The organism is Pseudothioclava alba (assembly GCF_033100795.1).
Taxonomy (GTDB): Bacteria; Pseudomonadota; Alphaproteobacteria; order Rhodobacterales; family Rhodobacteraceae; genus Pseudothioclava.
On record NZ_JAWLVI010000005.1, the window covers coordinates 54,772 to 111,052 of the forward strand.

At 62.0% G+C, this 56,281-nt stretch carries 55 protein-coding genes (2 of these 55 running past the window's edge); 32 read left to right on the forward strand and 23 right to left on the reverse strand.

All coding sequences use genetic code 11. The features are described 5' to 3' along the window. From RYZ20_RS12015 to RYZ20_RS12040, 6 genes are all read right to left on the reverse strand, one after another. On the reverse strand, positions 1 to 141 hold the 5' portion of the coding sequence (locus tag RYZ20_RS12015; protein ID WP_317673803.1) for a hypothetical protein. It extends 117 nt beyond the left edge of the window; 141 of the gene's 258 nt are visible here — the first part of the coding sequence; its start codon is at positions 139 to 141; the stop codon falls past the left edge of the window. A 42-nt stretch (positions 142 to 183) separates the two neighbouring features. After that, the gene (locus RYZ20_RS12020; protein WP_317673805.1) at positions 184 to 1,992 is read right to left on the reverse strand and encodes a Na/Pi cotransporter family protein; all 1,809 of its coding nucleotides are present in this window, start codon (positions 1,990 to 1,992) and stop codon (positions 184 to 186) included. A 67-nt stretch (positions 1,993 to 2,059) separates the two neighbouring features. Further along, positions 2,060 to 2,296, reverse strand: coding sequence for a thioredoxin family protein (locus RYZ20_RS12025; protein ID WP_317673807.1), 237 nt, complete (start codon positions 2,294 to 2,296; stop codon positions 2,060 to 2,062). 12 nt (positions 2,297 to 2,308) lie between these two features. After that, a complete protein-coding gene (locus RYZ20_RS12030) occupies positions 2,309 to 3,358 on the reverse strand; it encodes a permease (RefSeq protein ID WP_317673809.1) in 1,050 nt (349 codons plus the stop codon). Between the two features lie 79 nt (positions 3,359 to 3,437). Then, complete coding sequence (locus RYZ20_RS12035; RefSeq protein ID WP_317674156.1) at positions 3,438 to 3,566, reverse strand: hypothetical protein; 129 nt, start codon at positions 3,564 to 3,566, stop codon at positions 3,438 to 3,440. A 194-nt stretch (positions 3,567 to 3,760) separates the two neighbouring features. Then, a complete protein-coding gene (locus tag RYZ20_RS12040; protein WP_317673811.1) occupies positions 3,761 to 5,116 on the reverse strand; it encodes a tyrosine-type recombinase/integrase in 1,356 nt (451 codons plus the stop codon). Between the two features lie 138 nt (positions 5,117 to 5,254). Between RYZ20_RS12040 and ybgC the strand changes: the two genes are divergently transcribed. The 12 genes from ybgC (at position 5,255) to RYZ20_RS12100 (ending at position 17,639) form a co-directional block, all read left to right on the forward strand. Then, a complete protein-coding gene (gene ybgC / locus RYZ20_RS12045; RefSeq protein ID WP_317673813.1) occupies positions 5,255 to 5,653 on the forward strand; it encodes a tol-pal system-associated acyl-CoA thioesterase in 399 nt (132 codons plus the stop codon). A gap of 117 nt (positions 5,654 to 5,770) precedes the next feature. After that, positions 5,771 to 6,466: a protein TolQ gene (tolQ, locus tag RYZ20_RS12050; protein ID WP_317673815.1), complete on the forward strand. Its 696-nt coding sequence runs from the start codon at positions 5,771 to 5,773 to the stop codon at positions 6,464 to 6,466. A gap of 3 nt (positions 6,467 to 6,469) precedes the next feature. Further along, positions 6,470 to 6,958, forward strand: coding sequence for an ExbD/TolR family protein (locus RYZ20_RS12055; RefSeq protein WP_317673817.1), 489 nt, complete (start codon positions 6,470 to 6,472; stop codon positions 6,956 to 6,958). Positions 6,959 to 6,985: 27 nt separating this feature from the next. Further along, positions 6,986 to 8,152 (forward strand): hypothetical protein, encoded by a 1,167-nt coding sequence (locus tag RYZ20_RS12060; RefSeq protein WP_317673819.1) that lies wholly within the window; start codon positions 6,986 to 6,988, stop codon positions 8,150 to 8,152. Between the two features lie 98 nt (positions 8,153 to 8,250). Next, positions 8,251 to 9,573: a Tol-Pal system beta propeller repeat protein TolB gene (tolB, locus tag RYZ20_RS12065; RefSeq protein WP_411572349.1), complete on the forward strand. Its 1,323-nt coding sequence runs from the start codon at positions 8,251 to 8,253 to the stop codon at positions 9,571 to 9,573. A gap of 76 nt (positions 9,574 to 9,649) precedes the next feature. Next, a complete protein-coding gene (gene pal / locus RYZ20_RS12070) occupies positions 9,650 to 10,171 on the forward strand; it encodes a peptidoglycan-associated lipoprotein Pal (protein WP_317673821.1) in 522 nt (173 codons plus the stop codon). 2 nt (positions 10,172 to 10,173) lie between these two features. Next, positions 10,174 to 10,998, forward strand: coding sequence for a tol-pal system protein YbgF (ybgF, locus tag RYZ20_RS12075; RefSeq protein WP_317674138.1), 825 nt, complete (start codon positions 10,174 to 10,176; stop codon positions 10,996 to 10,998). Then, positions 10,995 to 12,212 carry a tRNA lysidine(34) synthetase TilS gene (tilS, locus tag RYZ20_RS12080; RefSeq protein ID WP_317674140.1) on the forward strand — a complete coding sequence of 406 codons (1,218 nt, stop codon included), beginning with the start codon at positions 10,995 to 10,997 and terminating at the stop codon, positions 12,210 to 12,212. The genes ybgF and tilS overlap by 4 nt, the downstream gene beginning before the upstream one ends. Before the next feature lie 79 nt (positions 12,213 to 12,291). Next, on the forward strand, positions 12,292 to 14,190 hold the full coding sequence (ftsH, locus tag RYZ20_RS12085) for an ATP-dependent zinc metalloprotease FtsH (protein ID WP_317673823.1): 1,899 nt from the start codon (positions 12,292 to 12,294) through the stop codon (positions 14,188 to 14,190). A 2-nt stretch (positions 14,191 to 14,192) separates the two neighbouring features. Further along, positions 14,193 to 14,993: a methyltransferase domain-containing protein gene (locus RYZ20_RS12090; RefSeq protein ID WP_317673825.1), complete on the forward strand. Its 801-nt coding sequence runs from the start codon at positions 14,193 to 14,195 to the stop codon at positions 14,991 to 14,993. Next, positions 14,993 to 15,580 carry an MOSC domain-containing protein gene (locus RYZ20_RS12095; protein ID WP_317673827.1) on the forward strand — a complete coding sequence of 196 codons (588 nt, stop codon included), beginning with the start codon at positions 14,993 to 14,995 and terminating at the stop codon, positions 15,578 to 15,580. The genes RYZ20_RS12090 and RYZ20_RS12095 overlap by 1 nt, the downstream gene beginning before the upstream one ends. A 142-nt stretch (positions 15,581 to 15,722) precedes the next feature. Beyond that, positions 15,723 to 17,639, forward strand: coding sequence for a DEAD/DEAH box helicase (locus tag RYZ20_RS12100; RefSeq protein ID WP_317673829.1), 1,917 nt, complete (start codon positions 15,723 to 15,725; stop codon positions 17,637 to 17,639). Positions 17,640 to 17,715: 76 nt separating this feature from the next. Here the strand turns inward: RYZ20_RS12100 and RYZ20_RS12105 are convergent, their stop codons facing one another. The 10 genes from RYZ20_RS12105 to RYZ20_RS12150 form a co-directional block, all read right to left on the reverse strand. Next, positions 17,716 to 18,147 (reverse strand): diheme cytochrome c, encoded by a 432-nt coding sequence (locus tag RYZ20_RS12105; RefSeq protein ID WP_317673831.1) that lies wholly within the window; start codon positions 18,145 to 18,147, stop codon positions 17,716 to 17,718. 11 nt (positions 18,148 to 18,158) lie between these two features. After that, entirely contained in the window at positions 18,159 to 18,548 is a 390-nt protein-coding gene (locus RYZ20_RS12110; protein ID WP_317673833.1) for a DUF1924 domain-containing protein, read from the reverse strand. 5 nt (positions 18,549 to 18,553) lie between these two features. Continuing rightward, positions 18,554 to 19,636: a cytochrome b/b6 domain-containing protein gene (locus tag RYZ20_RS12115; protein ID WP_317673835.1), complete on the reverse strand. Its 1,083-nt coding sequence runs from the start codon at positions 19,634 to 19,636 to the stop codon at positions 18,554 to 18,556. Positions 19,637 to 19,768: 132 nt separating this feature from the next. Then, on the reverse strand, positions 19,769 to 22,234 hold the full coding sequence (locus tag RYZ20_RS12120) for a sensor histidine kinase (protein WP_317673837.1): 2,466 nt from the start codon (positions 22,232 to 22,234) through the stop codon (positions 19,769 to 19,771). A gap of 248 nt (positions 22,235 to 22,482) precedes the next feature. Next, on the reverse strand, positions 22,483 to 23,628 hold the full coding sequence (locus RYZ20_RS12125) for an HPP family protein (protein WP_317673839.1): 1,146 nt from the start codon (positions 23,626 to 23,628) through the stop codon (positions 22,483 to 22,485). 65 nt (positions 23,629 to 23,693) lie between these two features. Further along, complete coding sequence (locus tag RYZ20_RS12130; protein ID WP_317673841.1) at positions 23,694 to 24,464, reverse strand: beta-keto acid cleavage family enzyme; 771 nt, start codon at positions 24,462 to 24,464, stop codon at positions 23,694 to 23,696. Continuing rightward, positions 24,461 to 25,786 carry an aspartate aminotransferase family protein gene (locus tag RYZ20_RS12135; RefSeq protein WP_317673843.1) on the reverse strand — a complete coding sequence of 442 codons (1,326 nt, stop codon included), beginning with the start codon at positions 25,784 to 25,786 and terminating at the stop codon, positions 24,461 to 24,463. Before RYZ20_RS12135 ends, RYZ20_RS12130 begins: the two co-directional genes overlap by 4 nt. A gap of 3 nt (positions 25,787 to 25,789) precedes the next feature. Further along, the gene (locus RYZ20_RS12140; RefSeq protein WP_317673845.1) at positions 25,790 to 26,215 is read right to left on the reverse strand and encodes a universal stress protein; all 426 of its coding nucleotides are present in this window, start codon (positions 26,213 to 26,215) and stop codon (positions 25,790 to 25,792) included. 10 nt (positions 26,216 to 26,225) lie between these two features. Next, positions 26,226 to 28,859 (reverse strand): TRAP transporter permease, encoded by a 2,634-nt coding sequence (locus RYZ20_RS12145; protein ID WP_317673847.1) that lies wholly within the window; start codon positions 28,857 to 28,859, stop codon positions 26,226 to 26,228. Positions 28,860 to 28,930: 71 nt separating this feature from the next. Beyond that, complete coding sequence (locus RYZ20_RS12150) at positions 28,931 to 29,887, reverse strand: TAXI family TRAP transporter solute-binding subunit (RefSeq protein WP_317673849.1); 957 nt, start codon at positions 29,885 to 29,887, stop codon at positions 28,931 to 28,933. Between the two features lie 146 nt (positions 29,888 to 30,033). On the opposite strand from RYZ20_RS12150, the gene RYZ20_RS12155 reads away from it, so the two are divergent. The 5 genes from RYZ20_RS12155 to RYZ20_RS12175 all read left to right on the forward strand — a co-directional run bounded on the left by RYZ20_RS12155 (position 30,034) and on the right by RYZ20_RS12175 (position 33,572). Further along, positions 30,034 to 30,897, forward strand: coding sequence for a MurR/RpiR family transcriptional regulator (locus tag RYZ20_RS12155; protein WP_317673851.1), 864 nt, complete (start codon positions 30,034 to 30,036; stop codon positions 30,895 to 30,897). Positions 30,898 to 30,948: 51 nt separating this feature from the next. Further along, positions 30,949 to 31,737: an exodeoxyribonuclease III gene (locus RYZ20_RS12160; protein WP_317673853.1), complete on the forward strand. Its 789-nt coding sequence runs from the start codon at positions 30,949 to 30,951 to the stop codon at positions 31,735 to 31,737. A gap of 72 nt (positions 31,738 to 31,809) precedes the next feature. Then, on the forward strand, positions 31,810 to 32,724 hold the full coding sequence (locus RYZ20_RS12165) for a tetratricopeptide repeat protein (protein ID WP_317673855.1): 915 nt from the start codon (positions 31,810 to 31,812) through the stop codon (positions 32,722 to 32,724). A gap of 27 nt (positions 32,725 to 32,751) precedes the next feature. Beyond that, positions 32,752 to 33,390 carry an LON peptidase substrate-binding domain-containing protein gene (locus RYZ20_RS12170; RefSeq protein WP_317673857.1) on the forward strand — a complete coding sequence of 213 codons (639 nt, stop codon included), beginning with the start codon at positions 32,752 to 32,754 and terminating at the stop codon, positions 33,388 to 33,390. After that, entirely contained in the window at positions 33,387 to 33,572 is a 186-nt protein-coding gene (locus RYZ20_RS12175; protein WP_317673859.1) for a Trm112 family protein, read from the forward strand. Before RYZ20_RS12170 ends, RYZ20_RS12175 begins: the two co-directional genes overlap by 4 nt. Here RYZ20_RS12175 and RYZ20_RS12180 read toward each other — a convergent pair whose 3' ends face one another. Continuing rightward, on the reverse strand, positions 33,573 to 34,799 hold the full coding sequence (locus RYZ20_RS12180) for an FAD-dependent monooxygenase (RefSeq protein WP_317673861.1): 1,227 nt from the start codon (positions 34,797 to 34,799) through the stop codon (positions 33,573 to 33,575). It abuts the gene before it with no gap. A gap of 97 nt (positions 34,800 to 34,896) precedes the next feature. On the opposite strand from RYZ20_RS12180, the gene RYZ20_RS12185 reads away from it, so the two are divergent. The 4 genes from RYZ20_RS12185 to RYZ20_RS12200 all read left to right on the forward strand — a co-directional run bounded on the left by RYZ20_RS12185 (position 34,897) and on the right by RYZ20_RS12200 (position 41,209). After that, positions 34,897 to 36,216 carry an amidase gene (locus RYZ20_RS12185; RefSeq protein ID WP_317673863.1) on the forward strand — a complete coding sequence of 440 codons (1,320 nt, stop codon included), beginning with the start codon at positions 34,897 to 34,899 and terminating at the stop codon, positions 36,214 to 36,216. Positions 36,217 to 36,336: 120 nt separating this feature from the next. Then, positions 36,337 to 37,515, forward strand: a complete 1,179-nt coding sequence (locus tag RYZ20_RS12190) for an aminotransferase class I/II-fold pyridoxal phosphate-dependent enzyme (protein ID WP_317674142.1) — start codon at positions 36,337 to 36,339, stop codon at positions 37,513 to 37,515. A gap of 10 nt (positions 37,516 to 37,525) precedes the next feature. Next, the gene (locus RYZ20_RS12195) at positions 37,526 to 40,522 is read left to right on the forward strand and encodes a DNA translocase FtsK (protein WP_317673865.1); all 2,997 of its coding nucleotides are present in this window, start codon (positions 37,526 to 37,528) and stop codon (positions 40,520 to 40,522) included. Between the two features lie 93 nt (positions 40,523 to 40,615). Then, a complete protein-coding gene (locus RYZ20_RS12200) occupies positions 40,616 to 41,209 on the forward strand; it encodes a LolA family protein (protein WP_317673867.1) in 594 nt (197 codons plus the stop codon). Here the strand turns inward: RYZ20_RS12200 and RYZ20_RS12205 are convergent, their stop codons facing one another. Continuing rightward, a complete protein-coding gene (locus RYZ20_RS12205) occupies positions 41,210 to 41,788 on the reverse strand; it encodes a transglycosylase SLT domain-containing protein (protein WP_317673869.1) in 579 nt (192 codons plus the stop codon). Between the two features lie 177 nt (positions 41,789 to 41,965). Between RYZ20_RS12205 and hspQ the strand changes: the two genes are divergently transcribed. Beyond that, positions 41,966 to 42,292, forward strand: coding sequence for a heat shock protein HspQ (gene hspQ / locus RYZ20_RS12210; protein ID WP_317673871.1), 327 nt, complete (start codon positions 41,966 to 41,968; stop codon positions 42,290 to 42,292). A gap of 11 nt (positions 42,293 to 42,303) precedes the next feature. Here hspQ and RYZ20_RS12215 read toward each other — a convergent pair whose 3' ends face one another. Next, entirely contained in the window at positions 42,304 to 42,801 is a 498-nt protein-coding gene (locus RYZ20_RS12215; protein ID WP_317673873.1) for an ATP-binding protein, read from the reverse strand. Further along, the gene (locus RYZ20_RS12220) at positions 42,791 to 43,138 is read right to left on the reverse strand and encodes an STAS domain-containing protein (RefSeq protein WP_317673875.1); all 348 of its coding nucleotides are present in this window, start codon (positions 43,136 to 43,138) and stop codon (positions 42,791 to 42,793) included. Before RYZ20_RS12220 ends, RYZ20_RS12215 begins: the two co-directional genes overlap by 11 nt. 151 nt (positions 43,139 to 43,289) lie before the next feature. Here RYZ20_RS12220 and RYZ20_RS12225 point away from each other — a divergent pair, with 151 nt between their 5' ends. Next, complete coding sequence (locus RYZ20_RS12225) at positions 43,290 to 43,742, forward strand: GAF domain-containing protein (RefSeq protein ID WP_317673877.1); 453 nt, start codon at positions 43,290 to 43,292, stop codon at positions 43,740 to 43,742. Positions 43,743 to 43,778: 36 nt separating this feature from the next. Beyond that, positions 43,779 to 44,429 (forward strand): RluA family pseudouridine synthase, encoded by a 651-nt coding sequence (locus tag RYZ20_RS12230; RefSeq protein ID WP_317673879.1) that lies wholly within the window; start codon positions 43,779 to 43,781, stop codon positions 44,427 to 44,429. Positions 44,430 to 44,433: 4 nt separating this feature from the next. On the opposite strand, the gene RYZ20_RS12235 is transcribed toward RYZ20_RS12230, so the two are convergent. From RYZ20_RS12235 to RYZ20_RS12245, 3 genes are all read right to left on the reverse strand, one after another. Beyond that, positions 44,434 to 44,673 carry a WGR domain-containing protein gene (locus RYZ20_RS12235; RefSeq protein WP_317673881.1) on the reverse strand — a complete coding sequence of 80 codons (240 nt, stop codon included), beginning with the start codon at positions 44,671 to 44,673 and terminating at the stop codon, positions 44,434 to 44,436. Between the two features lie 66 nt (positions 44,674 to 44,739). Further along, on the reverse strand, positions 44,740 to 45,447 hold the full coding sequence (locus RYZ20_RS12240) for a response regulator transcription factor (protein WP_317673883.1): 708 nt from the start codon (positions 45,445 to 45,447) through the stop codon (positions 44,740 to 44,742). Then, positions 45,444 to 47,348 carry a PAS-domain containing protein gene (locus RYZ20_RS12245; protein WP_317673885.1) on the reverse strand — a complete coding sequence of 635 codons (1,905 nt, stop codon included), beginning with the start codon at positions 47,346 to 47,348 and terminating at the stop codon, positions 45,444 to 45,446. Before RYZ20_RS12245 ends, RYZ20_RS12240 begins: the two co-directional genes overlap by 4 nt. Positions 47,349 to 47,523: 175 nt before the next feature. Between RYZ20_RS12245 and RYZ20_RS12250 the strand changes: the two genes are divergently transcribed. The 8 genes from RYZ20_RS12250 to RYZ20_RS12285 all read left to right on the forward strand — a co-directional run. Beyond that, positions 47,524 to 49,521, forward strand: coding sequence for an AMP-binding protein (locus RYZ20_RS12250; RefSeq protein WP_317674144.1), 1,998 nt, complete (start codon positions 47,524 to 47,526; stop codon positions 49,519 to 49,521). Beyond that, positions 49,518 to 50,339 (forward strand): ABC transporter ATP-binding protein, encoded by an 822-nt coding sequence (locus RYZ20_RS12255; protein WP_317673887.1) that lies wholly within the window; start codon positions 49,518 to 49,520, stop codon positions 50,337 to 50,339. The genes RYZ20_RS12250 and RYZ20_RS12255 overlap by 4 nt, the downstream gene beginning before the upstream one ends. A 74-nt stretch (positions 50,340 to 50,413) precedes the next feature. Continuing rightward, positions 50,414 to 51,403 (forward strand): branched-chain amino acid ABC transporter permease, encoded by a 990-nt coding sequence (locus tag RYZ20_RS12260; RefSeq protein ID WP_317673889.1) that lies wholly within the window; start codon positions 50,414 to 50,416, stop codon positions 51,401 to 51,403. A 205-nt stretch (positions 51,404 to 51,608) separates the two neighbouring features. Continuing rightward, the gene (locus RYZ20_RS12265; protein ID WP_317673891.1) at positions 51,609 to 51,797 is read left to right on the forward strand and encodes a hypothetical protein; all 189 of its coding nucleotides are present in this window, start codon (positions 51,609 to 51,611) and stop codon (positions 51,795 to 51,797) included. Positions 51,798 to 51,843: 46 nt separating this feature from the next. Continuing rightward, entirely contained in the window at positions 51,844 to 52,920 is a 1,077-nt protein-coding gene (locus RYZ20_RS12270; RefSeq protein WP_317673893.1) for a branched-chain amino acid ABC transporter permease, read from the forward strand. Positions 52,921 to 53,000: 80 nt separating this feature from the next. Next, entirely contained in the window at positions 53,001 to 54,290 is a 1,290-nt protein-coding gene (locus tag RYZ20_RS12275) for an ABC transporter substrate-binding protein (RefSeq protein WP_317673895.1), read from the forward strand. A gap of 63 nt (positions 54,291 to 54,353) precedes the next feature. Further along, on the forward strand, positions 54,354 to 55,187 hold the full coding sequence (locus RYZ20_RS12280; protein ID WP_317673897.1) for an ABC transporter ATP-binding protein: 834 nt from the start codon (positions 54,354 to 54,356) through the stop codon (positions 55,185 to 55,187). An 86-nt stretch (positions 55,188 to 55,273) separates the two neighbouring features. Beyond that, positions 55,274 to 56,281 carry the 5' portion of a phenylacetate--CoA ligase family protein gene (locus RYZ20_RS12285; RefSeq protein WP_317673899.1) on the forward strand. Its footprint extends 213 nt past the window's final position, so 1,008 of the gene's 1,221 nt are visible here — the first part of the coding sequence; the start codon lies at positions 55,274 to 55,276; the stop codon falls past the right edge of the window.

Consider the following 56,281-nt stretch of genomic DNA (forward strand, 5'->3'; position numbering starts at 1 on the left):
CCTGTCGCGCAGCTCGGCCTCTTTCGCGTGGAGTTTCTCCAGCACTTTGCGCACATGATCGGGTTTGATCTCATGCGTCTGGCCGGTTTCGAGGCGCTCGAAATAGGCGGCAAGCTTCTCGGTCAGTTTTTTCAGCCCCATCGGGTGTTCCTATACAAAACGGCGGTTGCCAGCGACAAAGGGTTACGGCGGGGCGTCCCCCTTCAAGGTCTCATGCATTTCCTCAAGGTCAAGCGAAACAAGGTGTTCGACCGCCGCAATTGCCGGATCGCGTTCGATATAAAAGCTGCGGGCGGCCTCGATCAGATCGCGCATAGCGGCGAAAGCATAGCCCGAGTCATTCAGGAACGAGGTCGCGTCCGCCGCGCTCAGATGGCGCGCGCGGATCAGCGCATCAACCTTTTGCGTCGTGTGGCGGGCGCGATCCTCGACGGTGGCGCGCTCCTGATCCAGCCACAGCGCCGAGCGTTGCTCGGGCGGGGTTTGCCCCAGCAAGCGGATTTCGGCCACGATCCGCGCGATCTCGGCGCGCAGGTCGTCGTAGATCCCGGTCACGGCGCCACGCTCGGCGGTGGTGTGGTGCAAGATATTCTTGCGCAGGTGCTTGACCGATTTCACCGCCTGCACAATGTCGCTGGCCACGTCGCGAAGGGCGTGGATCCGTTCGATCCGCTCGGGGTGCTGGTCGTCGCTGCCGATATGCGTGGCGTAGTCAACGATAGCCGCGTAAAGGGTTTTGATCCGCTGCTCATAGGCGGCGTCCATGTCTATCTCGACCGCCTCGCGGCTGGCGCGGACAAGGGCGGGGATGTCCTCGCTGTCATAGACCTGCTGCTGGTTCAGGTTCAGCCCCTTAAGCAGAATTCCGGCGGCGTTTTCATATAGATGCACCAATTCCTTGCGCAGCGCGGCTTCCAGCGTCTCGGGGAAGGCGTCAACCGCGTCGCTCAGGAAATGCGGCTCGCTGATGTCAAGGCGCGGTCTGGGGAAGCGCCGCGTCAGGAACTCGATCAGCGGGGTCAGCGCGGGCAGCATCAGCGCAAGGCCAAGCAGGTTGAACACGCTATGAAACACCGCCAGTTTCAGCGCGTAATCCGCCGCCCCGATGCCAAGCGCCGCGCTGATCCAATCGACCAACTCGCGCAGGGGCACAATCAGGACAAGGGCTACAAACGCCGTCAGCGTGTTGAAAATGAAATGCGCCAGCGCCAGCCGTTTGCCCTGAAAATTCGCGCTGAGCGCACCGATAATGGCGGTGATCGTCGTGCCGATATTTGCGCCAATCGCCAGTGCCAGCGCGTTGTCATAGGTGATCTGCCCCGCCGCCAGCGCCGTGATAATCAGTGTCATCGTCGCGTGGCTGGACTGCATGATAACCGTCGCCACCGCGCCAATCAGCGAGAAAACGACCAGCCCCGCGACCCCCTCCATCGCAAAGCGGGCAAGGTCGATCTCGTCGTTGAAGCTGTCAAAGCCGACCTTCATGTAATGGATGCCAAGGAACAGAAAGCCCATCCCCGCCAGCGCATACCCGATCCCGCGCAGGGGTTTGGCCTTTTGAAACACCAGCACAATGGACAGCGCGATCATCGGCATCGCGAAGGCGGCGATATTCACCTTCAGCCCCAGCCCCGCCACCAGCCATGCGCCCGTTGTCGTGCCTATATTCGCGCCGAAAATCACCCCGACCCCGCCGATCAGCGAGATCAGCCCGGTGCTGAGGAAGGAGATCGTGATCACCGACACAAGCGAGCTGGATTGCAGCAGCGCGGTCGAGACCGTGCCGAACAGCACCGCGCGGGGTGTCGAGCGGGTCGAGGCTTGCAAAATCCGCTCCAGCAGGCCGCCGCTAAGCAGCCGGAACCCGTCTTCAAGCATCAGCATCCCGAACAGGAAAATCGCAACCCCCGCCGCGATGTCCTGCACGCTCGGGTTCAGCCAGAAGGCAAAGATCAGCGCCCCAAGCGCGACCGGCAGGAAAAAACGTCTCACTCGGATCTCCGTTTGCACCACCCCGCGCAGGATGGCGCAGATCGGCGCAAAGCGGTAGCCCCGTCGGTCAGGCCGACAGCCAGCCTTTCAGCCGCTCTGCATCGGGTAGCCCGCCTGCATGAACCAGCTTGCCGTCAATGCTGATGCCCGGCGTGGACATGACGCCCGCCATCGCAATAGCCCTCGCGTCCGAGACTTTCTCGACCTCGACCTCAAGGCCCAACTGGGCGGCGGCTTCTTTCACCATCTCGGCGGTGGTTTCACAGCGTTTGCAGCCGGGGCCGTAGACTTTGACAAGCTTCATAACGTTTCCCTTTTAGAACAAGATATTGAACAGAAATCCGACGGCCAGAATACCGCTGCCGACCACCCCGATAAACACCGCGATCAGCCGCAAGGTCAGGACTTGGCGCAGGATAATCATCTCGGGCAGCGAGAGCGCGATCACGCTCATCATAAAGGCCAGAACGGTGCCAAGCGCCGCGCCCTTGCCCAGTAGCGCCTCGACAATCGGAATGACGCCGGCGGCGTTGGTATACATGGGGATGCCCATCAAAACGGCAGCGGGCACCGACCACCACGCATCCGCGCCCATGATCCGCACCATCAGGTCTTCGGGCACATAGCCGTGGATCGCGGCACCAAGCGCGATACCAAGGATGATCCACTTCCAGACCTTGCCGAAAATCTCGCGCACGGCCTCGATCCCCAGCTTGTAGCGGTCGGTCATCGACAGCGCCTCGCCCTCGGGGATGTCTGGGGCATTGGCGCCCGAGTGGATCTCGCGCACCCAGTCTTGCAGCCAGCCTTCAAGGCGCAGCTTGCCGATGATGAACCCCGCGACGACCGCGATCCCAAGCCCGAAGGCCAGATAGGTCGCGGCCACCTGCCACCCGACAAGGCCGAACAGAAGGACCAGCGCCACCTCGTTCACCATCGGCGCGGCAATGAGAAACGAGAAGGTCACGCCCAACGGCACCCCCGCGGACACAAACCCGATAAACAGCGGCACGGCCGAACATGAACAAAATGGCGTCAGGATGCCAAGCCCTGCCGCCATGATGTTGCCCACGCCCTCGCGTTTGCCCGACAAAAGGGCGCGGGTTTTCTCGGCCGAGAAATAGCTGCGCACAACCCCCATCGCAAAGACGATGAGCGTCAGAAGCATCATCACCTTCGGCACGTCGTAAAAGAAAAAGGCAATCGCCTCGCCCGCGTGGCTGTGCGGCGCGACGGGGAAAAGCGAGGTGATCCATTCGGACAGCGGCACAAGCTGACGATACAGCGCCCACCACAGCGCCAGCGAGGCGAGCACGGTCGCGTGGCCGCGCCAGCCCGTCGGATGAGTGGCAGGGGAAAGGATCATACCGGCCTCCGAAAACTCCGTTCTGATTGGCATATAGCCGCATTTTCGGGCCTAAGCCTTGATGCAGGACAATCGGGGGTCAGGCGATGGCTTTCGCGTCGGCCTTTTCGCCTTCGCTCCAGTAGTTGCCCTCTTTGCGGATCATATGAGCGGCCTCGATCCCGGCCAAAGTCGCTTGCGCCGCAGCGAACGATTTGAAGCCCTGCATTGGTCTTCCGCGCAGGCTTACGAATTGACGGCGTCTGAACACCGCCATGATATGCCGCCCCTCAGGGCACCATCAACTTTCGAGCGGTTCTCCAGGAAGTGGGGCATGAGGCGGATCAAGATCGGGTCAGACTTGTCGTTCATGGGGCGAGGTTTGATCCGTTGTTATTGGCGCGCAACCCTGGGATAACCCTCTCAGATGATGGTATCGATCCGAGACGCGAGCGCGCGCCGAGTTTCCTCCGTGGCGCGCACATAGCGTTGGGTTGTCACGATGGACTTATGAAGCATCTGATCTTTAACTTGATGCAGCGGCACTCCAGCGTTGACCATCGTCGTCCCAAAGGTGTGCCGCAGGCTATAGATTTCGAACTTATCGACCCCAAACACTTCAAACTTGTGGGCGTGCTCGCGAAAGAGCAACTGACAAGCTTTCTCTGAGACGGCTAAATCCCAGTATCCAGCGCGAGCATCATGCGACCCAAACACGAATGGTGATGCCGTGGCGTTCGCCGCCTGCTTCATGATTTCTAAGGCTTTGGGTGACGCAAGGATCGTTGCGGCCTTTGAGGTCGATTTGTGAGCTGTCTTGTGCTCGCGGAAGAACATTTGACCGGATTGCAGATCGACGAAATTGCCGCGCCCGTCATCAATTTTCCGTAAAGAACGAAGCATGCTCGGCCTGAGACCTGTGAACAATAAAGCCAATAGAAACCGTGCATGATTGCGCCTGTTTGGAGGGAAGTTGTCTAGGTTGCCAAAGAACACCTTGAAGTCTTGAGTGCCTCGCGGGGTTAGGACAGTGTCGCGAAGCTTGTATGGAAACGGGCGCACGCCATCGATCCGCTTGCGAAGAATGTTTTGATGGATCCTGCCGTCCTGCACTTCTGTCTCAAGCACGCTAAACAGTGTCGCCCGAAACTTGTTGAACTCTTGCGGTCGGTCGGCAAGTTTCGCCTTGATGCGGCCAATATCGCTTGGCTTCAGCTCTGTGGTTCTCACAGTTTCGCCCAGATTTTCGCTGATGTGCTTCCATAAGCGCTTGAGCGACTGGAGGGTCCGCTTTTGCACGCTGAATTTTGTGTCTGTGTATGAGAACCAGGCCGAGCGAAGAAAATCAGGATTGTCAGGGTCCGCTGCGCTAACGTAATCCATTTGGAACGTTTGCATCTGGCGCTTGGACTCGGCTTCCTCATGCTCCCAGACGAGACGCTGGTCAATCCCGTTTTTTCCAGCTTTGATAAGGGCTTGCGCTTTTTCTTTGGCTGTTTCCAAGCTGATCGATGGGAAATTTCCGATCACATACAGAACTTGTGTGGGTCTTGGCTTCGGCTTGATCGCATTCCCGTGCGCATCCGTTGCAGGCGGGTAAATGTGAAATTTGATCTGGAATGATTTTGTGCCGCGAGGGGTGACCTTGATCCTCAACGGGAGGCCTTCGACTGGCACAAAATACGTTGCCTCTGCGGGGTCTAGATCCCGAACTTTGGCTTCTGTGAGTGTGCTTTTCCTTGCCAAGGTCGCAATCCCCTGAAACGTGAAGACTACCAAAAAGCTACCAAATATAGCAGGTATGACTCAACATCATTGAAATCATTGTCTTGTCTATGGACGCGTAAATATGATTGACAATCGCAACAAAATCAACAGATTATACAAAATCTGGTAGCTTTCTGCGGAGATCGCGCTATGCATGAATTTCAATTACGCGTCTATTACGAAGATACCGATCTTGCGGGGATCGTCTATTACGCGAATTACCTGAAATTCATCGAGCGTGGCCGCAGTGAGTGGGTGCGCTCGGTCGGGGTGGATCAGGCGGCGCTCAAGCGCGATCATGGCATTGTCTTTGCGGTGCGCCGGGTCGAGGCCGACTATCTGCGCTCGGCCAAGTTCGACGATCTGCTGACGGTGCGCACCGATCTGGTGGCGGAAACCGGCGCGCGGATCACACTGGATCAGTCGATCTGGCGCGGCGAGGAGCGGCTCTTTGAGGCTCAGGTCGTGCTGGTATGCATGACCGAAGAAGGCAGTGTTGCCCGCCTTCCGGCCGAAATCCGCCGAAAACTTGCGCCGCCTGTGCATTAAAGCGGCCAATCCTGCGCCGAGTTGACGCAGATGTTATGGCAATCCCTCTGAACCTTGTGTAGAATCGCTGCTAATCAGAGCCACACAAACGTGGCCATAACCGGCGAGCAGTGATCTATGGAACATCAAGCCCTTGCGATGGCGCAGGAGATGGACTTCTCCTTGTTTGCGCTTTTTGCGCGTGCCTCCTTTACCGTGAAACTTGTGGTGCTGTTGCTAATCGTGTCCAGTTTCTGGTCATGGGCGATCATCATCCGCAAATTCCTGACCTTCCGCGCCGCGCGCTCCGAGGCCGATGCCTTTGACCGCGCCTTCTGGTCCGGCGAGCCGCTGGAAGAGCTGTTCGACCAGATTGGCCCCGCGCCCGAGGGTGCCAGCCAGAAGATTTTCGCGGCAGGGATGCTGGAGTGGCGCCGTTCGCATCGCTCGGATGGTGAGCTGATCGCAGGCGCGCAGGCGCGGATCGAACGCTCGATGGATGTGGCGATTGCCAAGGCCGAAGAGACGCTGAACTCGGGGCTGAATTTTCTTGCGACCGTTGGGTCGACCGCGCCCTTCGTCGGGCTGTTCGGCACGGTCTGGGGGATCAAGGTCGCGTTCGAGGAAATCGCGATTTCGCAAAACACCTCGCTTGCCGTTGTGGCGCCCGGTATCTCCGAGGCACTGGTCGCAACCGCGCTTGGCCTTCTGGCGGCAATCCCGGCGGTGATCTTCTACAACAAGCTGTCGTCGGACGCGGATAAAATCTCGGGCGGCTATGCGGCCTTTGCCGACGAATTCACGACGATCCTTTCGCGCCAGCTGGACGCCTGAGCCATGGGCGCGGGTGTGATGAAAAAAGGCGGGGGCGGGGGACGCCGCCGCAGAGGGCGCGCAGGCCGTCATCAGGCTATGGCCGAGATCAACGTCACGCCGATGGTGGATGTGATGCTGGTGCTCTTGATCATCTTCATGGTCGCGGCGCCGATGATGACGGTGGGGGTGCCGCTGGAGCTGCCGAAGACGGCGGCCAAGGCCGTGCCGACCGAGCAGGAAGAGCCATTGACGATCTCGCTGCAACTGGATGGCACGGTGTCGATGATGAACACGCCGGTGCCGATGGAAGAGCTGATCGGGCGCTTGCAGGCAGTCGCGCAAGAGCGTGAAAGCGACAAGGTGTTTTTGCGCGCGGATGGCGGGATCGAATATTCCCGCGTGGTCGAGGTGATGGGTGCGCTCAATGCGGGCGGGTTCTCGAATATCACGCTGGTAACGGATGTGGGCGGGCCATCGCTTGGTGGCCAGGCGCCTGCAACGGGCCAGTAACGCAAGGCGAGGCGCGCGGCTATGCGCATGGATCGGGCAGACAGGGTTGGCTACGGCATATCGGCCGCGCTTCATCTGGGCGTGATTGCCTGGGTATTGCTGGGCGGTAGCTGGTTCAAACCCAAGCCTTCGGAGCCGATTGTCCTGTCGGAAGTTTCGGTGATCTCCGAGGCCGAGTTCGCCGCAATGGTGGCCGCGGCGCCTGCGCCGTCCGAGACCGAGGTGACGCCGCCCGAGGTTCCCACAGTCGAGCCTGCGCCTGTTGATGCGCCGACGCCAGAACCCGAGGTGGCGCCCGAGCCTCCGCCGGAACCGTTGCCGGAACCTGTGGCCGAACCCGAACCGCAGCCCGATATGACGGACCTGACCGAGCCTCCGCCCGAACCGGTGGACGTGACCGAGGTGCCGCCAGAGATGATGCCGCCGGTCGAGGTGCCGCAAGATACAATCGCGCCCGAGTTCAGCCCGCGCCCGAAACCCAAGCCCGCACCGCGCGTGGCCCCTACGCCGGCTGAGGCGCCGGAGCCTGATGCGAAGGTCTCTGATCTGGCGCAGGCGGAAACGCGCCCCGATAAGGATGCAGCCCCCGCCGAAGAGGTCGAGAAAAAGGACGAGGCCGCGCCGCCAGAGGCGACGACCGAGATCGTGACCGAGGCCACCAAGACCGAAGAGAAGGCGACGACTTCGGCGCCGAAGTCTTCGCCGCGTCCGCGCGCTAAACCGACACCGCCCAAGCCCGCGCCGAAAGCCGATACGCCCAAACCTGCCGCGCCCGCGGTGAAAAAGGATGCGGTCAACGATGCCTTGGCTGAGGCGATGAAGGAGGCGGGCGGCACGGGGACGGGTGGCACGGGCCGCGCGCCCTCTGGTCCGCCGGTGACCTCGGGCGAGAAAGAGGCGCTGATCGTCGATGTGAAGCGCTGCTGGAACGTCGGTGCGCTGTCGTCCGAGGCGCTGCGCACCTCGGTGACGGTGTCTGTCTCGATGGGGCCGGACGCGAAACCCGACATCGGGTCGATCCGCATGGTCGGCTATGAGGGCGGCTCCGAGGCGGCAGCCAAGCAGGCCTATGAGGCCGGGCGGCGTGCGATTGTGCGCTGCGGGTCCGATGGCTTCCCGCTTCCGCCCGAGAAATACGACCACTGGAAAGAGATCGAAATCGTCTTCAACCCTGAAAAAATGAGGATGAAGTGAGACGGTTTTGGCAATTTTCCGCGAATTTTCCCCTGTTTTCGCCGCAAAGGTTGCGCGATGGGGTTAACACGTTGAAAACTCCCCTGAAAGGGAAGGACATGATGATGCGATTTCTGATGGCTCTGGTGCTGGCCGTTGTGCTGGCCCCGATGGCGGCCTTGGCCCAGGGCGGCCCGCTTCGGATCGAAATTACCGACGGCGTGATCGAACCTTTGCCCTTCGCGCAGCCTGCCTTTGTGGCGGAAACGGGCGATGCGGGGCCGATGGCCAATCAGATCGCAGCCGTGATCGCGGCGGATCTGTCGGGCACGGGTCTCTTCCGCGAAATCCCGCGTGAGGCGCATATCCAAAGCTTCGGGGTGTTCGACGCGCCGGTGTCCTACGCGGATTGGCAGGCGATCAATGCGCAGGCGCTGATTATGGGCGCTGTGTCGATGCAGGGCGACAAGGTGGTCGTGAAATTCCGCCTGTTCGACATTTTCTCGGGGCAGCAAATGGGCGAAGGCCAGCAGCTTGCCGCCGGATCGGCAAGCTGGCGTCGTCTGGCGCATAAGGTGGCCGATGTCATCTATTCGCGGATCACCGGCGAAAGCGGCTATTTCGACAGCCGCGTCGTTTATGTCGCCGAGAACGGTCCGAAAAACGCGCGCCAGAAGCGTCTCGCCGTGATGGATTACGACGGTGCGAATGTTCAATACCTGACCGATAGCTCGACCATCGTGCTGGCGCCGCGGTTTTCGCCCTCGGGGGATCGCGTGCTTTATACGACGTTTGAGACCGGCTTCCCGCGTATCAAAATGCTGAATGTCGGCACGGTGACGTCTCAGCTTCTGCCCGAGATTCCCGGCACCATGACCTTTGCGCCGCGGTTCTCGCCCGATGGGCAATCGATCGTCTATTCGATGGAGCAGGGCGGTAACACCGACCTGTGGTCGATGGGTGTGAACGGCTCGGCGCCGTCGCGCCTGACCAACTCGCCCGCTATTGAAACAGCGCCAAGCTATTCCCCCGACGGCAGCCGGATCGTGTTTGAATCCGACCGCTCCGGCACGCAGCAGCTTTACATCATGCCCGCAGGTGGCGGCGAGCCGCAGCGGATTTCCTTTGGCGAGGGGCGCTATGGCACCCCGGTCTGGAGCCCGCGCGGCGATCTGGTGGCCTTTACCAAGCAACACGCGGGGCGCTTCCATATTGGCGTGATGCGCACAGATGGCTCCGAAGAGCGTCTGCTCACGGCATCGTTTCTTGATGAAGGCCCGACTTGGTCCCCCAATGGGCGGGTTATCATGTTTACGCGCGAAAGCCCCGGAGCGGCGGGCGGCGCGCAGCTTTACTCGGTCGATATTTCGGGCCGGAACCTGAAGAAGGTCGAAAATGGCACGGCCGCTTCCGATCCGGCGTGGTCGCCCCTTCTGCCCTGAGCGGGCGGATTCACAAGGGGCAAGGAACCTGTTAATCTGTGCTGCAATGGGCAGCTAAAATAAGGCGGTAAGAAAAATGAAAATCGCAACGAAGGCAGTGATCGTTCTGGCAGGGCTGGCGCTCGCGGCCTGTAGCAATCCCGACAAATACGCGAACGGCAGCGGCGTGAATGATCCGGGTGGCGTGTATGGCGATGGTGGCGTCTCGATGGGCGACATCAACGACCCGAACTCGCCCGCGTATTTCAGCGCGCGCGTAGGGGATAAGATCCTCTTCGCGGTGGATCAGTCGACGCTTGGTGCCGAGGCGCGCACGGTTCTGGCCGGTCAGGCGCAATGGCTGGGCAGCCATCCGGCCTATAACGCCATCATCGAAGGCCACGCCGACGAACAAGGCACGCGCGAATACAACCTCGCACTTGGGGCGCGCCGCGCGAATGCGGTGCAGGAATACCTTGTCTCGCAAGGGGTTGCCGGTTCGCGCCTGCGCACGGTGTCCTACGGCAAAGAGCGTCCGCTTGAGGTCTGCTCGACCGAGGATTGCTACTCCAAGAACCGCCGCGCTGTGACGGTGATTTCGCTCGGCGCGGGGAGCTGATGATGTTGCGCGTCCTTCTTGTCAGTGCGGCTGTTCTCGTGGGCGTGCCCGCGCTTGCGCAGGACGCGCAAACCCTTGCCGATATTCGTTCGGAACTGGCGCAGCTTGCGGCGCAGGTGCAGGGGCTTCGGGGTGAGCTGGTCGCCTCGGGGGCTCAGGGCATTCAGGCCGCGGGCGGAGCGTCTGCGCTGGAGCGGATGGATGCGATGGAGGGCTCGCTGAGCCGCCTGACTTCGCGCACCGAGGCTTTAGAAAACCGGATCAATCAGGTGGTGGCCGATGGCACGAACCGGATTGGCGACCTGGAATTCCGCCTGTGCGAGCTGGAGGAGGGCTGCGATATTTCGACCCTTGGCCAGACGGGCGTTCTGGGTGGCGTGGCTTCGGCCTCTCCGGTAACGGCGCCCGCGCCGAATGCGACCGAACCGGCTGGCATGTCTTTAGCGATGAACGAGCAGGCCGATTTCGACCGCGCGAAAGCCGCCTTTGATGGCGCGGATTTCGCGGGGGCGGCGGCAGGCTTTGCCAAGTTCAACGAGATCTACCCCGGCAGCCCGCTTGGCTCGGAGGCGATGTATCTGCGTGGCGAGGCGCTAAGCAAAACCGGCAATACCACCGCCGCTGCGCGCTCGTGGCTGGATGCGTTTAACGCGGATAAAACCGGCGCGCGTGCACCTGATTCCCTGCTGATGCTTGGGAAATCTTTGGGCGAGATCGGGCAAAAGCCCGAAGCCTGCGCGACGCTCGATCAGGTGGTGCGCCGCTTTCCGGGAACCTCGGCGGCGGATCAATCGGTGGGGGCGCGTCAGGCGCTCGGGTGCCAGTGAGGCTGCACGATCTGACAGAGACAGCTTTTGACCCCGATGCGGTAACTCGCGTCGGGGTTGCCGTTTCGGGCGGGTCGGATTCGATGGCAACGCTGCATCTTTTGGCGGGCCGTTATCAGGTTGCGGCGGTGACGGTCGATCACGGGCTGCGCCCCGAGGCGGCCGAGGAGGCGCGCTTTGTGGCGGCGGCCTGCGCACGGATCGGGGTCGCGCATAGCACGCTTCGCTGGGACGGGCCTGTGCCAAGCGGCAACCTGATGGATCAGGCGCGCCGTGCGCGGTTGCGGCTGGTCGGGGCTTGGGCGCGCGAAAACGGCATCGCCCATGTGGCGCTTGGCCATACCGCCGACGATCAGGCCGAGACCTTTTTGATGCGTCTTGCGCGCGAGGCGGGGCTTGAAGGGCTGTCGGGGATGCGGCGTCGGTTCGAGGCCGAGGGGGTTATCTGGCACCGCCCGTTTCTGGCTGCCACGCGCGCCGAGTTACGCGCGTTTCTGACCGCGCGCGGGATTGCGTGGGTCGATGATCCAAGCAACGCGAACGAGCGCTTTGATCGGGTGAAGGCGCGAAACGCGCTGCAAGGGCTGGCGCCCGTGGGGGTGACGGCGCAGAAGCTTTCGGCGGTGGTCGGGCATCTGGCGGCGGCAGAGGCCGCGCTTGGGGCGGTCTTGCACGGTTTTGCGATGGTGCATGTGAACGAGGATCGCGGCGATCTGGTGATCGGGGCAGGGGCGTTTGCCGCCGCCCTGCCGCCCGAGCTGCAACGCCGCCTGATTGTCGCAGCATTGCGATGGGTTTCGGGCGCGGAGTATGCGCCGCGCGCCACCAAGGTGGACAATTTTCTGGCGGAATTGCCAGAGCACAGGGGCCGCACCTTGCATGGTTGCCGCATGACGTCGAGCGATGCCGAGATTCGCATCACACGAGAGGCTAATACTGTAGCGGAGCTTCGGGTGTCTGCGGGGCAGCTTTGGGACCGCTGGCATTTGAGCGGGCCAGCAACGGCGGGCCAAGAGATCGCGTCACTGGGGGCCGAGGGGCTGCGCCAGTGTCCGGACTGGCGCAAAACGGGCCTTCCGCGCGCCTCGCTTTTGGCCTCGCCTGCGGTCTGGCAGGGTGAAACACTGGTTTCTGCCCCCTTGGCGGGCCTCGAAAACGGCTGGAAAGCGACAATTGCTGCCGGATCGTTCCTTTCTTCGCTATTGAGGCGTTGAACCTCCCCGCCGAATCCCTATTTTCACAATCAAAGGCTGCGATGCTTTCGCCGCCTGACTGAGTTTTGGAGGATCCCCCTTGGGTAATGCGCGCAATCTCGCTTTCTGGGCCGTGCTGTTTCTGCTGATTTTGGCACTGTTCAACCTGTTCGGTGACGGCCAGAGCACGATGAACGCCAGCTCGAAAAGCTATTCGGAATTTCTGTCGGCGGTCGATGCGGGCAAAGTGACCTCGGTGACGATCGACGGAGAGGATGTGCGCTACCAGACGCAGGACGGCAATTTCTCGACCGTGAAGCCTGTGGCCGACACGATCACCGACCGGCTTGTCGACAAAGGCGTGACGGTGCGCGTGGTCAAGCAAGAGCAATCGGGCTTTATGTCGCTCCTCGGTGTCTGGCTGCCCTTCATCGTGCTGATCGGTATCTGGGTATTCTTCATGAACCGGATGCAGGGCGGCGGCAAAGGCGGCGCGATGGGCTTTGGCAAATCAAAGGCCAAGCTGCTGACCGAAAAGCAGGGCCGCGTGACCTTTGACGACGTGGCGGGCATCGACGAGGCCAAGGAAGAGCTTGAAGAAATCGTCGAGTTCCTGCGCAATCCGCAAAAGTTCAGCCGTTTGGGTGGCAAAATCCCGAAGGGCGCGCTTTTGGTTGGTCCGCCCGGCACGGGTAAAACGCTGCTTGCGCGCGCTATCGCGGGCGAGGCGGGTGTGCCGTTCTTCACCATTTCGGGGTCCGACTTTGTGGAAATGTTCGTGGGCGTCGGCGCAAGCCGTGTGCGCGATATGTTCGAACAGGCCAAGAAAAACGCCCCTTGCATCGTGTTCATCGACGAGATCGACGCCGTGGGCCGCGCGCGTGGCGTTGGTATCGGCGGCGGCAATGACGAACGCGAGCAGACCCTCAACCAGCTTCTGGTCGAGATGGACGGGTTCGAGGCCAACGAAGGCATCATCATCATCGCTGCGACGAACCGCAAAGACGTGCTGGACCCCGCGCTTCTGCGCCCCGGTCGCTTTGACCGCCAGATCCACGTCCCGAACCCCGACATCAAGGGGCGCGAGAAAATCCTTACCGTCCACGCCCGCAAAGTGCCGACCGGCCCCGATGTCGATCTGCGCGTGATTGCGCGCGGCACGCCCGGGTTCTCGGGCGCGGACCTGATGAACCTTGTGAACGAGGCCGCACTGATGGCCGCGCGTGTGGGGCGCCGCTTTGTCACGATGGAAGATTTCGAGAACGCCAAGGACAAGGTGATGCTGGGTGTCGAGCGGCGCTCGATGGTGCTGACGCCCGAGCAAAAAGAGATGACCGCCTATCACGAAGCGGGGCACGCCGTTGTCGGCCTTGCGCTGCCCAAGTGCGACCCTGTCTATAAGGCGACGATCATTCCGCGTGGTCAGGCGCTTGGTATGGTGGTTTCGCTGCCCGAAATGGACCGGCTGAACTATCACAAGGACGAGGCCAAGCAGAAGATCGCCATGACGATGGCGGGCAAGGCTGCCGAGATCCGCAAATGGGGCGAAGACCATGTGTCGAACGGCCCTGCGGGCGACATCATGCAGGCCTCGGCTATCGCGCGTGCGATGGTGATGCGGTGGGGGATGTCCGACAAGGTCGGCAACATCGACTACTCCGAGGCGCATGAGGGCTATCAGGGTAACACCGGCGGGTTCTCGGTGTCGGCCAAGACCAAAGAGCTGATCGAGACCGAGGTGCGCGACCTGATCGAAGAGGGCTACCAGACCGCCAAGCGTATTCTGGAAGAGCGCAACGAGGAATGGGAGCGACTGGCGCAGGGTCTTTTGGAATACGAAACCCTGACCGGTGACGAAATCAAGAAGGTCATGTCGGGCGAGCATCTGGGCGGCGACGACAGCGATGATACGCCCTCGGGCAACCCGTCAGTAACCGCGCTGCCCAAGACAAAATCGCGCAAGAAGGGTGGCGACACCGCCCCCGAGCCGACGGCCTGATCATGGCGGACAAGGCGCAAGGTCACACTGACTGGAGCCCCGAACGCTACGGGCGCTTTCGTGACCTGCGTCTGCGGCCCGCGCTGGATTTGCTGGCGCGGGTGCCCGTGCTTCCCGAACAGGGGCGGGTGATCGACCTTGGTTGCGGCAGCGGTGCGGTGGCCGAAGAACTGAGCCGCCGTTTCACCAAACGCAAGATCGTCGGCGTCGATAACTCGGTCGAGATGCTGAAAAAGGCCGCCGCTACAGGCGCCTACCATCGCTGCGATCTGGTGGATATTCAGTCGTGGGAGCCGACGAACAAGCCGCCCGCGCTGATCTTCTCGAACGCTGCGCTGCAATGGTTGCCTGATCATGCGGCGCTGTTGCCCCGACTGGCGGGGATGCTGCGGCCGGGCGGGGTGCTGGCTGTGCAAATGCCGCGTCAGAACGGGGCACCCTCGCACCGGTTCTTGCGCGAATTTGCTGCCGAGATGTTCCCCGACCGCTTTGATTTCACCGGCTGGGTTCCGCCGGTTGCGGATCTGCCCGATTACGCGCGTATCTTGCAGCCCTTGGGCGAGGCGGATCTGTGGCAGACCGATTATCTGCAACGCCTGCGCCTACAAGGCGATGGCCACCCGATCCGGCACTTTACCGAAGCGACGATCATGCGCCCGTTCCTTGAAAAGCTGACAGCCGCCGAACAAGAGGCTTTCGTCAAACGCTACGAACGGGCGCTGGAAGTGGCCTATCCGCCTGAGGCTGATGGCTCGGTCCTGTTCCCGTTTCGCCGCGTGTTCCTTGTGGTGAAGGTGTCCTGATGGCTTCGCTAAAGGCGACAGAATTTGCGGGCGAGATCGTCTTTCTGGGCGTTGTTCCCGAAGGGGAGGGACGTGTCTCGCACCCCGTCGGGCAGTTGAAACTTGGTTGGGATGGTGCGAAGGGCGAAAAGCACTCGGGCCGGACACGCCCCGCCTGTGGCCGCGTGCAAGCGCTGCACAAGCGCGGGATCGAGATCGCCAATGTTCGCCAGATCACCATACTGTCGTCCGAAGAGCTGGCCAAGAGCGCGCTTGCGATGGGCTTGCCCGAGCTGGACCCTTGCCTTGTGGGCGCGAATATCGTGCTGCGCGGCCTGCCGGATTTGACGCATTTGCCGCCGTCGTCGCGCCTGCAGGGGCCGGATGGCGCGACGCTTGTCGTTGATATGGAAAACCTGCCCTGCACGGTCATCGCCAAAGAAATCGAAACCCGTCACGAGGGGTTCGGCGCGGCCTATAAACCCGCAGCAACTGGTCGGCGCGGAGTGACTGCGTGGGTCGAGAAACCGGGTATCCTGAAACCCGGACAAAGCCTGCGGCTTTATGTGCCCGCGCAGCGCCTTTGGGCCGAGGACGAGCGGCAATAGCCCTATTCTTTAAGGTTGGCGCAAAACAAGGCCTTTACGCGCGGCTTCATTCCCTGTAGGTGGCGGGTTTGCTCGGCGACGCGGGGCCGAGATCGACCCAATCTCCCGCTAAACCCAGGTGCCCGCTCGGCGCCCTGATCGGATGCCCCTTGTGAAACAGTCCCTCTCCACCGCGCTCGCGGCCCGTGGTTACACCTCTTTGACCGCCGTTCAGGAGGCCGTCACCGAGCCAGGCCTTGAAGGCGCGGATCTTCTGGTTTCGGCGCAGACGGGGTCCGGCAAAACCGTTAGCTTCGGTCTGGCGATTGCGCCGACGATCCTTGGGAATGCGGATGTATTCACCGTTCCGGCGGCGCCGCTGGCCCTGGTGATTGCGCCGACGCGCGAACTTGCGATGCAGGTGCGCCACGAGCTGAGTTGGCTCTATAAAGAGGCGGGCGCGGTTCTGGCGTCTTGCGTCGGCGGGATGGACGCGCGTTCGGAGCGTCGCTCGCTGGAACGTGGCGCGCATATCGTCGTGGCGACGCCCGGCCGCCTGTGCGACCACCTGCGTCGTGGCGCGATCGACCTGTCGGAACTGCGCGCGGTTGTGCTGGACGAGGCAGACGAGATGCTGGATCTGGGTTTCCGCGAAGACCTTGAGACGATCCTCGATGCGGCCCCCGAAAGCCGCCAGACGCTTCTGTTCTCGGCGACGGTCTCGCCCGAGATCGCGCGCCTTGCCAAGCGCTATCAACGCGACGCGCACCGGATTTCGACCCAATCGTCGGGCAATCAGCATACGGACATCGACTACCGCGCCGTGATGGTGGCCGAGCACGATCAGGAAAACGCGATCACCAACCTTCTGCGGTTCTACGAGCCGCCGAATTCGATCGTCTTCGCCAATACGCGTGCCTCGGTGGCGCGCCTCGTGACGCGGCTGTCGAACCGTGGCTTTGCGGTTGTGTCGCTGTCGGGCGAGCTTACGCAATCCGAGCGGAGCCATGCGCTTCAGGCGATGCGCGACGGGCGCGCGCGCGTTTGTGTGGCAACCGATGTTGCCGCGCGCGGGATCGACCTGCCGAACCTTGATCTTGTGATCCACGCGGAGCTTCCGCAAAGCGAAGAGGCGCTTTTGCACCGCTCGGGCCGGACGGGTCGTGCGGGCCGTAAGGGGATTTCCGCGCTGATCGTGCCGCCGCGTGCGCGCAACCGTGCCGAGCGGATGCTGCGCGGCGCCAAAGTTACCGCCGAGTGGGTGCCCGGCCCGTCGGCCGAGGCTGTGCTGGAGCGTGACGAGGCCCGCCTTTTGGCCGATCAGGTCTGGGAAGATCCGGCCGCTGATGCCGAGGCCGCGACGCTGGCTGCGATTCTGTCGCAGCGCTCGCCCGAGCAGATTGCCCTTGCGATGATGCGCCTGTGGCGCGGTCAGCGCTCGGCGCCTGAAGAGCTTGATCCGATTGCGCCGCGCGTCGCGCCGGGGTCGAATTTCGGCCCGAGCCGCTGGTTTGCGCTGCCGATCGGTCGAGCCGATAACGCCAGCCCGAAATGGGTGATGCCGAAGGTTTGTGAAGCGGGCGGGATTACCCGTTCGGAAATCGGCGCGATCCGTATTTTCGACGATGAGACCTTTGTCGAGGTGTCGGAAAACGTGGTCGGGCATTTCCTTGATGCTTTGGGTCCGACGATGGAAATCGCGGATGGCCTGTCTTTGGTGATGCTGAATGGTGTGCCTGATGCGGTGCGCGGGGGCGGCAAGGGCGGGTTTGATCCGCGTCGCAAAGGCGGCCCGAAGCGCAGCTTCTCGGGCAAGCCGCACCGTGGCTCCGGCGAGAAACCGGCGTGGAAAGAGGGTCGCTCGACCGACAAGCCGCGCAAATATGACGATGACAAGCCGCGGAAGTATTCTGACGACAAACCCCGCAAATATTCCGACGATAAGCCGCGCAAGTTTGCCGATGACAAACCGGGCAAGCCCGCGTGGAAGAAATCGGGGGATGCGGCGGCCAAACCGGGCAAACCCAAGGCCAAATACGCAGGCAAAACCACCAAGCCGCATCGCGGCAAGCGCGGCTAAGACGCACGCGATCTGACGAATTGAAAAGGCGCCGGAAGCATCAGCTTACCGGCGCCTTTCTTTTCGAGGGAAGGGATCAGTCCTCGAAATACCCTTTATCCGCGCCACGGTGGCAGGCGGTGCAGTTCGCCATCGAACCGGCCTTCTTTTTGCGGGCAGCCGAAACTTCGCCGTTATGCTCGTGGGTGAACCAGCGCAGCTCCGTGATCCGCATCGGCGGGTTGGCAGGGTCCATGCCTTTAACGGTTTTGGCCGACTTGGTGGCGCCCGCAAGATAATCGGCAATCGCCTTGGCGTCGGCGGCAGGCAGGCTTGCGTCCTCGCCGAAGTGGTTGGACAGGTTGCCCACGATCTTACGCCAGCTTTCCGAGGGCAGAAGGCGCGGCGGGAAGGCCATATGGCAAGCCGAACATTCAGCCTGAGTCAGTGGATCGGTGACGGGTTGAATATAGTCTCCGCCAGCCAGAGCAGGCGTGGCAAGAAGCAGGAAGGGAAGAATATAGCGCATTTTGGTCTCCATCAGAGGCTGGCAAGCCAGGCGATTACGTCGGCTTTTTCGAGGGCGGTGCAGTCACGCCCGAGAACGGAATTGCAGTTGCGGCCGAACCATTTGTCGACCTTGGCGGTGTCGGTGAAACGGGCAGGGTTGGCCGACGGTGCCATCGGCTCGATCGCCTTGCCGGTGCGGGCCTTGCCGCCCTTGCGCGGGTCGTTGGTGTGGCAGGTGGTGCACGACGGCGTGTCGGGTTTGCCGCCGGTGTGATTGGCGGAGAACAGAGCTTTGCCGCGTGCGGCGTCGGCTGGTTGTCCGGCCTCGGCGCTGAAGCGCGCGATCTGGTCAGCGGGGGTGGTGTCGCCAGCGAAGGCCGGGTTTGCAGCAAGCAAAGCGACGATCATGAGCATTTTCATGGGGGTTACTCCTTGGGAATGGAAATCGAGAAGGGGCTGAACCAGCCGGTTTCGGCGTCCGCGTGGCAGGCAGCGCAGTTCGAGCGGCTGACAACGGATTTGCGGGCGAAAACCGCGTCGGGGATGTCGGAATGGCGCCGCGTCCAAAAGCGGGTGCGGGTCAGGGTATAGGGCGCTTCGGCGTTCACGCGTGCGAGCCTGTGGGCGGGGTAACTGTCTGCCGTATCGGCGGCATTGGCGGTCAGCCAGTCGGTGATCCGCGCGGTCATGTCGGGCGAAAGGCTAGCGTCCTCGCCGAAGTGATCGTCAAGGTTGGCAGTGAGCGCGCGCCAGCTTGCGGCGGGCAGAAGCGAAGGGTGATAGCCCATATGGCAGGCGGTGCATTCTTCCTGTGTTTCCGCGTCCCATGTCGCGACGGGAACGCCCTGCGCGGGCTTGGTGGCGAGGCTCATGCCGACAGCACCCAGACCAAATGCGGTTGCAACAATCACCGACAGGGCCAGCGCGGGGCGCGCCGCTCGCGCCGCAGGTGGGTGGTCGCCTGCGCGGGCTTCTTTGCGGCCTGTCACCATTGCGCGGGCAAGGTTCTCGCGGCCACGCAAGGATTCAAGGACAACCCCGCCAAGATGCAGCCCGACCATGACCAGAAGCGTCGTTGCCAGCGCCTCGTGCAGTTCTTTTGCGGTCGATCCCGAGGCATAGGTGACAAAGGCGAACGGCCCGGTTTTCAGCGTCCCGCCAAGCACCAGCAGGCCGGATAGCGCCAAGGCAAGGATCATCGCGATCAGCGCGATCACCATCAGGCCGCCAAGCGGGTTGTGGCCAAGGTGGCGCGGGCCGCCGCGCAGATGCGCGAGTATCTCGCGCGGGCCGGTCAGGAACGAAGAAAACCGCGCGTAGCCGTTGCCCGTCATCCCCCAGACGAGGCGGGCGATCACCAGTGCCGCCGCGATGCCTCCGCCGATCAGGTGCCAGACCAGCACATCGGCGCCCAGCAGGAACCCCGTCGCCGCCGCCAAGCCGACCGAGGCAACAAGCCCCCAGTGGAAGCTGCGGATAAAGCGGTCCCAGATATATATCGTCGGCATGTTCAGTGTCCCCGCGCGGGATGCGCAAGGCCATGAATACCGATCCTTGCTGACACTGGGCTGACGCCGGAGGCGGATGCATACAGAAATCGGGCGGGCAACCGGAAGCCCGATGTGTCCCGTCAGGCTGTGTTAAACTGCGTGGCTTCTGCCGTCGGTGAGATCGCGCAGAGCTTGCCAGAGGTCCGAGGGCAGCAACGGGAAGCGCAGCACCTTACGGAGATTGAACCGTGCTTCTCCTCCCAGATCCTTCCGATCGGCAACGGCGCTGATGTAAAGCAGGCCCGGATTGATCGCCGTAAGCGCCTTGATCACCAGATCGTTCGCTTCCCCGTCCGCCTGAGCGATGAAGACAACGGTCCCCGCTCCGGCATTCTCTGCGACCCGCAGCAACTCTTCCAACTGCGGCGCCGGGGTTACTTGCAGCCTGTTGTGTCGCAGAAACTCGCTGATCGCCGCGCAGTTCGCGCGGTCATCTATGTGAGTGAGGATACTGGCGCCTGTGACCACGGGGTCGTTTTGATGGGATGGGAAGGCCTTGCTTGGGAACCGTAGCGTAAAGGTCGATCCGGTGCCTTGCTCGCTTATAACCGAGATCTCTCCGCCCATCAGCTGCGCCAGGTCTTGCGAAATCGCGAGGCCGAGCCCGGTGCCGCCATAGCGGCGCGTGGTGCCGGCGTCGGCCTGCGAGAAAGGCTGGAACAGAAGGCCAAGCGTTTCGTCGGACATGCCGATGCCATTGTCGATAATGTCGAAGGCGATCTCGTCTGCCGATGCGCGGCGCGCGTGCAGCGTGACCTCGCCAGTGCGCCCGGGCAGATTGGCCGAAAACTTGACGGCGTTGCTGAGCAGGTTGATCAGGATCTGGCGCAGGCGGATCGGGTCTGCCTCCATCGCGCCAAGCACATCTTTGGTAAAGCTCATCTGCATCCGCACCTGCTGGCTTTCGGCCAGCGGGCGCACGGTGTTGCACACAAATTCCATCTCGCCAAGCGTGTCGACGATGCTGGTGTCCAACGATAGCCGCCCGGCCTCTATCTTGGAGAAATCGAGCACATCATTGATGGTCTGCAAAAGCAGGTCCGACGAGTGCTGGATCGTTTCGAGCATACTGCGTTGGTCGGGCTTCAGGTCGGTATCGGCCAGAAGCTCGGACATACCGATCACACCATTCATCGGGGTGCGCAACTCGTGGCTCATATTGGCGACGAACTGCGATTTGGCGCGGCTGGCCGCGTCGATTTTCTTGCTGGCGGTGACAAGGTTTTCGCCAACGCATTGCAGCTCTTCGATCTGGTAGTCCGGATCGGGTGGGACCGCGTTCTTCTCGGTCAGGTTTGAGAACTGCTCTGCGATTTCCTCGAGGGGCGCGCTGATCCGGTGGCTCATCTGTCTGGCGCGCCGCCAGAGGAACACGAAAAACACGAGGTAGAACACCAGAAGGCTTCCGGCCATCAGCCAGGCCACCAGATCAAGCCGTTTGCGAAGCTGGTTCGCTTCGGCGAAAATCTCGCTCTCGGGGGCCAACACCAGAACCTTCCAGCCTGCGCCGGGGATTTCCGACCACGCGCTGACCATCCGCTCGTTCAGGTCAACCGTCAGCGAGCCATGAGAGCTGCCGTTCAGCGCGCTGGCAAGGGCGGCGGTATCCGCACGCTTCAGGATGTTGAAATCGTCAGGCTTGAACGTATCCGATTTGATGGCTTCCTGATAGCTGTGGCTCTTCAGCTCTTTCAGCCCGAAATCGGCCTCTGCCTTTTCCGGCATCGCAAGGATCGTCCCGTCGCGACCGATCAGCAGCGCATAGCCCTGCCAAGGCAGCGAGAGGTTGAGAATGCGCTCGACGATGGTGCCGATGGTCACGTCGATCCCGGTCACCGCCTCGAGCTTGTCGCCCAGATAGACCGGCGCGATCGACGACACCATCCAGCCCGCCCCGGCCGGATCGACATAGGCATCGGTCCAGACCGCGTCGCGCGCGGGATTATGCTCGGCATCGGCTTCGTAGTAGAAGTTATACGAGGCGATATCCATTTTCGGGGGATATTGGCTGATAACGTCGAAATAGGGGTAGATGCGATTATAGGAATCCCATGTGTTGAAATAGACCTGCGCGATCATCGGATTGGCTGCGACCAGCGATTTCATCAAAGGATCAAGCCGCACGGTGCGCCAGACTTTATCCTGCTCGGCCTCGCCGATAGGGAAGAAACCGCTGTAATAGACCGCCGAGCCGCCGGTATCGGCAGGCGTGTAGAACACACCATCGGGTGAATACTGGACGCTGGCCTTATCCGCATCGCTTGGGTCCGCAGGTTGCGCCAGCGCCAGGGCGGTCTGTTCGGCATAAACCCTCGAAAGGTTCGAAATGCCGCCAAGCTGCTCGGCGATGGTCTGGGCGCCGTTTTCGGCAAGCCCGCTCAGCTCGCGGCTGGACAGCTCGGACACCACGTCGATTTTGCGCGCATAGGTGAACTGGTTGGCGGCCCAGTAAAGCCCCAGAAACGAGAGTTCGATCACCAGAAGCGGAATAAGCGCCGCCCGCAGGTAAGAGTTCCACAGCCATTTCGCCAAGGGGATACGGGGTTTCGAACGCATAATGGGGCACGCCTGTAGTTTCGCGGCGCAGTCGCCCGGACCAAGCTTTCTGATACCGACAGTCGTGCACCTGGATAGAACGATGGCCGATGAACAGTTAATTTTGTCCCAGCCCGTTTCTTATTTCTGCGCTTGGGGAGATGAGTCAACGAAAGAGTGCGACAGAAGTTAACTTTTGGTCGCTGTGTCGCATTCGAAAGGCGCGAATGTGGCTCGTTAGGTAGCCGGATTCCGGATGCGGCTGGTGGCTACTCGTGCCGGATCGCCTGCCGTGCCAGCGCTGCAATCAGGTCTGTTCTGGTGACGATGCCGACGACGCGGCTCCCGTCAAGCACCGGAACCGCGTCGACCTCGCCATCCGCCATCATCGGCAAGAGCGTGCTGACGGGGGCGTTTCCCGTGGTTCGTGGGCCTGCGACCGACATGATGTCGCCCGCGCTTACAGGTTTGTCGCGGTTGCGTTCCAGCAGACGGCGCAGGGCCGGGATAAAGCCCCGATCAAGGCGCAGCGCGTCCTCGCGCGCTTGTGCGATCAGATGAATCTGGAAGATCACACCCAGGAACCGCGCATTCGCCCCGATCACTGGAAGCGAGGTGAACCGGTGTCGCCGGAACAGATCTGCGACTTCGGAAAGGGGTGTCTCGGGGTGCACCGTAATAAGGTTGCACGACATGATGTCCTTGGTCAGAAGCGGGCCGGTGGCATGGCTCGCCGCTTGCAACTCGGCCGCACCGATCAGGCGCGCCAGATCTTCGACACCCAGATTGAACGACTGGCGGTAGCGTTCCAGAAGTCCGGTCAGCTCGTCTTCGGAAAGGCCAAGACGCTCGGACGGATTGCGATCCGTCGTGCCGTGACGGCCGGGATCGGCAAACTGGCGAAACGGATAATGCCGCCCGGTAAGCCGCGCGTAGAGGGTGGCGATCAGCACCAGCAAGACCGTTCCCGCAGCGATGGGGGTCAGTGCGAACCAGAAGCCAAGCCGGTCTATCGCCTCGGGGCTCATGGCGGCGGTCATGGCAACGGCGCCTGCGGGCGGGTGAACCGCGCGGCACAGGATGGTTGCGGTGATCGCCAGGCCGACGGCCAGCGCGATACGCAGCGCGGGGTCAGGAATACTCAGGCAAACGGCAACACCGACCAGCGCGGCAACCGTATTGCCGATGATGGCGGACCATGGCTGCGCCAGCGGGCTGTTGGGCACGGCAAACAGCAGAACCGAACTCGCGCCGAAGGGGGCGACAAGGTATAGGCCCGTTTCCAGATCAATATCGGGCGAGAGCAGGAACAGACCCGCAACGGCAAGGCCCACTATCGCACCTGCGCCTGCGCGGATGGCCTCGATGATCGAGACCCCTGCAACTGCGGGGCCAAGAGAACGTAACAGATGCACCGCGCACGCCTTTCCTGTGTGGGTCCACAGGTTTCCAGTGTGCGGGGAGAAGTGCAAGAGTGGAATTATGGTTGCGCGAGGGTGGCGATCAGCTCCGACACCCGCTCGGCGTTCGAAGTGGCTAGGCCGAGATCCGTGTTCAGGCGGTTGTTCTCGAACCCGATGCGGGCCTTGCCGCCCTTGCGGATGGCTGCGCTCAGGCAGGCGGTTTCTTGCCCGCCAAAGGCGCAGACGGCCCAGTCGACCTCGGGGAAGGTGGCCAGAAGCGCGGCCAGCGGCGCATCCAGATCGGAGGGGGCCGAAACCTGCCCCGCACTATAGCGACCAAGCACAATCAGCGCCTGAAGCGCATCGGGAGGGATCACGCCTGCGCGGATCTGCGCGGCAAGGGCGAGAATGTCCGCTAGGTCATAAAGGATGTGTTGCACCGCCGTTCCGGCCTCGGCGCAGTGATGATAAAAGCGGCGCAGGTCGGCCTCCGCCTCGCCCGCGCACATCTCGCGCACGGCGACCGATACGGCCTTGGGCTGCACCGCATAGACCAGCGCGCGCTGTTCGGCGGGGGTGTAGCGGCCGACGGCTTCGGTCGTGATTTGCGCGAAAAGGCCGGGAAGAGCCGTGTCCAGTTCCGCCAGCAGCTCGGTATAAAGACCCGCGTCCAGAACGTGACGCTGTTCGGCGTCGCGGACATGGGCATGAAGCCCGTCCGCGCCCGCCGCCACGCAATCAACCGCGCATTGCACGATCTGGGGGATCGTGACGGGAAGGGCGGGGTGATCGGCCTGGGTCAGGCGCGCCCCGTTCGGGGCGACCATGATGCGGGGCAGGGGAGTCATGCTGACAGAGCCTTGTCGATGGCGCCGCCAAGTTTCGTGACCAGCTCGTCGATCTGCGCGTCCTCGATGATGAAGGGGGGCGCCAGCAACACATGGTCGCCATTCACACCGTCAATCGTGCCGCCCATCGGATAGCAGATCAGCCCCGCCTCGAATGCGGCGGCCTTGATCCGGGCGTTGATCCGGCGGGCGGGATCAAAGGGTGCTTTCGTCTCGCGATCCGCCACCAGTTCGACGCCGCGGAACAGGCCGCGCCCGCGGATGTCACCGATATGAGGGTGCTGCCCAAGCGCGTCGGTCAGCGCCGCTTGCAGCGCCGCGCCCTGCACCCGCACGCGGGCCAGAAGGTCGCGGGTTTCGATCTCGTCCAGCACGGCATTGGCGGCAGCGGCGGCCATCGCGTGACCCATATAGGTGTGCCCGTGCTGGAAGAACCCCGACCCCGCCGCGATGGCATCGTAGATTTTTCCCTGCACCAGCAACGCACCGATCGGCTGGTATCCCGCGCCAAGCCCCTTGGCGATGGTGATCATGTCCGGCGCCACGCCATCCTCTTCGCAGGCGAACAGATGCCCCGTCCGGCCCATGCCGCACATCACCTCGTCGAGGATCAGCAAAATCCCGTAGGTGTCGCAAATCTCGCGGATGCGTTTGAGGTAGCCGGTCACGGCTGGCACGGCACCGGCGGTCGCGCCCACAACGGGTTCAGCGACAAAGGCCATCACGGTTTCCGGGCCAAGGCGCTCGATCTCGGCTTGCAGTTCATTGGCGACGCGAAGGCCGTAGGCTTCGACGGTTTCGCCCTCGGCGCGGTTCCGATATTCGTAGCACGGCGCGATATGCGAGGTCTCGACCAGCAAGGGCGCAAATTGCGCGCGCCGCCATTCGTTGCCGCCAGCGGCCAGAGCGCCAAGCGTATTGCCGTGATAGCTTTGGCGGCGTGCGATGACGCGGTGGCGACCGGGCTGGCCGATCTCCATGAAATACTGCCGTGCGAGCTTGAGCGACGCCTCGACCGCCTCGGACCCGCCTGACACCAGATAAACCCGCTCGATCCCGTCGGGGGCAGCGGCGACCAGACGGTCGGCCAGCGTTTCGGCCGGTTCGCTGGTGAAAAATCCGGTATGCGCAAAGGCCACGCGGTCAAGCTGATCGTGCAACGCCCCACGGACGCGCGCGTTCGAGTGGCCAAGGCACGACACCGCCGCGCCGCCCGATCCGTCCAGATAACGCTTGCCTGATGCGTCGATCAGGTAGCAGCCGTCGCCCTGAACGGCGAAGGGCAGTTGGCCGCGTGTCGAGCGCCCGAAGATATGGCTCATTTGTCAGTTCCTTACGACATAAACCGATTGTTTTGCATGCCGCACCACCCGCGCCGCATTCGGCCCGAGCAGGTAATCGGCAAGATCAGGGCGATGCGCGCCCATCACGATCACATCCACCGCCAGCTTGTCGGCCACACGCAAGATCGCGTCATAGACCGTGCCATGCACCACATGCGGGTGCACATCGACCGAAGCCGGAACGTTGGTATTCACCCAGTCTTTCAGCGCCGCGCCGACGCTGTTGAGCAGCTCTTTCTCGTGGCCCTTCGGGAAAAAGCCCGACACTTGCGCGATGCCAAATTCGGGCACGACCGACAGCACATGCAGCTTGCCGCCATCCAGCATCATCAGCGCCTCGTTCAGCGGCGCAGCCGAGGAAACATCGGGGTTGTTCAGGTCGATCGGAAGAAGAATGGTCTTGGACATGACGGCCTCCTTAGAACGCGGGTTTCGTCTGGCGACGACGCTGGAACATTACGACCAGCGCCAGAAGCAGCAGCGCGGGGAGCCACATGATCTGCTTGGGCATCCGGTCGGCGGGGTGCAGCAGGCTTGAGACCTCGACGCGCGGGTCAGAGTAGAAATCAAAGCCCTGAAGCTGCTGCTGATAATCCGTGCCGAACATCGGCTCGTCCATGAACAGGCGATCCCCCTCGGGCAGAAGCATCAGCCCTGCCGCATCGGCGCGCCCGCTTGCTGGTTCGTCCGCCGTGACAGTGTGAACGATGGTCAGTTTCGTCGGGCTGCCATCGACATAGCTGGGGCCGGAGACGACAAAGCGGATGGTCTCCCCCGCAGGGGTGCTGTCAAAGGCTTGCGCCAGTTCAACGGGCGGGAGTTCCTCGAACCGCGGCTGGATACGGTCCAGCCAGAACCCCGGAACAAACAGGGTGAAGGCGACCAGCAGGAGCGCCGCACTTTCCCATTTCTTCGAGGGCGCAAGGAAGTAGCCCTGCGTGGCGGCGGCGAACAGAAGCATCGCAACGGTCGCGACGCAGAACACCATAATCGCCTGCAAGATGCCCGCCGTGGTGCCCAGATCGACGCCGTAAAGGATCAATGTCGGGTTGTAGATGAACAGGAACGGCAGGGCGATCGTGCGCATCGAATAGAAGAAGGCGGTAAAACCCGTGCGGATCGGATCGCCTCCCGAAACGGCGGCGGCGGCGAAACTCGCCAGACCGACGGGCGGGGTCACATCGGCCATGATGCCGAAGTAGAACACGAACAGGTGCGCCGCGATCAGGGGCACGATCAGCCCCTCTTGCGCGCCCAGTTGCACCACGACCGATGCCATCAGCGAGGACACGACGATATAATTCGCAGTTGTCGGCAGCCCCATCCCAAGGATCAGCGAGAACACGCCCACCAAGGCCAGCATGATGAACAGGTTGCCGCCCGAGAGCATCTCGACAAGGCCCGCAAGCTCGGTCCCGATGGGGGTTTTTGTGACGGTCGCGACGATGATCCCCGCCGCTGCCGTTGCCACGCCGATGCCGATCATGTTGCGCGCGCCGGTAATCATGCCATCCACAAGGTCGTTGACGCCTTCGCGGAAGGCTGTGCCGGTGTGCTCGTTTCTGAACATGGCCTTGAGGGGACGTTGCGTCAGGACGATGCCCAGCATTACCGCCACAGCCCAGAAGGCGGATTTGGCGGGCGACTGCATCTCGATCATCAGGAACCAGACCAGCACGAGGATCGGCAGCAGGTAATGCAGGCCGGTGGGGAAGACCTCGGCCACGGTCGGCAGGGTGAACTTGCCCGAATTCGGGTCGTCCAGCGTCAGGTCCGGGTGCTTGGCCGCAGTGCGCACCATCAGCACATAGGCGATAATGATGCCCGCAAGGATGACCCCTTCGGACAGCGCAGGAGCCGCGTCGCGCAGCGTGTTGACCAGCCAGACCAGCGCGGTAAAGGCCGCGCCCGAAACCACAAAGCCGATCGCGATCTTGAGGAACATGCGGCCCAGATTGGCCGCGGGGCCAAGGGCGGGCATGTCGCGTTTCAGCGCTTCGAGGTGCACGATATAGACCAGCGCGATGTAGGAAATCACCGCTGGAATGAAGGCGTGTTTGATGACCTCGACGTAGGAAATGCCGACGAACTCAACCATCAGGAAGGCGGCGGCCCCCATCACCGGCGGCATGATCTGGCCGTTGACCGACGAGGCCACCTCGACCGCGCCCGCCTTCTCCGACGAGAAGCCGACTTTCTTCATCAGCGGGATCGTGAAGGTGCCGGTTGTCACCACGTTCGCGATGGAAGACCCCGAAATGAGGCCGGTCATGGCCGAGCCGACCACGGCCGCTTTGGCGGGGCCGCCGCGCAGTGCGCCAAGCCCTGCAAAGGCAAGCTGGATGAAATAATTGCCCGCGCCCGCCTTGTCGAGGATCGCGCCAAACAGCACGAAGAGGAACACGAAGGCGGTGGACACACCAAGCGGGATGCCGAACACGCCCGTGGTATCAAGCCATTGCGCGTTGACGATGGCGGTGAAGGATAGGCCGGAATGCTCGATAATATCGGGGATCAGCCAGCCTTGCCCCATATAGGCATAGGCCAGAAACACCGCGCCGACGACGGTCAGTGCGGGGCCAAGCGCGCGGCGCGATGCTTCGAGCAGCAGCACGATCCCGACCGAGCCGATGACGATCTGCGCGCTGGTGGGCAGGCCCGAACGGGCGGTCTCGGCCAGCTCGCGCGAAAACAGGAAAACATAAAATGCGCTGCCCGCACCGACGAGTGCCAGAACCCAGTCAGCCAGCGGAACACGATCCCGCGGCGAGGATTTCATCGCCGGATAGGCAAGAAAAGCCAGGAGGATTGCAAAGCCCAGATGCACGGGCCGCGTTTGCGAAGAGTTGAGCGCGGGAACCCATTGCGCGAACCAAAGCTGCGGTTGCGCGATCCAGAGCTGGAACAGCGACCACGCGAAAGCGAGGCCCGAAATCAGCAATGCAACCGTCCGGCTGGTCGGGTTGCGCCCGCCGGTATCTGTGCTTGCGACCAGATCCTGAAGTTCTTCGTCGCTGAAATTGCGATCCGCTTTGGTTGTTTCGTTTGTCATGGATGGCCCCCCGGAAATCAGATGGGCCGCCGTCTGTGCGGCGGCCCTTATTGTTTATCTAACGCGGTCGATTACTTGATCAGACCGGCTTCGCGGTAATAGCGCTCTGCGCCGGGGTGCAGCGGAGCCGACAGGCCGTCCTTCACCATTTCCGCCGGATCAAGGTTCGCGAAGGCCGGATGCAGCGCGCGGAAGGCGTCGATGTCCGAGAACACGGCTTTCACAAGCTGATAGACCACTTCGTCCGGCACCTTGGCCGAGGAAACCAGCGTCGCGCCCACGCCGAAGGTCGTGGTGTCGGCGTCATTGCCGCGATACATGCCGCCCGGAATGGTGGCGGTGCGGTAGAACGGGTTGTCCGCGACCAGCTTGTCGACTGCGGGGCCGGTCACGTTGACCAGCGTCGCGTCGCAAGCGGTGGTGGCTTCCTGGATCGAGCCGGACGGGTGGCCGACGGTGTAGACCATCGCGTCGATGTTGTTGTCGCACAGCGCCTGGCTTTGCTCGCCGGCCTGAAGCTCCGAGGCGACGGCGAAATCGGCCATGGTCCAGCCAAGAGCTTCCATCAGCACTTCCATCGTGCCGCGCTGGCCCGAGCCCGGGTTGCCGACGTTGACGCGCTTGCCCTTGAGGTCGTCGAAGTTCTTGATGCCGGCATCGGCACGGGCGACGACGGTGAAGGGCTCGGGGTGGATCGAGAAGACGGCGCGCAGGTCGTCAAACTTGCCCTGCTCTTCGAATTTCGAGGTGCCGTTGAAAGCGTGGAACTGCCAGTCGGACTGTGCAACGCCGAACTCAAGCTCGCCCGAGCGGACAGCGTTGATGTTGTAGACCGAGCCGCCGGTCGATTCGACGGCGCAGCGGATGCCGTGCTCGGCGCGGGTTTTGGCCATCATGCGGCAGATCGCGCCGCCGGTCGGATAGTAGACGCCGGTCACGCCGCCAGTGCCGATCGAGACGAACTCTTCAGCCATTGCGGGGGCTGCGAAAGCCAGGGCCGCCGCGGTCGCGAAAGCTACGAATTTCATGTGGGACTCCTCTCCTGTCCTTGCCGTTCAGACTCGGCAATAATGCGACTGTGATATATTTTAGCACAAAATAATGCAAATGTATTATTTTGGAATTTCGCGGGGCTGTGATAACGGATAAAGCGGGGCGCGAATGGCGGGAAGACATGGATAAAATAAAGGAAATCAGGGGGGCGCTTCTGGATGTGGTCGAGCGGGGCACGCCGACCCTGTCAGCCTTTGCCGCATGGGTTCTGGATCACCTGAACGACGTTGCCTTCCAGTCGATTCGCGGTCTGGCGGGCATGGCGGGGGTGAATGCGAACACGGTGACGCGGCTTGCACGCGAGCTGGGGTATGATGGCTACGACGCCTTCCGCCACGATGTGCAGACCCTGTTGACCGCGCCCCCCCGCTATAGCGAGCGCGCCCGTGCGTTGAACAGCAAATCGGGCGCGGACATCTGGAGCGAGACGCTGACAGCCAACTGGTCGAACGTCGAGACCCTGTTCACCCCCGAGGCGCGCGCGATGCTGGAAAGCTGTGTCGAGCCGCTATTGGGCGCGCGCCGCGTCTATTCAGTGGGGGTGCGCAGCTGCTTCAGTGTCGCGCATTATTTCAGCTATGTCGGCGCGATGGCGTTTGATAATTTTGTGCCGGTGCCAAGTATGCCGGGCGCGATCCTCGATCAGGTATCGGCCTCCGGCCCCGAGGATATTATCGTCGCGATCACCTACGAGCACTATTCTTCAGAGGTGGTGCGCGCCTGTCAGGTCGCGCGCGAGACCGGCGCGCGCATTCTGGCGCTGACCGACAGTTACCGCTCGCCCATCGCCAAGGGGGCGTGGAAGGTGATCAAGCTGCCAATGGGGGGGCCGCAGCTTATGCCCTCGCTGACGACCGCTTTCATCACGGCAGAGTTGTTGCTGACCGCGATGACGGCGCGCAGCCCGGCATCGGTTGCCAAGGTTGCGCGGTTCGAGGAGACGATCACCAGCCACGGCGGCTATTTCAGCAATCAGGCGGGTTGAACTTTACCCGCTCTCTGGCCAGTATCGCGCGGCTTTGACGGGGAGAGTATCATGAGCTTTACGCTGGCCACCTGGAACATCAACTCGGTGCGGTTGCGCGCCGAACTTGTGTGCAAGCTGATGCGCGAAGAGGCGCCGGATGTCCTGTGCCTGCAAGAGTGTAAAAGCCCTGTCGAGAAAATCCCGACCGAGCTGTTCGAGGCTCTGGGCTACCGCTGGATGGTGGCGCGCGGGCAGAAGGGCTACAACGGCGTCGCGATCTTTTCAAAGCTGCCGATGGTCGAGGCAGGTGCGCGCGATTGGGCAAACCTTGGGCATGCGCGCCATATCGCGGGGCAGCTTGAGAATGGCGTCACGATCCACAACTTCTATGTGCCCGCAGGGGGGGACATTCCCGACCGCGGGCAGAACGAGAAATTCGGCCAGAAGCTCGATTTTCTGACCGAGATGCGCGATGCCTTCCATGCGGATGCGCCGCAGAAATCCATTCTGGTGGGCGATCTGAATATTGCGCCGCGCGAGGATGATGTGTGGAACCACAAGTCCCTTTTGAAAATCGTCTCGCACACGCCGATCGAGGTCGATCATCTGGCTCAGGTGCAGGATGCGGGGCGTTGGGTTGATGTGACGCGGCAGGATATTCCCGAAGGGCTTTTGTATTCGTGGTGGAGCTACCGCGCGAAAGACTGGGATGCCGCCGACAAGGGGCGGCGCCTCGATCACGTCTGGGCGACGCCCGATATTTCGGGCGCGGCACATTCCAGCCGCGTCCTGCGCGATGCCCGCGGATGGGAGCAGCCCTCTGATCACGCCCCCGTCTTTGCGACATTTGATCTTTGAACGATGCGCCCCCTTGGCGCGGCCCCGCTTCGGACGCATATAGGGGGCAACCGAGAGACAAGAGGACAGCCCATGTTCGGAACTGACCAGCCCGCCCCGCATTCGGAATTCGTGTTCGACGTATCGGAAGCCAACTTCATGGCCGATGTCGTCGAGAAATCGCAGACCGTTCCGGTGATCGTCGATTTCTGGGCACCGTGGTGTGGCCCGTGCCGCCAGCTTGGCCCGGCGCTTGAAGCGGCTGTGAATGCCGTCAAAGGCAAGGTCGTGATGGCAAAGATCAACGTCGACGAGAACCAGCGCCTTGCTTCGGCGCTGGCACAGCAGGGATTGCCGCTCCAGTCGATCCCGACGGTTGTGGCCTTTGTCGAAGGGCGCCCGGTCGATATGTTCCAAGGCGCGCTGCCGGCCTCAGAGTTGAAGAAATTCGTCGATAAGCTTGTGGCGATGGGCGACGATGGCGGTCTGGCGGCGGCGGTTGCTGCGGCCGAAGAAATGCTCGGCGAAGGCGCGGCGCAAGACGCGGCCGAGACCTTTGCAGCCGTGCTTGAGGAAGAGCCTGAAAACGCCGAAGCCTATGGCGGGCTTCTGCGCGCAACGATCGCGTTGGGCGATGTTGACAAGGCGCAGGCCTTGGTTGAGGGCGCGCCTGCGCCCGTCGCGGGGTCCGCGCCCTTCGAGGCGGCCAAAGCGCAACTTCAGCTCGCGCTGCAAGCGGCTGACGCTGGCCCCTTGGGAGAGCTGGAAGCCGCGATCAACGCGAACCCCGAAGATCATCAGGCGCGCTTTGACTATGCGCAGGCGCTTCATGCGGCGGGCCGGGTGGAGGATGCGGTCGAGCAATTGCTGGACCTCTTCCGCCGTGACCGCGAGTGGAATGACGGCGCCGCAAAGGCGCAGCTTTTTGTCATCTTCGACGCGTTGAAGGCGAACGACCCGATTGCGCAAAAGGGCCGCCGTCGTCTTTCGTCGATGATATTTGCCTGAGCCGCGAACTGCGCTAGGTTTCGCTTCATGCTGAGCCATTGCGACCTGCCCGAAACGATCCCGCTTTTCCCGCTGACAGGGGCGTTGCTCTTGCCGCGGGGGAGGCTCCCTTTGCATATCTTCGAGCCGCGTTATTTGCAGATGCTTGAGGATTGCATGAAAACCTCGCATCGGCTGATCGGGATGATCCAGCCGCGCAATATGCCCAACGGCGAACCGGGGCTAAGCGCGATTGGCTGTGCGGGGCGTCTGACCGGCTTTTCCGAGACCGAAGACGGGCGCTATATGATTACGCTCTCGGGGATTTCGCGGTTCCGCGTGCAGCGCGAGCTGTCGGGCTTTAGCCCCTATATCCGTGCGGCGGTATCGTGGGCGGCTTTTACCAAAGACATCGGCGCGCCCGAACATGATACGGGGTTTGAACGCGACGGTTTTTTCCAGCTTCTGTCGCGGTTCTTTATTCATCGCGGTCTGGATACCGACTGGGATACGCTGAAAGACGCGGATGACGAGTTGCTGATCAACTCGCTGTCGATGCTGTTGCCGCTGGATGCCGAGGATAAGCAAGCGCTGCTTGAGGCGCCCTGTCTGCAAACGCGCCGCGAGACGTTGATAACGCTTATGGAATACGCCTTGCATGGCGGTGGAGAGGAAAGCCTTCAATGACCGAGAAGAAACCGCTGTTTGACCGGCGTATGCTTGAGGCGCTGGTGTGCCCGTTGACGCAAACCACGCTGCGCTATGATGCCGAGCGCGAGGAACTGGTCTCGAAAGCGGCTAATCTGGCCTTCCCGATCCGTGGCGGCATCCCGATCCTGCTGGCCGACGAGGCCCGCGCGCTGGAGTGATCAGATCTTGCGCCCTTGCATCAGGCGGGGCAGGGGGCCGGACAGCCCCGCCGCCTGACGCATAAAGCCCTGACGCAGCGCAGGCACTGCATTCACCAGCCCCATGCCAAGGTCGCGCCCCGCGCGCAGCAGCGGATTGTTGTTCGAAAACAGCTTGTTGACCGTGTCCATCCCAAGCGCAAGCGAGGTGGAATCGAACCGCCGCCAGCCCTGATAGCGCTCCAGCACGTCAATCGCGCCGATGTCCTCGCCGCGCCGCATGGCCTCGACCAGAATTTCGGCAAGCGCCGCGACATCGCGCAAACCAAGGTTCAACCCCTGTCCCGCGATCGGGTGCACGCCATGCGCGGCATCGCCAATCAGCGCCACGCGGGCGGCAGCATAGGCGCGCGCAAGTGTCAGGTTCAGCGGGTAGCTGAAGCGCGGACCGGCGAGCGTGATCTCACCCAGAAAATCGCCAAAGCGCGGGCGCAGGACAGCCAGAAAATCCTCGTCATCCAGCGCTGAAATTGTTGCCGCATTCTCGCGGGTTTCGCTCCAGACAATCGACGAGCGGTTGCCGGGCAGAGGCAGGATCGCCAGCGGTCCCGAGGTCATGAAGAACTGGTGGGCAACGCCGTTATGCGGCTTTTCATGGTCAATCGCGGCGACCAGCGCGGTCTGGCCATAGTCCCAGCCTTCGCGCCCGATGCCCGCGCGTTCCGCCACGCCCGAGCGGCGCCCGTCCGCGCCGACCAGTAGTTTCGCGCGCAGCACCCGCCCGTCGGAGAGCGTTACCGCGACCGCGCCGGGCTGCGCGTCTTGGGCGACGACGGATGTTTCGTTGATCAGCGTGATTGCAGGGTTCGCCTCCATCGCATCAAGGAAGGCGCGATACAGGAAACGATCCTCCAGCATGAACCCGACAGGGGCTTGGTCCAGCTCGCGCGCATCGAAATGCAGGAAATACGGCGCGGCGCCTTCGCCTGCGTGCCCGTCGGCGGCTTTGACCTCCATCATCGGCTGGGCGTTCGCCGCAACCGAGGGCCAGACTCCAATCGCATCCAAAAGCTTTTTCGAGGCCAGTGCCAGCGCGTAGGCGCGCCCGTCAAAGGCATCCGCCGCGCGTTGGCGGGCGGGGGCGGCGTCGATCACGCAAACCCGCAGCCCCGATTGGGCCAGCGCCAAAGCCAAGGCAGGGCCGTTCAGCCCACCACCTGCGATAATCACGTCGGAATCATATTTCATGCGCCCCAATATGGCGCTTGCGGGGCAATTGTCCATCGGCGGGATTGCCACGGGGCGCGCGCTCTGGCTAGCTGTGGCGAAACAAAGGGGATGTGCGATGACACGCAATTTGGGCGCGGCCGAGCAGGGCCGGTTGATCGCTGCGGGGAAACTTGATCCGGTCGAGCAGGTCGAAGCCTATCTTGAGGCCGCAGCGAGTGACGAAGGCGCGCGGATTTATGCGCGCCTCACCCCTGATCGTGCCCGTTCCGAGGCGCTGGCGGCACATCGGCGCGCGCGCCAGGGGGTATTGCGCGGGCCGCTGGACGGGGTGGCGATCAGCTGGAAGGATCTGTTCGACAGCGCCGGTGTTGCGACCGAAGCGGGATCGAGGCTTTTGGAGGGGCGTGTGCCCGAGGCGGATGCCGAGGTGCTGGCAGCAGCGACGCTGGCGGGCACGGTGTGTCTTGGCAAAACGCATATGACCGAGCTGGCGTTTTCGGGGTTGGGCGTGAACCCTTCGACCGCGACGCCGCCCAATGTCCACGATCCTCGCCTTGCGCCCGGCGGGTCTTCGTCGGGGGCGGCGGTGTCGGTGGCGATGGGCTTGGCTGCGGCGGCGATTGGGTCGGATACGGGAGGGTCGGTGCGCATTCCATCGGCGTGGAATGATCTTGTCGGGCTGAAAACCACGCATGGGCGGCTGTCCACGCGCGGTGTTGTGCCCCTGTGCAAACGCTTTGATACGGTCGGACCGCTGGCGCGCAAGGTCGAGGATTGCGCCCATCTTCTGGCGGTGATGGAAGGGCGCAATTGCCCCGATCTGCGCGATGCCTCGTTGCAAGGTGCGCGGCTTCTGGTGCTGGAGGGGCTGCCGTTTGAAGGCACGCGCGCGGCCCCTGTGCAGGGGTTTGAAGAGGCTGTCGCGCGGTTTGAAAAGGCTGGTGCGGCGGTCGAACGCGGCGCCTTGCCGATGGTGGCGCCTGCGATGGACCTGTCAGGTATTCTTTTTGCACCAGAGGCTTATGGGCTTTGGCGTGATGTGATCGAGGCCAATCCCGACAAGATGTATGCGCTGATCCGCGAGAGGTTTCGTGGCGGGGCAGGGGTCTCGGCGGCGGATTATGTGAAGGGCTGGGACGATCTGCACCGCTACCGCGAAGCCTATTGGGAGGCGACGGCGGGCTATGACGCGGTGCTGGTGCCGACCGCGCCGATCCTGCCGCCCGATGCGGAACGGCTTTTGTCGGATCGGGCCTATTTCGAAAGTGAAAACCTGCTTGCACTGCGCAATACCCGCATCGGCAATATCTTTGGCCTGTGCGTTCTGACCCTGCCGACGGGCTATCCGGCAACCGGTATCAGCCTTATGGCTGCGCCCATGCAAGAGGACCGGTTGTTGCGTCTTGGCATAGCTGCTGAGGCCGCGCTTGGCTGAAATGCAACATTTTGTGCGAACAAGTTGCGGGGATTCATCGCTTTTTCTGGACGAGCGGGAGGCTCTTTTGTAACGTGGTCTCAATAACGGGGCGAAATGACCCCGGCGAATGAGGCACATATGGATTATCCCGAGCGGTTCTCGAACCTGCCCGAATACGCGTTTCCGCGGCTGCGGACGCTGCTTGACTCGCACGCTCCGGGCGGCGAGCCGATTGCGATGACCATTGGCGAGCCACGCCATCCGATGCCTGCGTTCGTGGGCGAAGTGCTGGCGGATAATCTGTTGGGGTTCGCGAAGTATCCCACAAATGAAGGTTCGCCCGAGCTATTGGGCGCGATTTCAGGCTGGTTGGGGCGCCGCTTCTCGGTTGATGTTTCGGCTGACCGGATCATGGCGCTGAACGGCACGCGCGAGGGGCTGTTCAATGCGGCGATTGCGCTTTGCCCCGAGACGAAAAACGGCAAAAAGCCCGCGATCCTTATTCCGAACCCGTTTTATCAGGTCTATGCGGTGGCTGCCGTGACCATTGGGGCCGAGCCGATTTTTGTGCCTGCGGGCGCGGAGACCGGCTTCCTGCCCGATTACGCAAGCCTGCCTGCCGAGGTGCTGGACCGCGTGACGATTGCCTATTTGTGCTCGCCCTCGAACCCGCAAGGCGCGATTGCCTCGCGCGCGTATCTGGCCGACCTGCTGGCGCTGGCCGAGAAGCACGATTTCATCGTCTTTGCCGATGAATGTTATTCCGAGATCTGGCGTTCCGCGCCGCCCCCCGGTGCGATGCAAGTCTCCGCCGAGATGGGCCATGACCCCGAGCGTGTGGCGATTTTCCATTCGCTGTCCAAGCGGTCGAACCTGCCGGGGCTGCGGTCTGGCTTTGTGGCTTCGGGGCCGAAAAATATCCAACGCATCCGCCAGTTGCGCGCCTATGCGGGCGCCCCTTTGCCGATGCCGATTCAGGCGGTTTCGGCGCGGGTTTGGGCGGATGAGACCCATGTTATCGAGAACCGCGCGCTTTACGCCGAGAAATACGACATCGCGGCAGCGGTATTTTCGGGGATGCAGGGCTTTACCCTTCCCGAAGGCGGGTTTTTCCTGTGGCTGCCTGTTGACGATGGCGAAGCAGCAGCCCTGAAATTGTGGCAAGAAACGGGGGTTCGGGTGCTTCCCGGTGCGTATCTCGCACGGGACGTGGACGGCTATAACCCCGGCAAGAATTATATCCGGGTGGCTTTGGTCGCCCCAAAAGAAGAAACGCAGCGTGGCTTGGAAACACTCCGCGACTGTATCTATGCGTGAGGACGGTAAGATGGCATCCTTCCAGGCTCGGCAGCGTGACCCGCTACTGGATCAGAACACTCAGGCGCTTCTGGAGCGGCGCGGCAAGGAACTCCTTGGCGGGGTTCTGATTTTTCTGGGTGTTCTGGCCGCGATGATGCTGGCCAGCTATGCGCCGACCGACCCGAGCTGGATGGCGGCCTCGGACGAGGCGGCGCAGAACTGGCTGGGGCGCATCGGGGCAGGGATTGCCTCGCCGTTGATGGTGATCGTCGGGCATGGCGCGTGGCTGCTGCCCGCCGCGCTTGTGATCTGGGGCGGGCGGTTTGTGCTGCATCGCGGTGAAGAGCGGATCGGCGGTCGCGCGATCTTTTTCCCGATCGGGGTAGCGATGGCGTCGGTTTATGCCTCGCTCTTGGAACCGGGTACGGATTGGGGCCAGACCTTTGGTCTTGGCGGTAATTTCGGCGATATGATTGCGGGCTCGGTCTGGGGGATGTCGCCGGTGTCGGGGAGCCTCGGGTTGAACCTGATTACCGTTCTGTTTGCTGCGCTGACGCTGGTTGTCGGCGCGTTTGTTCTTGGGTTCGTGAAAACCGAAATCCGCGCGATTGTGCGTTTCATGCTTTTGGGCACGGTGGCGGTTTATGCCAGCCTGATGACGCTTCTGGGTAAGGGCGCCTCTGCCTCGGTTATGGCTGCGCGCAGTGCCGCCGAGCATCAGCGCCAGCGCCGTGCCGAGAAAGCCGCCGCCGCCGAAGAATGGGCGGCATGGGAGGCGCAGCGGGCCCAAGCCCAGGAATGGCAGCCCGCTTATCACCCCGAACCGGTCGAGCGTGGCTCGCTTTTGTCGCGGATCATCCGCCCGCAGCAGTCCGAAGAGGTCTTCGAAGAGCTGGAGCCGGAACTGGTCGAGACGCAAGCAGCATGGTTGCCCGAAACCGATGCGCCCACGCAAGAACGCATCCGCGCGCGCATTTCGCAGGCCGTGCAGCAGCGCCAGTTGCGCGCCGAGCCTCCGGTCAGCGCCGAAGCCTATGTGCCCTTGCCCGAACGCGCGCCCGAAGAATTGCCCGCGCCGCCCTCGGTTCTGGCGGCCGTTGCCAAACGCCTTGCCCTTGGCCCGCGCGCGCCGCAAACGCTGCGCCAGACCGAAACCCGCGTCGAACCGCGCCTTGCCGCGCAGCCGATGCCGCAAGAGCCGGTCATGGACTACGCCCCCGCGCCCGAATGGGACGAGGCGCCCGCGCTTTATGCCGAGGATGATTTCGACGCGCAGGCCTTCGCCTATGAAGGCGACGGCTATGCGGATGAGGCCTTTGTCGAGGACGATTACTTCCCCGAGGATCATGAAATTCCTGCCGCCCCCGCGCGGATGGAGCTGAACCGTCAGGTCATCCAGAAGCCCGAGCAACGCCGTGTGGTTATGCCGCAGGTGAAGCCGATTGCGCCCTCGCGCCGCGCAATGGAAGAGGCGCAGCCGCGCCTCGCGCTGGAGCAAAAGGCCCATCCCGCCTATGAAATCCCGCCGCTTTCCCTGCTGATGAATCCCGTCAGCATCGAGCGTCACCAGCTCTCGGATGAGGCGCTGGAAGAGAACGCGCGGATGCTTGAAAACGTGCTCGACGACTATGGCGTCAAGGGCGAGATCGTCTCGGTCCGTCCCGGCCCCGTGGTTACCATGTATGAACTTGAACCCGCGCCGGGCCTGAAAGCCAGCCGCGTGATAGGTCTGGCCGACGATATTGCGCGCTCGATGTCGGCGCTGTCGGCGCGTGTGTCGACGGTTCCGGGGCGTTCGGTTATCGGGATCGAACTGCCGAACGCGCATCGCGAAAAGGTTGTGCTGCGCGAGATCCTGTCTGCGCGTGATTTTGGCGACAGCAACATGAAGTTGCCGCTTGCTCTGGGTAAAGACATCGGCGGCGAACCAATGGTGGCGAACCTTGCCAAGATGCCCCACCTCCTGATCGCAGGGACCACGGGCTCGGGCAAATCGGTGGCGATCAACACGATGATCCTGTCGCTGCTGTATAAGCTGTCGCCCGAAGAATGCCGCCTGATCATGATCGACCCGAAGATGCTGGAACTGTCGGTCTATGACGGCATCCCGCACCTTCTGTCGCCGGTTGTGACCGATCCCAAGAAGGCGGTTGTTGCGCTCAAATGGGTCGTCGCCGAGATGGAAGAGCGCTATCGCAAGATGTCGAAGATGGGCGTTCGCAACATCGAGGGCTACAACGGTCGCGTGAAGGAAAGCCTGGCCAAAGGCGAGATGTTCAAGCGCACCGTGCAGACCGGATTTGACGAGGACACCGGCGAGCCGATCTTTGAAACCGAAGAATTCCAGCCCGCCACGATCCCCTATATCGTGGTGATCGTGGACGAAATGGCCGATCTGATGATGGTCGCGGGCAAAGAGATCGAAGCCTGCATCCAGCGTCTGGCCCAGATGGCGCGCGCCTCGGGCATCCACCTGATCATGGCGACGCAGCGTCCGTCGGTTGACGTGATTACCGGCACGATCAAGGCGAACTTCCCGACGCGGATCTCGTTCCAGGTAACGTCGAAAATCGACAGCCGCACGATCTTGGGCGAGATGGGTGCCGAGCAGCTTTTGGGCATGGGCGACATGCTTTACATGGCGGGCGGCGGCAAGATCACCCGTTGTCACGGGCCGTTCGTGTCGGACGAAGAGGTCGAGGAAATCGTTAACCACCTCAAGAGCTTTGGACCGCCCGAATATATGTCGGGCGTGGTCGAAGGCCCGGACGAGGATAAAGAGGCCGACATCGACGCGGTTCTTGGCCTGAACTCGGGCGGGAACACCTCGGGTGAGGACGCGCTTTACGATCAGGCGGTTGGGATTGTGATCAAGGATCGCAAATGCTCGACGTCGTATATCCAGCGCAAACTGGGCATCGGCTATAACAAGGCCGCGCGTCTGGTCGAGCAGATGGAAGACCAAGGCGTCGTGTCGCCAGCCAACCATGTCGGCAAGCGCGAGATCCTTGTGCCCGAGCAATAAGCGAAACAATTCCCGCGAAAGCGTGATGTAAAGCCCCGCCAAATGTGAAATGGCGGGGCTTTCCTATTTCCTGCGAGCGCGTAGATTGGCCCTATGAAAATACTTCGTTTTGTCTTGCCCGCCCTTGTTGCCCTGTCGACGCCCGCCTTTGCGGAGAGGATCACGCTTGGGGAATTGTCGCGTTATCTGAATGAGTTGCAAACCGCCGAGGCCGAATTCACGCAGGTCAATTCGGATGGCACGATCTCGACCGGCAAACTGTTCATCAAGCGGCCCGGTCGTGCGCGCTTCGAATATGCTCCGCCCGACAAGACGCTGGTGATGGCGGGGGGCTCTCAGGTCGCGATTTTCGATCCGAAGTCGAACCTCGGCCCCGAGCAGTATCCGCTGTCGAAAACACCGCTTAATCTGATACTGGCTGCGAATGTCGATCTGTCGCGCAACAAGATGGTGGTGGGGCATTCCGAAAATGGTGCGAAAACCAGCGTAACGGCGCAAGACCCCGAGCACCCGGAATACGGGACGATCGAGCTGATCTTCACCGGCGCGCCAACCGAACTGCGTCAGTGGGTAATCACCGACGACAGCGGATCGAAAACAACGGTCATTCTGGGCGCTCTCCAAACCGGCGTTTCGTTGGGATCGAGAATGTTCTCGATCCCTGCCGAGATTGAGGCGCGCAAGTAGTTATTTGCCGCAGGAACGGAGTTGCTGGCGATACATCTCGGCACGGGCGGCGACCTTGTTGGCCACATCCAGAAGCCAGCCTTTCGACGCATAGGTTCCTCGCGCGAAACCGCCTCGGCCTTCGTGATAGGCAAGATACTGGCTGCGGGCGTCTGCTTTGGAAATGCCCAGCTGTTCCGACGAGACGCTCATATACCAGCCCATGAAATCGCTGGCGTCCGAGAAACGGTTGCGTTTGGCGCCATAGCTGCGCGTCGCGCGGCGGTATTCGTCCCACGTCGCGTCGAGCGCCTGACTATAGCCATAGGCCGAGCTTTGCCGACCGAGCGGGATGATCCCGAGCGCATATTTATGCGGGGTCTTTGCATTCGAGACAAAGCGTGATTCCTGATGGATCGTCGCCATCAGCACATGAACGGGCACGCCCCATTCGCGCTCGCTGCGTTTCATCGCGGAGTAATACGATGGCTTTTCCCGCGCCAGTGCACATGCGTTATCCAGATTTCTAGGGGCTTTTGAACCGCCCCCGCAGGACGCCAGAACCAGCGCCGTAGTCACAAGAATGATGATCTTTTTCACTGCTCAGCTCATTAAAGGCTATTATTTTTAAGCCATTTTAGCGGAAAATGTCCGGCGTTGAAACACCTGATCTTGGAACTGTTGGCGGGATAACCACAGTTTGTTTCCGGCGATTTTGTGGCAGAAATATGGACAGCATCTTGGTGAAAGATTAGTAACGACTAAACGAGGGGTGAGATGCAGCACACACGCGCGAAATACCACATCGGTCAGATCGTTCGGCACCGCAAGCATCCGTTTCGCGGTGTTGTTTTCGATGTCGATGCGATGTTTTCGAACACTCAGGAATGGTATGACGCCATTCCCGAGGACAGCCGCCCTGTGAAAGACCAGCCGTTTTATCATCTTCTGGCTGAAAACGATAATAGCTACTACGTCGCTTATGTGTCCGAGCAAAACCTGATTGCGGATTACTCGGGCGAGCCGGTCGAACATCCCGATTTGCAGGATTTGTTCGGCGATTTTGAGGACGGGCGTTACCCGCTGCAATTTCAACTAAATTAGGGGCAGCGCGGTCAGCCCGGGTTTTCGGTGATGCCCAGAGGCAGGCGGAAGGCCAGAAGGTTGCGATCATTTTCGCGTCGGTAGCCCAGATCCTCGGCCAGATCCCTGATGAGAAACCAGCCAAAGCCACCTTCCGGTAGTTCGGCGGGCTCGGGTCGTGACGAGAGTGCGGGATCGGGCGCGCGCAGGCAGCCCATCGGAAGCGCCACCCCGTCGTCACTGACCGAACAGCTCAGACCGCGACGGTCGCGCACCATCGAAAGGGTGATCGTTCCGACCCCGTCCTCGCCGTAGCTGTGTTCGACGATATTGTTCAGCACCTCGGCGAGGATCAGTTCAAGCGTGCCGGCCTCGTCAGCGGTTAGCTGGCGCATGAAGCGGGCGATGGCCGCGCGCAGGGCGGTGCGCACCGACAGAGGGTCGGCCGGAAAGCTGTGATGAAAAATCTGCGCTTCAGGTCGCTCGCGTTTTGCTGCATCGCCGAAGCGTGCCGAGCGGTCAACCTGCATGGCGCACCCCTTCGCTCGTCGCGGCTTCGATGGTCTCATGGATCGGGAAGACGCTGTCCATCCGGGTCAGGCGGAACACCTTGGCGACATTCGGCGTCAACCCCGCCAGTTCGAGCGAACGTGTCGGCGCCAGCGATTTCATCACGGCAACCACCGCCCCCAACCCCGAGCTGTCCAGAAAGTCGATGCGCGACATATCCAGGATAACGCGGCGAGAGGGCTGCTGCGTGATCTCGCGCATCCGGTCCTTGAACCGGATCGCGATGGCGGCATCAAGACGCTCTTCTCCGACGTAGACGACAAGCGCACCGGCGCGGGCTTCTGCGGATAAATTCATTACTCACTGGCTCCTGCGGAGATATTTCCGACAAGGCTACGGCGCAAAGCTTACCAAAGCGTATCCAAAGCCGGATTTACTGCGACAGCGGGCTTGCGCGCGGGCGGGGCGCGTGATGAAAAATGGCGTCACCAACCGGCAGGAGAGCATCATGCGCGTCACTTACCCCGATCTTGAACGCACGGTTCAGGCGCTTGTCGCGGGCGAGACCGATGAGGTGTCGCTGATGGCGACGCTGGCCTGCGAGATACATCATGCCGACGACCGGTTCGACTGGACGGGGTTCTATCGGGTGGTGGCGCCTGAAGTTCTGAAAATCGGGCCATATCAAGGGGGGCACGGCTGCCTTGTGATCCCGTTCTCCAAGGGTGTTTGTGGTGCTGCCGCGCGCACCGGAAAAACCCAGCTTGTGCCGGATGTCGATGCATTTCCGGGGCATATCGCCTGCGCCTCCAGCACGCGGTCCGAGCTGGTGATCCCGGTCAATGCGCGCCGTGGCCTGATCGGCGTGCTGGACATCGACAGCAATCAGCCCGACGCCTTTACCGCAGAGGACGCGGCTGCGCTGGAACGGCTTTTGGCCGATGTATTTGGTGCGCTCTGACTTGACGAAGGGCGCTGGTGCCGCCATGCCGCTGCTATGACAGAGTATCGCTACGATCCACCGACCGAGCCACCGCGCATCCTTCATGCGGATCACGAAATCCTTGTGGTCGACAAGCAGGCGGGGCTGTTGTCCGTTCCCGGCAAGGGGCCGGACAAGGCCGATTGCCTGATCGCGCGGCTGGCGAAAATCTACCCGGAGGTGCTGCTGGTGCACCGGCTGGATACCGATACCTCGGGCGTGATGGTCTTTGCGCTGACGCCCCATGCGCAACGCCATCTGGGCTTGCAGTTCGAAAATCGCCAAACCAAGAAAACCTATCAGGCGCTCTTGTGGGGGGAGCTGGCCGAAAAAGAGGGGCGGGTTGATCTACCGCTTTGCGTCGACTGGCCCAACCGTCCGCGCCAGCATGTGAACCACGAACACGGGCGTCCGGCGCAGACCGATTGGCGGGTGATGCGCCATGAGGGCGGGAATACCCGCATTCGCCTGATGCCGGTGACGGGGCGCTCGCACCAGTTGCGGGTGCATATGATGGAGCTAGGCCACCCGATCCTTGGTGATCCGCTCTATGCCGAAGGCCTTGCGCGCGATTTCCCGCGCCTGATGCTGCACGCAGAGATGCTGAAGTTCCGCCATCCCGATGGCGGGCAGCACCTGAGCTTCAGGGCCGAGTGTCCGTTCTAGGGGGTTATCGCTCGGCGTAGCGCTGTTCGGTCAGGGCGTAGCCCCTGCGTTGCGCGCGCCTGCGCCAGAGGTCGGCGGCCATAGCCGCATCGCGCAGATTGGAAAACCATGTGCTGCGCATCCCTGCGGCCCGCCCGCGTCGTCCCCATTCGCGCATGACAAGATATTCGCCGAACAGGTTGTCGGTGACTTCAACGCGGTAGAAGTTGAACCCGCGCGGCCGATGAAGGAGCAGATTGAGCATGGCAGTGTTTCCCCCCGGAAAGCCTGCCCAGAGAATCAGATCGGCGCGCCAAGGTCCAGAGGGTTTTCAACTCCAGCCGACATCGCCGAGGAAAATATATCCCGCCCCGTAGATCGTCTTGATAAGCTTAGGGTTTTTCGGGTCTTCACCCAGTTTCGTTCGCAGCCGCGAGATCCGCACATCCATCGCGCGATCAAAGCTTTCGCCCGCCGCGCCGCCAAGGGTTTCTTGCATCTGCGCGCGGGTAATCAGGCGGTTCGGGCTTTCAAGGAAAAGGCGCAGAACCTCGCCCTCGGCATGGCTGAAGGTGGTTTCCTCGCCACGTTCGTTGACCAGAACATAGCGGTCGAAATGGGCGCGCCAGCCCGCGAATGAGGCGACCATATGCGCGGCGCTGGTTTCTGTGCGCCCCTTGCGCAGGCGCGCGCGGATGCGGGCGACGACCTCGGTCGGGTCGAAGGGTTTGATGATGTAGTCATCAGCCCCCAGTTCGAGCCCCGTGACGCGGTCCTGCACCTGCGCGCGGCCCGAAATGATGATGATCGCGGCGCCCGATTCCAGTGCCAGCCGGTGCACCAGTGCCAGACCGTCCCTGTCGGGCAGGCCCAGATCGACAAGGCAGACATCGGGGGCGGTGCGTTTGAGACCCGCCTCGAACTCGGTCGCGCGGCCATAGCAGGTGGTGCGGAAGCCCGCCTCTTCCAGCGCGTCCGAGAGCATCCTGCGGATCTCGGGTTCGTCATCGAGGATCGCGACATGGGGCAGGTTGGTCATTGGCTGACTCCGGACAATACGGCGGCAAGCTCGCCTTGCGAGAAGGGCTTTTGCAGCACGGGGCAGGGGGCGGATGCGCGCAATATGTCACCCGGCGGCAGAGATGTCATCAGGATCACCGGAAGACGTTGCGCAAGGGCAAAGGCCAGATCGACGCCAGTGCCTTCGCCCGCAAGCTGGATGTCAGAGAGCACCAGTTTCACCTCGGGCAGATCGCTGAGCGCCGTGGCCTCGTCGACCGTCTCGGCCTCAAGCACGGAATGGCCAAGCCCCGTCAGCATGTCGCGCACATTGGTGCGGATCGTATCGTTGTCCTCGACCAGCAGCACCAGCATCGGGCGCGCGCCTTTGGCTTTGCGCAGTGGCAGGCGCATTACAACGCGCGCGCCCATGCCGGTGTTCTCAAGCCTGACCGAGCCGCCCGCGAGTTTCGCCTGATCGTAGACCATCGACAACCCCAGTCCCGAGCCTTCGCCGCCCTTGGTGGTGAAGAACGGGTCCAGCGCGCGCTCAAGAGCTTCGGGCGAGAAACCGGGGCCGGTATCGGCGGCGGAAAACTCGATCCATGTATCCTGAACCGGACGGGCCTCCAGCACGATTTTGCCGCCCGCCGGTGCCATCGCGTCGCGCGCGTTCAAAAGCAGGTTCAGCAAGCTGTCCTGAAGCGGACCGGGGTCAAGCAGAACGGGCGTGTCCAGCCCCTCGATTGTGGTTTGCAGATTGACGTTCTCGCCCAAAGTCGGGCGCGCCATCGCGGCCAGATCCTCGATCAGCGGCGTCAGTTCCACCGCCTGCGGGCGCAGCTCGCGCTTGCCGGAAATCGCGGCGATCCGGTCGAGCAGAGTGCCGCCGCGCCGCGCTGCGGCCAAGGTCGCATGGGCCAGCTCTTTTGCCTCGTCGGGCAGCCCTTCCATCCGCTCGATCCGGCCTTGCAGGCCAAGGATAATTGTCAAGAGGTTCGCGAAATCATGCGCCAGACCTGAGCTAAGCTTGGCCGCCAATTCGCGCTTGGACGCCTGTGACAGCGCCGCGCGGGCCTGTGTTTCGCTGGTGACATCGGTCGAGAGGATAAAGAGGCCCGAGACCTCGCTGTCGCTATCGCGCTCGGGTGTCAGCGCGATGCGGATGCGGCGGCCCGATGGTTCGTGGGTGATTTCCAGAACGCTGGCCTCGCCGTTGAAGGCGCGGATGAAGCTGGGGTTGATCTTCTGGAAGGTCTCTTCGCCCAAAGCCTCGATCGCGTGCTTGCCGATCACCTCGGCGGCGCTGCCGGGCATCACCGAGGACAGCCGCCGGTTCGAGAAGGTGTAGATGTAATTGCGGTTGATATGCGCGATATGCGCGGGCGTCATCTCGGTCACCTGACGGGTGCGGGCCTCGATCGCGGTGATTTCAGCCTTGGCCTCTTCAAGCGCGGCATTGGTTGCGGCCAGCGCGCGGTTCGCCTGCGCCAGCGCCTCGGCATGGTCGAGAACCTGCTCCGAGAGTTCTTCGGACCGCGCGCGCAAGAGCGATTCCTGCCGCTTGATCTCGGTAATGTCGGTGTAGACCGTCACCCACCCGCCTTGCGGCAGAGGCGCACCCTCAACGGCGATGGTGCGACCGTTGGCGCGGGTGCGCTCCATGTAGTGCGCCTTGAAGGTGCTTGCCTGTTCAACGCGGGCCGCGACCGATTCCTCGATGTCGGTCACCTCGCCATATTCGCCGCGTGCGACCAGAAACCGAATCGTATCTTCGAAGGATGTGCCGGGGCGGGTTAGCGCCTCGGGCAGGTTGAACATGAGCTGATAGGGCCGGTTCGACACCGCAAGTTTCAGATCGCTATCGAAAATCGAGATCGCCTGCTGGATCAGGTTCAGCCCTGCCCGCGTTAGCCGTTCGCGTGAATTATCGGTGCTCATGGTATTCTCTCCTGCCCCATCGCTAACACCCTGAAACGCGGGGGCAAAGCGCAGAATGCGCGCTGTAAGAATTCGTAAGAATCGCGAAAAAATCAGGAAATGTTTGACGGAGAACCTGCCGCCGTGACGCAATGGGCGAGAGAGGAATCGCCCTTCGTGCGGAATGCGCCTGAAGATGGGCGCAAGGGAGGAAACATTGGCTGACGCAATCGCCGCAGGAAATGCCCTGCAGTCGATTCCGGCTTTGCTTGCGCGAAACGCTGAGCGTTACGCGCGCATGCCGGCATATCGGGAAAAAGAATTCGGGATCTGGCAGTGCTGGACCTGGGCCGAGACGCAAGAAGAGATCCGCGCGATGGCGCTCGGGTTCCTCTCGATCGGTGTCGAGCGTGGAGATCACATCGCGATCATCGGGCGCAACCGTCCGATGCATTACTGGGCGATGGTGGCCGCGCAGATGTGCGGCGCGATTCCGGTGCCGCTGTATCAGGATGCTGTGGCCGAAGAGATGGCCTATGTTCTGGAAAACTGCGGCGCGCGTTTCGTCGTTTGTGGCGATCAGGAGCAAGTCGACAAGGTTGTCGATGTCGAGGACCGGCTCCACACGATCAAGCACGTCATGTATACCGACAAGCGCGGGATGCGGAAATACGACCACTCGCGCATGAACGCGCTGGAGGATGTGCAATCCGAGGGCCGCGCCGGTCACTACCGCTATGAAGAAGAGCTGAACAAGCGCATTGCCGAGCTGACCTACGACTCGACCTGCGTGATGCTTTATACCTCGGGGACGACGGGCAAGCCGAAGGGCGTGGTTCTGTCGAACCGCAACATTGTCGAGACGGCGAAGGCGTCGGCAAGCTTTGATCGCCTGAAAAAGGATGAAGAGGTTCTGGCCTATCTGCCGATGGCATGGGTTGGTGACTTCATCTTCTCGATCGGTCAGGCCTATTGGGCGGGCTTTACGGTGAATTGCCCCGAAGCGCCCGAAACCATGATGACGGACCTGCGCGAAATCGGCCCGACCTATTTCTTCGCGCCGCCGCGGGTGTTCGAGAACCAGCTCACCTCGGTGATGATCCGCATGGAAGACGCGGGCAAGTTCAAGAAGTGGCTGTTCGATCGCTATATGGCGGTGGCCCGCAAGGTCGGCCCGGCTATTCTGGATGGCAAGCCGGTGTCTCTGGCGGATCGTATCAGCTATGCGCTTGGCGATTTCTTCATCTATGGCCCGCTGAAAAACACGCTTGGCTTCTCGCGCATCCGCGTGGGCTATACCGCCGGTGAAGCGATCGGGCCGGAACTGTTCGAGTTCTACCGCTCGCTCGGGATCAACCTCAAGCAGCTGTATGGCCAGACCGAGGCGTCGGTGTTCATCACCCAGCACCCCGATGGCGAAGTGCGCTCGGATACCGTTGGCGTGCCCTCTCCGGGTGTCGAGGTGCGGATCGGCGACAATGGCGAGGTTTACTACCGCAGCGCGGGCACCTTCGTCGAATATTACAACAACCCCGAAAGCACTGCCTCGACCAAAGACCCGGAAGGCTGGGTCGCGACGGGGGATGCAGGGTTCTTCGAGGAAGACTCGGGCCACCTGCGCATCATCGACCGTGCCAAGGACGTGGGTAAAATGGCCGATGGGCGGTTGTTTGCGCCGAAGTATGTCGAAAACAAGCTCAAGTTCTATCCGAATATCCTTGAGGCCGTCGTCTTTGGCGCAGGCAAGGATAGCTGCACCGCCTTCATCAACATCGACCTGACGGCGGTCGGTAACTGGGCCGAGCGGAACAACATCGCTTATGCCTCGTATCAGGAGCTTGCAGGCCACCCGAAGGTCTACGAGATGATCAAGGCCCATGTCGAAGAGGCAAACGCCTCGGTCGCGCAGGACAAGATCCTGTCGGGCTGCCAGATCAGCCGCTTCCTGATCCTGCACAAGGAACTGGATGCCGATGACGGCGAGATGACCCGCACCCGCAAAGTGCGCCGTAATATCGTCGCTGAAAAATACGCCGATCTGATTGATGCGCTCTATGCGGGGCTTTCGGAAATCTACACCGAAACCGAAGTGACCTATGAAGACGGTCGCAAAGGCTCGATCAAGGCAACGCTGCGTCTGGAAGATGCGCGCGTTGTCGGCGCCACCACCAAGACGCCGGAGGCCGCGGAATGAACGACATGACCGAAGGCTACATCACCGAGGACGGCCGCAAAATCGGCGGCACCTTGATGGAACTGAAAAACATCACGCTGCGCTTTGGCGGCGTGGTCGCGATCAAGGACATTTCCTTCGACATCCGTGACGGCGAGATCCGCGCGATCATCGGCCCGAACGGGGCGGGGAAATCCTCGATGCTGAACGTGATCTCGGGCTTCTATATTCCCACCGAGGGCGAGGTCTGGTTCAAGGGCTACAAGCGCGGGCCGATGCGCCCCTATCAGGTGGCCCAGCTTGGCATTGCGCGGACCTTCCAGAACATCGCTCTGTTCGACGGGATGTCGGTGCTCGACAACATCATGACCGGTCGTCTGACGATGATGAAAAAAGGTCTGCTGGCGCAGGCTGGCTGGTGGTGGTCTGGTGCGGCCAAGGAAGAGGACGAACACCGCGAGAAGGTCGAAAAGATCATCGACTTCCTTGAGATCCAGAACATCCGCAAAACGCCGGTGGGCCGCTTGCCCTATGGTCTGAAAAAGCGGGTCGAACTGGCGCGCGCTCTCGCGGCAGAGCCGAAGATCCTGCTGCTGGACGAGCCGATGGCCGGCATGAACGTCGAGGAAAAAGAGGACATGTGCCGCTTTATTCTTGATGTGAACGATGAATTCGGCACCACGATTGTCCTGATCGAACACGATATGGGCGTGGTTATGGACCTCTCGGACCGCGTGGTCGTTATGGATTATGGCCGCAAGATCGGTGACGGCCCGCCAGACGAAGTGCGCAACAACCAGGATGTGATCGACGCGTATCTGGGGGTGTCCCATGATTAAGCTGGTATCCGTCAAACTGCACTCAACCGAAGCTCTTGCTGCCGTGCTGACGCGCGCGCCGAAGGAGGCCCGCCATGCTGCCTGATCAAATCCTTTTCGCACTGGAAGTGACCGCCAACGGCCTGATGGCCGGGGTCATGTATTCGCTGGTGGCGCTTGGCTTCGTTCTGATCTTCAAAGCCTCGGGCATCTTTAACTACGCTCAAGGCGTGCTGGCGCTGTTCGCGGCGCTGACGCTGGTGGGGATTCAGGAAGGCCAGGTGCCTTTCGCCCATCTGATTAACGCGATGACCGGCCTGCATGTGACCGAGTTCGGCTGGAAAATCCCCGCCCTTCTTGCAATCCTGCTGACGGCTGCCGTGATGGTGGTGCTGGCTATCATTATTGAAAAGCTGGTGCTGAAGCATCTGGTCAACCAGGAACCGATCATCCTGTTCATGGCGACCATCGGCATGGCCTATTTCCTTGAAGGCTTTGGCGATGTGATGTGGGGCTCGGACATCAAGACGCTCGATGTCGGCCTGCCGCAGGGCATCAACGAGATGATCGAAAGCGCGACCGACTCGATGCTGGGCTACGGCTTCTTCATCGACAACCTCGACATCGTGGCGACGATCGTGGCGATCCTGCTGGTGACGGCGCTGACGCTGTTCTCGCAGTATTCCAAGCAAGGCCGCGCGCTGCGCGCCGTGGCAGACGACCACCAGGCCGCGCTGTCGGTCGGTATCTCGCTGCGCTTCATCTGGGTTCTGGTCTGGTCGATCGCGGGCTTCGTGGCGCTGGTCGCCGGTATCATGTGGGGCTCGAAATCGGGTGTGCAGTTCTCGCTCTCGCTGATCGCACTCAAGGCTCTGCCGGTGCTGATGCTGGGCGGCTTTACCTCGATCCCCGGCGCTATCGTTGGCGGCCTGATCATCGGCGTGGGCGAAAAACTGTTCGAGTTCTTCGCCGGCCCCCTGATCGGTGGCGCGACCGAGAACTGGTTTGCCTATGTGCTGGCGCTGGTCTTCCTCGTCTTCCGTCCGCAAGGGCTGTTCGGCGAAAAGATCATCGAGCGGGTGTGAGGAGCAATCGCAATGGCTGCTTTCATCCAGATATATGCAAAAACCTGCAATCAACTGGCGGTGAACGCTAACATTCTTCTTGATCGGATTTCCGAGGTGCGACATCCTGACGCAGATACGGCCGCTCACGGGTTGGGAGGCCCGGGCCGGATCGTCTGGACGCATGTGCAACCCTTCGGGGCGGCACAAAGGAACGGGAGATCCTTTGATCATGAAAATCTGTGCAACCGTGTTCACGATAGGCTGGGGCGCCGCGCTGGCCTTCGGATGGATCGCCTTGGCCGCGCCTGCGGACGAGCCGGCCGGATTGCAAACACTCAATATGTTGCTGGCTGCGGCCGGAGCGGGCGCCGGGATGTGGTCCTGGCTCAGGATCCGGCACGGCGGCTGCTGACGGGGGAGCATAATTTCCCCCATACCTTCAAAGGGGGGGAAATCTGATGTTCTACCGCGAGGCTGGTGATTTCAAAACGTCCTACCGCGACGACAGCCAGACATTCCCGATCAAGTTCGATCGCCTGCGCTATTTCTTTGTGCTGGCGGCCGCCTACGGGATCATTCCGCTCTTCATCAACGACTACTGGGCGAACGCCGTGTTCGTGCCCTTCCTGATCTACTCGATCGCCGCGATCGGGCTGAATGTTCTGGTGGGCTATGCGGGGCAGGTAAGCCTTGGCACCGGCGGCTTTATGGCTGTGGGCGCCTATGCGGTCTACAAGCTGATGACCGCTTTCCCCGAGGTTTCGGTCTTTGTCCACGTCCTGCTGGCCGGTGGGATCACCGCTGCGGTGGGCGTTCTGTTCGGCCTGCCATCCTTGCGGATCAAAGGGTTCTACCTTGCCGTGGCGACGCTGGCGGCGCAGTTCTTCCTTGTCTGGCTCTTCAACAAGGTGCCGTGGTTCTACAACTACTCGGCTTCGGGCCAGATCAACGCCCCCGAGCGCACCGTCTTTGGCGTGTTCGTGACCGGCGCGCAGACCTCGGCTACCGCGAAATACATGTTCTGCCTGATCATGTTGACCATCGTGGCCCTTGTTGCGCGTAACCTGACGCGCGGCACCATCGGGCGCAAATGGATGGCGATCCGCGACATGGACATCGCCGCCGAGATCATCGGGGTGAACCCGCTGACGACGAAAATCTCGGCCTTCGCGGTGTCGTCCTTCTTTATCGGGATCGCAGGCGCGCTGTTCTTCGCGGTCTACCTTGGCGCTGCCGAAGTGGGCGAGGCGTTCGGCATCTCGAAATCGTTCCTTGTTCTGTTCATGGTGATTATCGGCGGTCTTGGCTCGATCTTCGGGTCTTTCGCGGGGGCTGCGTTCCTCGTGCTGCTGCCGGTGTTCCTGAAGAATACGCTCGTTGGCGCGCTTGGCTGGCCGACCGATCTGGCCGCCCATATCGAGCTGATGATCGTGGGGTCTTTGATCGTGATCTTCCTGATCGCGGAACCCCATGGCCTCGCGCAACTGTGGCGCGTGGCAAAAGAAAAGCTCCGGCTTTGGCCTTTCCCGCACTAAGGGGCGGGCCACCAAACTATCCGAAAACGGGGGCGGAACCCCCGACGGATCCAATCACTTGTTCCTGGGAGGAGAACTCTATGAAGAAAACTTTTGCAGCAATCGTGGCCGCGGCCGTGACCGCAAGCGTGGCTGCTCCGGCGCTGGCCGACATCGTCGTGCCGAACCTGAGCTACCGCACCGGCCCCTATGCCGCGAACGGCATTCCCTATGCTGACGGCTTCAACGACTACATGACGCTTCTGAACGAGCGTGATGGTGGTGTCGGCGGCGAAAAGATCGTCGTGCCGGAGTGCGAGACCGCCTATAACACCGAAAAAGGCGTTGAGTGCTACGAGGCCACCAAGGGCGACAACGCTGTTGTCTACAACCCGCTCTCGACCGGCATCACCTACCAGCTGATCCCGAAGGTCAACGTTGACAACCGCGTGCTTTATACGCCGGGCTATGGCCGCACCTCGGCTGCGAACGGCAAAGTGTTCGAATGGGTGTTCAACTACCCGGCGAACTACTGGGACGGCGCTTCGATCGCGATCAAGCACCTGCTGAGCAAGAACGGTGGCGATCTGAAGGGCAAGAAAGTCGCCCTCGTGTTCCACAATTCGGCCTACGGTAAAGAGCCGATCCGCACCCTTGAGGAACTGTCGAAGAAGCATGGCTTCGAGCTGTCGACCATTCCGGTTGACCACCCGGGCCAGGAGCAGAAATCGCAGTGGCTCCAGATCCGCCGCGACAAGCCCGACTACGTTCTGATGTGGGGCTGGGGCGTGATGAACCAGGTCGCCATTCAGGAAGCCGTGAACATCAAGTATCCGATGGAGAACTTCATCGGCGTCTGGTGGTCGGGTTCGGAAAACGACGTGGCTCCGGCTGGCGACAAAGCTAACGGCTACACCACGATCTCGTTCCACGGCACGGGCGCTGACTATCCGGTCTATGCCGACCTCCAGAAGTATGTGGTCGACGCTGGTAAAGCCGCAGGCGCAGGCGATCAGGTCGGCACCATGCTCTATTCGCGTGGCATGTATGCGGCGATGATCATCTCGGAAGCGATCCGCACCGCTCAGGGCATGGCCGGCACTTCGGCAGTGACGCCGACGCAGGTTCGCGACGGTTTTGAAAACCTCGACCTGACCGAAGCCCGCCTTGGCGAGCTTGGCCTGCCGGGCTTTGCGCAGCCGATCAAGGCATCGTGCGCTGACCACGGTGGCCCGGGTTCGGCCCAGATCTTCCAGTGGGATGCCGCTGGCAAGAAATGGAACCCGGCTTCGGACTGGATCACCTCGGACGCCGAAGTGATCGACATGCTGGTTGCCGAAGACTCGGCTGCCTTCGCCTCTGAGAACAACATCGCAGAGCGCTGCAACTAAGACCCTCTCCGGTCCGGGCACCGCGCCCGGGCCGGACCACCCGCAATACCCAAGAGGTGACCCATGCTCGACGCCACCCCTCAATCCGCAGAACAGGATGCTCTGCTGGAAGTGAACAATATCGAGGTGATCTACAACCATGTGATCCTCGTTCTGAAAGGCGTGAGCCTGAAAGTCCCGAAAGGCGGCATTACCGCGCTTCTGGGCGGTAACGGCGCAGGCAAGACGACGACGCTGAAGGCAGTGTCGAACCTGCTCAAGTCGGAACGCGGCGAAGTGACCAAAGGCAACATCATCTACCGCGGTGACCGCGTGCAGGATATGTCGCCCGCCGATCTGGTGCGCAAAGGCGTGATCCAGGTGATGGAAGGCCGCCACTGTTTCGAACACCTGACGGTCGAGGAGAACCTTCTGACCGGCGCCTATACCCGCACCGACGGGCGCGCCGAGGTCATGAAAGACCTCGAGATGGTCTATAACTACTTCCCGCGCCTAAAAGAGCGCCGCAAATCGCAGGCGGGCTATACCTCGGGCGGGGAACAGCAGATGGTCGCGATGGGCCGCGCGCTGATGAGCCGCCCCGAAACGATCCTGCTGGACGAACCCTCGATGGGTCTGGCGCCGCAGCTTGTGGAGCAGATTTTCGAGATCGTGAAAGCCGTGAACGAAGGCGAAGGCGTGACCTTCCTTCTGGCCGAGCAGAACACCAACGTCGCGCTGCGCTATGCGCATTACGGCTATATTCTGGAATCGGGCCGGATCGTGATGGACGGACCAGCGGCGCAACTGCGCGAAAACCCCGACGTGAAAGAGTTCTATCTCGGCATGTCGGATGACGGGCGCAAGTCGTTCCGCGATGTGCGCAGCTATCGCCGCCGCAAGCGCTGGCTCGCGTAAGTAAGGTATTGAAGTTAAACAAATGTTGCGCGGGAGTGTGCCGCGCAGCTCGGGTAAGGACTGCCTGAAAACGAGGGGGCTGTGCCATGGGCCGCTACTACGACGATCTCGAAACTCGCTCGGCCGATGCGCGCGCTGCCGCCTTGGCCCGCGATCTGCCGCAGGTTCTGGCGCGGGCCATGCAGGCGCCGGGCCTGAGGGCGCATCTTGGCGAGATCGACCCGGCCAGTGTTACCTCTCTGGCCGATCTGGCCAGGCTTCCGGTCCTGCGGAAATCGGATCTGGGTTCGGCACAGAAGCAATCCGCCCCGTTTGGCGGTTTGACGACGAAGCCGGCCCATGCCTTCGCCCACATTTTCCAATCGCCGGGGCCGATCTACGAACCCGGCGGTGTCAGCCACGATTGGTGGCGGCTGGGGCGCTTCCTCCACGCCTGTGGGGTGGGCGAAGGCGATATAGTTCAGAACTGCTTTGGCTATCACCTGACGCCGGCGGGGATGATCTTTGAAAACGGTGCGCGTGCTGTCGGCGCAGCCGTTCTGCCCGCTGGAACGGGCCAGACCGAATTGCAGGTGCGTGCCGCCGCTGACATCGGCTGCACCGTCTATGCAGGCACGCCCGACTATCTGAAGGTGATCCTTGATAAGGCCGCCGAGATGGGCGAGGCGCTGAAATTCACCAAGGCTGCCGTGTCGGGTGGCGCGCTGTTCCCGAGCCTGCGTCAGGAATATGCCGATCGCGGGATCACCTGCCTTCAGGCCTATGCGACGGCGGACCTTGGCAATATCGCTTACGAAAGCCCCGCGATGGAGGGGATGATTGTTGACGAGGGCGTGATCGTCGAGATCGTGCGCCCCGGCACTGGCGATCCGGTTCCGGCGGGCGAGGTGGGCGAGGTCGTCGTGACCACGCTGAACCCCGACTACCCGCTGGTGCGGTTTGCGACTGGCGACCTTTCTGCGGTGATGGCGGGCGCAAGCCCCTGTGGCCGCACCAATACCCGCATCAAGGGTTGGATGGGGCGCGCCGACCAGACCGCCAAGATCAAGGGGATGTTCGTGCGTCCCGAGCAGGTCGCGGCCTTTGTCGCGGCT

Excerpts from the sequence above, each read along its gene's own strand:
- RYZ20_RS12025 (WP_317673807.1), bottom strand. The coding sequence starts at position 2,296 with ATGAAGCTTGTCAAAGTCTACGGCCCCGGCTGCAAACGCTGTGAAACC.
- RYZ20_RS12030 (WP_317673809.1), bottom strand. The coding sequence starts at position 3,358 with ATGATCCTTTCCCCTGCCACTCATCCGACGGGCTGGCGCGGCCACGCG.
- RYZ20_RS12035 (WP_317674156.1), bottom strand. The coding sequence starts at position 3,566 with ATGCAGGGCTTCAAATCGTTCGCTGCGGCGCAAGCGACTTTGGCCGGG.
- ybgC (WP_317673813.1), top strand. The coding sequence starts at position 5,255 with ATGCATGAATTTCAATTACGCGTCTATTACGAAGATACCGATCTTGCG.
- tolQ (WP_317673815.1), top strand. The coding sequence starts at position 5,771 with ATGGAACATCAAGCCCTTGCGATGGCGCAGGAGATGGACTTCTCCTTG.
- RYZ20_RS12055 (WP_317673817.1), top strand. The coding sequence starts at position 6,470 with ATGGGCGCGGGTGTGATGAAAAAAGGCGGGGGCGGGGGACGCCGCCGC.
- RYZ20_RS12060 (WP_317673819.1), top strand. The coding sequence starts at position 6,986 with ATGGATCGGGCAGACAGGGTTGGCTACGGCATATCGGCCGCGCTTCAT.
- tolB (WP_411572349.1), top strand. The coding sequence starts at position 8,251 with ATGATGATGCGATTTCTGATGGCTCTGGTGCTGGCCGTTGTGCTGGCC.
- pal (WP_317673821.1), top strand. The coding sequence starts at position 9,650 with ATGAAAATCGCAACGAAGGCAGTGATCGTTCTGGCAGGGCTGGCGCTC.
- ybgF (WP_317674138.1), top strand. The coding sequence starts at position 10,174 with ATGTTGCGCGTCCTTCTTGTCAGTGCGGCTGTTCTCGTGGGCGTGCCC.
- RYZ20_RS12090 (WP_317673825.1), top strand. The coding sequence starts at position 14,193 with ATGGCGGACAAGGCGCAAGGTCACACTGACTGGAGCCCCGAACGCTAC.
- RYZ20_RS12095 (WP_317673827.1), top strand. The coding sequence starts at position 14,993 with ATGGCTTCGCTAAAGGCGACAGAATTTGCGGGCGAGATCGTCTTTCTG.
- RYZ20_RS12100 (WP_317673829.1), top strand. The coding sequence starts at position 15,723 with ATGCCCCTTGTGAAACAGTCCCTCTCCACCGCGCTCGCGGCCCGTGGT.
- RYZ20_RS12105 (WP_317673831.1), bottom strand. The coding sequence starts at position 18,147 with ATGCGCTATATTCTTCCCTTCCTGCTTCTTGCCACGCCTGCTCTGGCT.
- RYZ20_RS12110 (WP_317673833.1), bottom strand. The coding sequence starts at position 18,548 with ATGAAAATGCTCATGATCGTCGCTTTGCTTGCTGCAAACCCGGCCTTC.
- RYZ20_RS12115 (WP_317673835.1), bottom strand. The coding sequence starts at position 19,636 with ATGCCGACGATATATATCTGGGACCGCTTTATCCGCAGCTTCCACTGG.
- RYZ20_RS12120 (WP_317673837.1), bottom strand. The coding sequence starts at position 22,234 with ATGCGTTCGAAACCCCGTATCCCCTTGGCGAAATGGCTGTGGAACTCT.
- RYZ20_RS12130 (WP_317673841.1), bottom strand. The coding sequence starts at position 24,464 with ATGACTCCCCTGCCCCGCATCATGGTCGCCCCGAACGGGGCGCGCCTG.
- RYZ20_RS12135 (WP_317673843.1), bottom strand. The coding sequence starts at position 25,786 with ATGAGCCATATCTTCGGGCGCTCGACACGCGGCCAACTGCCCTTCGCC.
- RYZ20_RS12140 (WP_317673845.1), bottom strand. The coding sequence starts at position 26,215 with ATGTCCAAGACCATTCTTCTTCCGATCGACCTGAACAACCCCGATGTT.
- RYZ20_RS12145 (WP_317673847.1), bottom strand. The coding sequence starts at position 28,859 with ATGACAAACGAAACAACCAAAGCGGATCGCAATTTCAGCGACGAAGAA.
- RYZ20_RS12150 (WP_317673849.1), bottom strand. The coding sequence starts at position 29,887 with ATGAAATTCGTAGCTTTCGCGACCGCGGCGGCCCTGGCTTTCGCAGCC.
- RYZ20_RS12155 (WP_317673851.1), top strand. The coding sequence starts at position 30,034 with ATGGATAAAATAAAGGAAATCAGGGGGGCGCTTCTGGATGTGGTCGAG.
- RYZ20_RS12160 (WP_317673853.1), top strand. The coding sequence starts at position 30,949 with ATGAGCTTTACGCTGGCCACCTGGAACATCAACTCGGTGCGGTTGCGC.
- RYZ20_RS12165 (WP_317673855.1), top strand. The coding sequence starts at position 31,810 with ATGTTCGGAACTGACCAGCCCGCCCCGCATTCGGAATTCGTGTTCGAC.
- RYZ20_RS12170 (WP_317673857.1), top strand. The coding sequence starts at position 32,752 with ATGCTGAGCCATTGCGACCTGCCCGAAACGATCCCGCTTTTCCCGCTG.
- RYZ20_RS12175 (WP_317673859.1), top strand. The coding sequence starts at position 33,387 with ATGACCGAGAAGAAACCGCTGTTTGACCGGCGTATGCTTGAGGCGCTG.
- RYZ20_RS12180 (WP_317673861.1), bottom strand. The coding sequence starts at position 34,799 with ATGAAATATGATTCCGACGTGATTATCGCAGGTGGTGGGCTGAACGGC.
- RYZ20_RS12185 (WP_317673863.1), top strand. The coding sequence starts at position 34,897 with ATGACACGCAATTTGGGCGCGGCCGAGCAGGGCCGGTTGATCGCTGCG.
- RYZ20_RS12190 (WP_317674142.1), top strand. The coding sequence starts at position 36,337 with ATGGATTATCCCGAGCGGTTCTCGAACCTGCCCGAATACGCGTTTCCG.
- RYZ20_RS12195 (WP_317673865.1), top strand. The coding sequence starts at position 37,526 with ATGGCATCCTTCCAGGCTCGGCAGCGTGACCCGCTACTGGATCAGAAC.
- RYZ20_RS12200 (WP_317673867.1), top strand. The coding sequence starts at position 40,616 with ATGAAAATACTTCGTTTTGTCTTGCCCGCCCTTGTTGCCCTGTCGACG.
- hspQ (WP_317673871.1), top strand. The coding sequence starts at position 41,966 with ATGCAGCACACACGCGCGAAATACCACATCGGTCAGATCGTTCGGCAC.
- RYZ20_RS12215 (WP_317673873.1), bottom strand. The coding sequence starts at position 42,801 with ATGCAGGTTGACCGCTCGGCACGCTTCGGCGATGCAGCAAAACGCGAG.
- RYZ20_RS12220 (WP_317673875.1), bottom strand. The coding sequence starts at position 43,138 with ATGAATTTATCCGCAGAAGCCCGCGCCGGTGCGCTTGTCGTCTACGTC.
- RYZ20_RS12225 (WP_317673877.1), top strand. The coding sequence starts at position 43,290 with ATGCGCGTCACTTACCCCGATCTTGAACGCACGGTTCAGGCGCTTGTC.
- RYZ20_RS12230 (WP_317673879.1), top strand. The coding sequence starts at position 43,779 with ATGACAGAGTATCGCTACGATCCACCGACCGAGCCACCGCGCATCCTT.
- RYZ20_RS12235 (WP_317673881.1), bottom strand. The coding sequence starts at position 44,673 with ATGCTCAATCTGCTCCTTCATCGGCCGCGCGGGTTCAACTTCTACCGC.
- RYZ20_RS12240 (WP_317673883.1), bottom strand. The coding sequence starts at position 45,447 with ATGACCAACCTGCCCCATGTCGCGATCCTCGATGACGAACCCGAGATC.
- RYZ20_RS12245 (WP_317673885.1), bottom strand. The coding sequence starts at position 47,348 with ATGAGCACCGATAATTCACGCGAACGGCTAACGCGGGCAGGGCTGAAC.
- RYZ20_RS12250 (WP_317674144.1), top strand. The coding sequence starts at position 47,524 with ATGGGCGCAAGGGAGGAAACATTGGCTGACGCAATCGCCGCAGGAAAT.
- RYZ20_RS12255 (WP_317673887.1), top strand. The coding sequence starts at position 49,518 with ATGAACGACATGACCGAAGGCTACATCACCGAGGACGGCCGCAAAATC.
- RYZ20_RS12260 (WP_317673889.1), top strand. The coding sequence starts at position 50,414 with ATGCTGCCTGATCAAATCCTTTTCGCACTGGAAGTGACCGCCAACGGC.
- RYZ20_RS12270 (WP_317673893.1), top strand. The coding sequence starts at position 51,844 with ATGTTCTACCGCGAGGCTGGTGATTTCAAAACGTCCTACCGCGACGAC.
- RYZ20_RS12275 (WP_317673895.1), top strand. The coding sequence starts at position 53,001 with ATGAAGAAAACTTTTGCAGCAATCGTGGCCGCGGCCGTGACCGCAAGC.
- RYZ20_RS12280 (WP_317673897.1), top strand. The coding sequence starts at position 54,354 with ATGCTCGACGCCACCCCTCAATCCGCAGAACAGGATGCTCTGCTGGAA.